The 47,832-nt window shown below is 72.9% G+C and carries 40 protein-coding genes (1 of these 40 running past the window's edge); 11 read left to right on the forward strand and 29 right to left on the reverse strand.

The window, feature by feature from the left end:
* Both dnaE and AB0D10_RS17580 read right to left on the reverse strand, forming a co-directional pair.
* On the reverse strand, positions 1-17 hold the start of the coding sequence (dnaE, locus tag AB0D10_RS17575; protein WP_360256882.1) for a DNA polymerase III subunit alpha. The gene continues 3,517 nt to the left of window position 1, outside the view; only the first 17 of its 3,534 coding nucleotides appear in the window; it begins with the start codon at positions 15-17; its stop codon lies off the left edge, out of view.
* Positions 18-399: 382 nt separating this feature from the next.
* Positions 400-1,473 (reverse strand): hypothetical protein, encoded by a 1,074-nt coding sequence (locus tag AB0D10_RS17580; RefSeq protein WP_360256884.1) that lies wholly within the window; start codon positions 1,471-1,473, stop codon positions 400-402.
* A 259-nt stretch (positions 1,474-1,732) separates the two neighbouring features.
* On the opposite strand from AB0D10_RS17580, the gene AB0D10_RS17585 reads away from it, so the two are divergent.
* The 5 genes from AB0D10_RS17585 (at position 1,733) to AB0D10_RS17605 (ending at position 5,930) form a co-directional block, all read left to right on the forward strand.
* Positions 1,733-2,146 (forward strand): I66 family serine proteinase inhibitor, encoded by a 414-nt coding sequence (locus AB0D10_RS17585; RefSeq protein ID WP_360256886.1) that lies wholly within the window; start codon positions 1,733-1,735, stop codon positions 2,144-2,146.
* A 250-nt stretch (positions 2,147-2,396) separates the two neighbouring features.
* A complete protein-coding gene (locus tag AB0D10_RS17590) occupies positions 2,397-3,161 on the forward strand; it encodes an ATP-binding protein (RefSeq protein ID WP_360256888.1) in 765 nt (254 codons plus the stop codon).
* Positions 3,162-3,546: 385 nt separating this feature from the next.
* Positions 3,547-4,326 carry a VOC family protein gene (locus tag AB0D10_RS17595; RefSeq protein WP_360256891.1) on the forward strand — a complete coding sequence of 260 codons (780 nt, stop codon included), beginning with the start codon at positions 3,547-3,549 and terminating at the stop codon, positions 4,324-4,326.
* Between the two features lie 206 nt (positions 4,327-4,532).
* On the forward strand, positions 4,533-5,333 hold the full coding sequence (locus AB0D10_RS17600) for a hypothetical protein (RefSeq protein WP_360256893.1): 801 nt from the start codon (positions 4,533-4,535) through the stop codon (positions 5,331-5,333).
* A 54-nt stretch (positions 5,334-5,387) separates the two neighbouring features.
* Entirely contained in the window at positions 5,388-5,930 is a 543-nt protein-coding gene (locus AB0D10_RS17605) for a HEAT repeat domain-containing protein (RefSeq protein ID WP_360256895.1), read from the forward strand.
* Positions 5,931-6,053: 123 nt separating this feature from the next.
* Here the strand turns inward: AB0D10_RS17605 and AB0D10_RS17610 are convergent, their stop codons facing one another.
* The 7 genes from AB0D10_RS17610 to AB0D10_RS17640 form a co-directional block, all read right to left on the reverse strand.
* Entirely contained in the window at positions 6,054-7,175 is a 1,122-nt protein-coding gene (locus tag AB0D10_RS17610) for an MFS transporter (RefSeq protein ID WP_360256897.1), read from the reverse strand.
* 148 nt (positions 7,176-7,323) lie between these two features.
* Entirely contained in the window at positions 7,324-8,052 is a 729-nt protein-coding gene (locus tag AB0D10_RS17615) for an HAD family phosphatase (protein WP_360256899.1), read from the reverse strand.
* Positions 8,053-8,176: 124 nt separating this feature from the next.
* Entirely contained in the window at positions 8,177-9,904 is a 1,728-nt protein-coding gene (locus AB0D10_RS17620) for a carbamoyltransferase C-terminal domain-containing protein (protein WP_360256901.1), read from the reverse strand.
* A gap of 496 nt (positions 9,905-10,400) precedes the next feature.
* Positions 10,401-11,210, reverse strand: a complete 810-nt coding sequence (locus AB0D10_RS17625; RefSeq protein ID WP_360256903.1) for a class I SAM-dependent methyltransferase — start codon at positions 11,208-11,210, stop codon at positions 10,401-10,403.
* Between the two features lie 203 nt (positions 11,211-11,413).
* Positions 11,414-12,001 carry a dienelactone hydrolase family protein gene (locus tag AB0D10_RS17630; protein ID WP_360256905.1) on the reverse strand — a complete coding sequence of 196 codons (588 nt, stop codon included), beginning with the start codon at positions 11,999-12,001 and terminating at the stop codon, positions 11,414-11,416.
* A gap of 86 nt (positions 12,002-12,087) precedes the next feature.
* Positions 12,088-12,960: an ABC transporter permease gene (locus tag AB0D10_RS17635; RefSeq protein WP_360256908.1), complete on the reverse strand. Its 873-nt coding sequence runs from the start codon at positions 12,958-12,960 to the stop codon at positions 12,088-12,090.
* A complete protein-coding gene (locus AB0D10_RS17640) occupies positions 12,957-15,752 on the reverse strand; it encodes an alpha/beta fold hydrolase (protein WP_360256910.1) in 2,796 nt (931 codons plus the stop codon). Before AB0D10_RS17640 ends, AB0D10_RS17635 begins: the two co-directional genes overlap by 4 nt.
* Positions 15,753-15,880: 128 nt before the next feature.
* Between AB0D10_RS17640 and AB0D10_RS17645 the strand changes: the two genes are divergently transcribed.
* Positions 15,881-16,900 (forward strand): mechanosensitive ion channel domain-containing protein, encoded by a 1,020-nt coding sequence (locus AB0D10_RS17645; RefSeq protein WP_360256912.1) that lies wholly within the window; start codon positions 15,881-15,883, stop codon positions 16,898-16,900.
* Positions 16,901-17,007: 107 nt separating this feature from the next.
* On the opposite strand, the gene AB0D10_RS17650 is transcribed toward AB0D10_RS17645, so the two are convergent.
* The 4 genes from AB0D10_RS17650 to AB0D10_RS17665 all read right to left on the reverse strand — a co-directional run bounded on the left by AB0D10_RS17650 (position 17,008) and on the right by AB0D10_RS17665 (position 19,771).
* Positions 17,008-17,505, reverse strand: coding sequence for a GNAT family N-acetyltransferase (locus AB0D10_RS17650; protein ID WP_360256915.1), 498 nt, complete (start codon positions 17,503-17,505; stop codon positions 17,008-17,010).
* Between the two features lies 1 nt (position 17,506).
* Positions 17,507-18,445, reverse strand: coding sequence for an RluA family pseudouridine synthase (locus AB0D10_RS17655; RefSeq protein ID WP_360256917.1), 939 nt, complete (start codon positions 18,443-18,445; stop codon positions 17,507-17,509).
* A gap of 59 nt (positions 18,446-18,504) precedes the next feature.
* Complete coding sequence (lspA, locus tag AB0D10_RS17660) at positions 18,505-19,071, reverse strand: signal peptidase II (protein ID WP_360256920.1); 567 nt, start codon at positions 19,069-19,071, stop codon at positions 18,505-18,507.
* A gap of 238 nt (positions 19,072-19,309) precedes the next feature.
* Entirely contained in the window at positions 19,310-19,771 is a 462-nt protein-coding gene (locus tag AB0D10_RS17665) for a TraR/DksA family transcriptional regulator (protein WP_360256922.1), read from the reverse strand.
* 653 nt (positions 19,772-20,424) lie between these two features.
* On the opposite strand from AB0D10_RS17665, the gene ileS reads away from it, so the two are divergent.
* The gene (gene ileS, locus AB0D10_RS17670) at positions 20,425-23,604 is read left to right on the forward strand and encodes an isoleucine--tRNA ligase (protein WP_360256924.1); all 3,180 of its coding nucleotides are present in this window, start codon (positions 20,425-20,427) and stop codon (positions 23,602-23,604) included.
* 177 nt (positions 23,605-23,781) lie between these two features.
* On the opposite strand, the gene AB0D10_RS17675 is transcribed toward ileS, so the two are convergent.
* From AB0D10_RS17675 to rsmH, 16 genes are all read right to left on the reverse strand, one after another.
* Entirely contained in the window at positions 23,782-25,167 is a 1,386-nt protein-coding gene (locus AB0D10_RS17675) for a DivIVA domain-containing protein (RefSeq protein ID WP_360256926.1), read from the reverse strand.
* Between the two features lie 59 nt (positions 25,168-25,226).
* Complete coding sequence (locus tag AB0D10_RS17680) at positions 25,227-25,508, reverse strand: YggT family protein (protein WP_030060143.1); 282 nt, start codon at positions 25,506-25,508, stop codon at positions 25,227-25,229.
* 100 nt (positions 25,509-25,608) lie between these two features.
* Positions 25,609-26,223 (reverse strand): cell division protein SepF, encoded by a 615-nt coding sequence (gene sepF, locus AB0D10_RS17685; RefSeq protein ID WP_030060144.1) that lies wholly within the window; start codon positions 26,221-26,223, stop codon positions 25,609-25,611.
* A gap of 310 nt (positions 26,224-26,533) precedes the next feature.
* Positions 26,534-27,322 carry a YggS family pyridoxal phosphate-dependent enzyme gene (locus AB0D10_RS17690; protein WP_360256928.1) on the reverse strand — a complete coding sequence of 263 codons (789 nt, stop codon included), beginning with the start codon at positions 27,320-27,322 and terminating at the stop codon, positions 26,534-26,536.
* Positions 27,322-28,050, reverse strand: coding sequence for a peptidoglycan editing factor PgeF (gene pgeF, locus AB0D10_RS17695; RefSeq protein ID WP_360256978.1), 729 nt, complete (start codon positions 28,048-28,050; stop codon positions 27,322-27,324). Before pgeF ends, AB0D10_RS17690 begins: the two co-directional genes overlap by 1 nt.
* Entirely contained in the window at positions 28,050-29,276 is a 1,227-nt protein-coding gene (gene ftsZ / locus AB0D10_RS17700) for a cell division protein FtsZ (protein WP_360256931.1), read from the reverse strand. Before ftsZ ends, pgeF begins: the two co-directional genes overlap by 1 nt.
* 363 nt (positions 29,277-29,639) lie before the next feature.
* Complete coding sequence (locus AB0D10_RS17705) at positions 29,640-30,416, reverse strand: FtsQ-type POTRA domain-containing protein (protein WP_360256933.1); 777 nt, start codon at positions 30,414-30,416, stop codon at positions 29,640-29,642.
* A complete protein-coding gene (gene murG / locus AB0D10_RS17710; RefSeq protein ID WP_360256936.1) occupies positions 30,409-31,515 on the reverse strand; it encodes an undecaprenyldiphospho-muramoylpentapeptide beta-N-acetylglucosaminyltransferase in 1,107 nt (368 codons plus the stop codon). The genes AB0D10_RS17705 and murG overlap by 8 nt, the downstream gene beginning before the upstream one ends.
* 6 nt (positions 31,516-31,521) lie before the next feature.
* Positions 31,522-32,829, reverse strand: a complete 1,308-nt coding sequence (ftsW, locus tag AB0D10_RS17715) for a putative lipid II flippase FtsW (protein ID WP_360256939.1) — start codon at positions 32,827-32,829, stop codon at positions 31,522-31,524.
* A gap of 123 nt (positions 32,830-32,952) precedes the next feature.
* Positions 32,953-34,401, reverse strand: coding sequence for a UDP-N-acetylmuramoyl-L-alanine--D-glutamate ligase (murD, locus tag AB0D10_RS17720; RefSeq protein WP_360256942.1), 1,449 nt, complete (start codon positions 34,399-34,401; stop codon positions 32,953-32,955).
* Positions 34,398-35,462 (reverse strand): phospho-N-acetylmuramoyl-pentapeptide-transferase, encoded by a 1,065-nt coding sequence (mraY, locus tag AB0D10_RS17725; protein ID WP_360256944.1) that lies wholly within the window; start codon positions 35,460-35,462, stop codon positions 34,398-34,400. Before mraY ends, murD begins: the two co-directional genes overlap by 4 nt.
* Positions 35,459-36,862, reverse strand: a complete 1,404-nt coding sequence (gene murF / locus AB0D10_RS17730) for a UDP-N-acetylmuramoyl-tripeptide--D-alanyl-D-alanine ligase (protein ID WP_360256946.1) — start codon at positions 36,860-36,862, stop codon at positions 35,459-35,461. The genes mraY and murF overlap by 4 nt, the downstream gene beginning before the upstream one ends.
* Complete coding sequence (locus AB0D10_RS17735) at positions 36,859-38,424, reverse strand: UDP-N-acetylmuramoyl-L-alanyl-D-glutamate--2,6-diaminopimelate ligase (protein ID WP_360256948.1); 1,566 nt, start codon at positions 38,422-38,424, stop codon at positions 36,859-36,861. The genes murF and AB0D10_RS17735 overlap by 4 nt, the downstream gene beginning before the upstream one ends.
* Positions 38,425-38,517: 93 nt before the next feature.
* Positions 38,518-40,770 (reverse strand): penicillin-binding transpeptidase domain-containing protein, encoded by a 2,253-nt coding sequence (locus tag AB0D10_RS17740; protein WP_360256950.1) that lies wholly within the window; start codon positions 40,768-40,770, stop codon positions 38,518-38,520.
* Positions 40,767-41,267, reverse strand: a complete 501-nt coding sequence (locus AB0D10_RS17745; RefSeq protein ID WP_360256953.1) for a hypothetical protein — start codon at positions 41,265-41,267, stop codon at positions 40,767-40,769. Before AB0D10_RS17745 ends, AB0D10_RS17740 begins: the two co-directional genes overlap by 4 nt.
* A 156-nt stretch (positions 41,268-41,423) precedes the next feature.
* A complete protein-coding gene (rsmH, locus tag AB0D10_RS17750; protein ID WP_360256955.1) occupies positions 41,424-42,398 on the reverse strand; it encodes a 16S rRNA (cytosine(1402)-N(4))-methyltransferase RsmH in 975 nt (324 codons plus the stop codon).
* Between the two features lie 538 nt (positions 42,399-42,936).
* Between rsmH and AB0D10_RS17755 the strand changes: the two genes are divergently transcribed.
* The 4 genes from AB0D10_RS17755 to AB0D10_RS17770 form a co-directional block, all read left to right on the forward strand.
* Positions 42,937-43,479 carry a carbonic anhydrase gene (locus AB0D10_RS17755; RefSeq protein ID WP_360256957.1) on the forward strand — a complete coding sequence of 181 codons (543 nt, stop codon included), beginning with the start codon at positions 42,937-42,939 and terminating at the stop codon, positions 43,477-43,479.
* 380 nt (positions 43,480-43,859) lie between these two features.
* The gene (locus tag AB0D10_RS17760; RefSeq protein WP_360256981.1) at positions 43,860-44,804 is read left to right on the forward strand and encodes a MoxR family ATPase; all 945 of its coding nucleotides are present in this window, start codon (positions 43,860-43,862) and stop codon (positions 44,802-44,804) included.
* A 1-nt stretch (position 44,805) separates the two neighbouring features.
* Positions 44,806-46,128, forward strand: coding sequence for a DUF58 domain-containing protein (locus AB0D10_RS17765; protein ID WP_360256959.1), 1,323 nt, complete (start codon positions 44,806-44,808; stop codon positions 46,126-46,128).
* Positions 46,125-47,832, forward strand: a 1,708-nt coding sequence (locus AB0D10_RS17770) for a DUF3488 and transglutaminase-like domain-containing protein (protein ID WP_360256962.1), incomplete at its 3' end; no start/stop codon positions are given. The genes AB0D10_RS17765 and AB0D10_RS17770, both read left to right, overlap by 4 nt.

Below are 47,832 nucleotides of genomic sequence, written 5' to 3' on the forward strand. Positions count from 1 at the left end.
AACGGCTGGTCGCTCAAGGCGGGGCCTCCGGAGGCTCTGGTGCTGGGCTGGTGGGCCGGCGAACGTGCAGGTCACAGGGGTTACCCCGGAAATGGATGTGGCCCGGAGCGCCTCGCGGGGCCCGGACCATCACTCACACGTTCACGCGTCCACTCTAGCCCCCTCGAACAGCTTCACCGCTCGGCCGGACGAGGCGCCCAGGCCGCCCCGGCGAGTCGCACCGCAGCGGCCTCGCGGCCCCCGGCCCCTCCCCGCGGGTGCGGGCGCGGACGTGCCCGGCGGCGGCGACGGGGTCCTCGGCGGCCCTCCGCGCGCCCGGGCCCCGGCCGCCCTGCGACAGCCCGAGGAGGGCGTCCACGGGCGCGTGGACGCCCTGGTCCGACGCGCTCGGCCATTCGGCTACACCAGGCCCGCCAGCCGCGCACCGGCGGCCTCACGGACCTCCGGTTCCTCCAACGGATCGTCCCGCAGGTCGGCGAGCCTGCGCCGCACGGACGGCCGGTCGGGGGCGCGCTCGGCGCCGAGCAGGCGGGCGCTCGCCTCGCAGTCCCACAGCGACTCGACGAACGCCTCCGCGGTGCCCGGAGCCCCCATCGCGGCCAGCGCCTCCAGGTAGGCGGGGCGCTCGTGGGAGTGCGGGGTGCAGAGCCAGAAGCGGCGCAGCAGGGACGCGGCACCGGCGGCCCGCGGGCCGAAGCGGGCCAGGCCGCGGGCGAGCGTGTCGGGGCCGCACCAGGACCTGTCCGCCCACCCCTGCTCCAAGGCGGCGAGCAGGACCGGCACGTCGCTCTCGTCACCGTGGGCGGCCAGCACCGCGAGACCCGTCCAGGCGAGCCACTCCCGCTCGGAGGCCGCCCACTCCCGGGCCGCCGGCACGGCCGCGCCGGCCAGCGACTCGACCGCCCTCCCCAGCAGCGGCAGTGGTCGCGTGCCGTCCGCGGCGCCGAGGCCGGGAACCGAGGGGAGCAGCGCGGGCTCCGGCGGGCGGAGCGACAGGGCGAGGAGGACGGACGCCCTGGCACCCTCGGAGGCGTCCGGATCCCGCAGCAGGGCGAGCAGGTCCGCGTTGTCGCGGTCCGGGTACGGATCCACTCGCGGCGAGGGGCGGCGCACGGGCGGCTCGTCCTCCTCGGGGGCGAAGTCCGGCAGCGCCTCCCGGGCCTCCTCCGAACCACCGAGCGTCAGCAGTTCCAGCACGTCCGCGGCCCGGTCCCGGGTCCCCTCGTCCCCCTCCAGGAGTTCCACCACCGGACCGAGCGGCAGCTCCAGGTCCCGGAGCAGGCGGGCGAGGTAGCCGGGCCGGTCGTCGACCTGCCGGTCCCAGCGCCACTCCCAACGGATGCAGCCGTACACGAGATCGGCGGCCGAAGCCGGGTCCTCGGCGGCCATCAGCGCGCCCTGCCCCCGGCCGCGCTGCAGGAGGCCGGGAAGGGTGGTCGGCGGCGCGTAGCGGTCGTCTCTCTGCTCTGACATGGGGTTCATCGTGCCGCAGCCCCCGACGCACGGGCGGCGGGGGCTGGCGGGGGCGACGGGGCCGGCTCTCATCGTCGGGCATCGTCGGCGCACTCGCCCCCTGCGCCCGACGTTCCCCTCCTCCGCCCCCACCCCTCACCCCGGCCCCCTCCCCCGTGCGTAACTCCTTCGGGTGAAGGCCAGTTGAGCGCGCCACCGTGGTCCGCCGGGCCGCGTACAACTGTCACGCAATCCGTCACACACGGAAGGAATGGCAGCCATGACACGGCTGGACTCCGGCCTCCACCTCATCCACGCCGGCACTGCCCTCGTCGGCCGTGCCCTCCACGAGACGGAGGACCTGTCCCCCAAGGTCCTCCGGGTCGACACCGACGACCGGGACGCCATCTGGATCGTCGAAGCGCTCCCCGACGGCCGTTACAACCTCTATTCCAAGGGCGCCCCCGCCGGGATCGAGGACAACGGGACCGCCGGACCGGTCGTCACCTTCCTCGTCGACCAGGCCGATGCCGTGACCTGGGAGCTGGCCCCCGTCGCCGACACCGGGAACGCCTACCGGATCACCGGTCCGCAGGGCACTTCGTGGGCGGTCACCGGGGCCGGGGAGCAGAGCCGGATCGAGGCCGTGCCGACCCCGGGCGACGTCTTCACGTTCACCCGCATCGGTCCCTGACCACCCCCTCCTGCGCAGGAAGTCGGCCCGCCCGACTTCCTGCGCGGCCCCGCCCGCGCGACCTCACCCGCACGACCCCACCCCCGCACGGGAGACCCCAACTCCCCATCCTCCAGCGCCGGTCAGGCCTGCGACACGCCACACATGGAGCAACGTCGCGCCCGCTCCCACCGACCGCTGCCAGTCTGTGCCCCTGGCTGCTCCACGCCCGGGAGCCGACGGCAGCCGGGCGAGAAGTGGAGGCAGCGCCTTGGAGCACGTCGAACTGCAGTTGCCGTCCGTCCTGGCCAGCATCGCGGCCGCCGAGGAGTTCGTCTGCCGCCTGGCCGACGAACTCGGACTGGACGAGGACGGCCGCGACCGGCTCGGCCTGGCCGTTCACGAGGCCGTGGCGAACGCCGTGATCCACGGCAACCGCTTCTCGCCGGACCGGCAGGTCAGGCTGGCGGCCCGCCACGACGGCGCCCGGCTCACCGTCACCGTCGGCGACGAAGGGCCGGGCTTCACCCCCGCCGCCCAGCCGTCCGGAGCCCTGAACCTCACTCCCTCGGGCCGGGGACTGACGCTCATCGAGCACTGCGTCGACGGCTTCCACGTCACCCGGCGTACCGGCCCACCACCGGGGTGCGACGTCGTCCTGGTGAAACACCTCAGGAAGGAGACCACCGTGCCCGCTCTCTCCGTCTCCGAACGCCAGGAAGGCGACGTCACCCTGCTCGACCTGAAGGGCAGGATCACGATCGGCGAGGGCGACGTCATCCTGCGCGAGGCCGTCGCCCACACCCTCGACGCCGGTCGCCGCCGGATCCTGCTCGACCTCGCCGACGTGACCTACGTCGACAGCTCCGGCATCGGCGAACTGGTCAGCTGCTGCACCACCACCGCCGGCAAGGGCGGCCGGCTCAAGCTCCTCAACGTCTCCGGGAAGCTCCAGGACCTCCTGACGATCACCAAACTGCTCGCCCTCTGCGAGGTCCACGACAGCGAGCAGGAGGCACTCGCGAGCTTCGACTGAGCGTACGGCGACGCCCGGTCCGGCCCCTCGCGCTCGACCCGCGCGAGGGGCCGGACCGCGTGTCCGTCCCGGCCCGCCCGGCGTCCCTCCCGGGCCCTCGAACGGCTGAGCCGGCCCACCCGCTCGACCGGCTGCCGCAGCACGGTCCTCGGCATCTCGGGCGCCGCCCGGTGTGGATCACCCGGGCGGACGGCCGCCCCTCCCCCACCGTCGGGAACCACGCCGGGTCGATCGGCATCCGCCCGCACTCCCGCACCGGAATCCGACCCGTCGCCCGGCCTGGGGCCACTTCCCCGCCGGTTCCTCCCCGGCGGCGTGTCGAGTGGCGATTCACCGCCCACGACGAAATCGTGACCGGCAGCAAACCCCACCAGAAAGGGTCAAAATGCCCGAAGTCACCACCCCCTACGCGACCGGCACCCCCTGCTGGGTCGACCTGATGGCGAAGGACCAGCAGGCCGCACTGGACTTCTACCGCGACCTCCTCGGCTGGCAGGGCCGGCCCGGCCCGGCGGAGTTCGGCGGTTACGCGGTCTGTGAGCTCAACGGCAAGGCCGTCGCCGGCATCGGCCCGGCGATGGCGCCCGAAGGGATGCCCGAGCCGCCCACCGTCTGGAGCAGCTACCTGGCCACCACCGACGCCCAGGCCACGCAGGACGCGATCGTCGGCGCCGGCGGCACCCTGCTCGTCCCGGCGATGGAGGTCGGCAACCTGGGCCGGATGCTGATCGCCTCCGACCCGCAGGGCGCGGTGTTCGGCGTCTGGCAGCCGGGCGAGTTCTTCGGCGCCCAGGTGGTCAACGAGGCCGGCGCGCTCACCTGGAACGAGCTGCACACCAGTGACATCCAGGCCGCCACCGCCTTCTACGGCGAGGCGTTCGGCATCGAGATCGAGCCGATGGACGGCGCGGACTCGTACTGGGAGCTGCGCGTCGGCGGCCGGGCGGTCGGCGGTGCCACCCTCCTCGCCAACGACCCGCCCGGCACCCCGGCGCACTGGCTGACCTACTTCGCGGTCGACGACGTCGACTCCACCGTGGACGCCCTGGTCAAGCGCGGCGGAACGGTCCTCGCCCCGCCCTTCGACATGGTGGCCGGCCGCATGGCGGTCGTCGCCGATCCGCAGGGCGCGGCCTTCGCCATCATCAAGCCCACCCCGATGTAGTCCCCGCCCCGCCCGCTGGAGCGCCCGCCCGGAACCCTCCGGGCGGGCGCTCCGCATTTCGGGATCCGCGCATCCGTCCGCGTCGACCACGCACCGGCCGCCGGGCCACCGCGCCCGTACCTTCGGGAAGTCCCCGCCGGCCGCGTCAACCACTCATCGCGCCAAAGCCCTTGAGGCGAACAGACCACCCTGCTTGGCTGGCCGCCGTGACCGATACCACCGCCGCCCCCGACGCACTCGGAGCCCTCGTCAGCCGTCACCGGGTCGCCACCCGCACCCGGTGGGTCAACGCCGCCTGGGCCCTGCCGATCGGTGTGCTCACCTCCTGGCTGGGCCTGTGGGCACTCCTCCAGGACGACGGCTCCTCTGGCGGCGGCAAGGGGCTCGGTGTGATCCTCGGCCTCGGCGTGTCCGGACTGGGCATCGGCCTCACGCAGGCCTTACGGGCGCTGCGCGGCGGTTCCGGCGAGTACTTCGAGGTCCGCGAGTACGGCTTGGTCCACGGCAATGCCCGTGGCCGCAAGGGGAGTTGGACCTGGGCTCAGATCACCGCCGTCACCGTCCCCACCCGCCGGAACTCGGTCGGCGCCCTCGCCCACCGGTTCGGCAACGACTACCGCTGTGTTCTCACCGTCGCCGGCGGCGGACGGGTCCGGATCGACGGTCTGGCCACCGGCGCCTCGGCCCTGGGCAACGCCGTGATCGACCACTGCCCGAACGCCCCTCTGCTCACCGGCGAGGAGTGGACCCGCAAGGCGGGCGGCTGGCTGCTCGCGGCCGCCGTGCTCTGCGTCGGCGGCATCATCGCGACGGTCGGCTACATCTCCGGCCACCCGGACGGCGAGAAGGTCACCGTCGACGCCAACGGCAACTCCGACCACGAGTTCGTCCAGGGCCTCGACGACACCACGATCATGCTCCTCGCGCTCGGCATGCTCACCTGTGGCATCGCCGCCGCCACCTGCCTCTGCCTCTTCGTCTACGGCCGCACCCGCCGCCGCCGCTGAGGCCCCCACACAAATCCCTTTGCCCGGAGGCCCGTTCGGCCGGACACTCGTCCCATGCTCGGATTCTCACGGACCGACGACGAAGCCCTCGTCTCCTGCCTGGGGGACCCACAGCGCACCGTGGCGGCCTACCGCGAGCTGCTGCACCGCGCGGCGGACGCGCTCGACGCCATCCGCGCAGGCCTCTCCCACGCCGACCCGGCGGTACGGGAGGGCTGCTGCCGCCTCCTCGACCACCTGGTCGACACCGACTCGATGGACCTGCTCATCGCCATGGCCGACGACCCCGACGCCCGCGTCCGGATCGCCGCCTTCCATGCCCTGGCCTGCGACCGGTGCAAGGGCGACACCTGCGCCCCGGGCGCCGACCGGGTGCTCGATCCCGGGCTGCGGCGTCTGGCGGGCGACCCCGACCCGCAGGTCCGCATGCGGGCCGCCGAACTGGTCGGCAAGTTCGTCCACACCGACCCTCGCGCCCTCGCCGCCCTGGAGGCCGCCCGCACCGGGGACCGGAGCCCGGCGGTCCGCAAGAAGGCCGGCTGGTACACCCCGGGAGGCCCGATCCACGGGCGCACCGCCCCGCCCCCGCCCGGCTGAGTCCCGCACCCCACGGCCACACCCGCGCCCGCGGCCGCGCGCAGGAAGTCGGCCCAGCCGACGTCCTGCGCAACCCCAACCGCAACCCCAACGGCAACGCCTGCCTGACTGTCTGCCTGCCGCCTACCGCCGGGCGGCCCGCAGCCACACCGCGAGCCCGAGGCAGAGCAGACACGCACCGGCCAACACCAGCGGGATCACCACCGCCCCGCCCGACCCGCTGAGCGCCCCGACCACCGCCGGCACGACGGCGTTGCCGAGCATGCAGCACAGGGTCAGCACGGAGGTCGCCTGCTGCGGCACCTCCGCCACGCCCGAGACCCAGGCGATCAGGGTCGGCAGCACCGGCGCCAGCGCCAGCCCGGCCAGCGGGTAGGCCACCACCGCGAGGTGGGGGACGGCCGCCAGCGCCAACGCGCCGAGCCCCGCCGCCAGGTAGGCCGGCAGGGTGGTCCGGCCCGGAATCCGCCTGGTCAGCTGGGGGACGACGAGCCGCCCGAGGGCCATCCCGGCCCAGAATCCGGAGGCCGCCGTCGTGGCGGCCTGGGTGCTCCAGCCGTCGCGGACCAGCTGGGTCGACTGCCAGGTGCCGATGCTGGTCTCCATGCCCGCGTACACCAGGCCCACCAGCAGGAACGGGAGCAACTGCAGCCCGGTCCGGGCACGTCGGCCGTCCTGCGGGCCCGCGTCGGTCCGCGCCGGCGCGGCCGTGAGCACCGCCCCCGCCCGTCCGACCAGGAAGCACGGCAGCGCGCACACCGCCGCCGCCAGCGCCAGCAACCGGATGTCCGTGTGCCCGACGGCCCCCGCGGCCAGCGGGCCCAGCATCGCGCCGATCCCGAAGACCGCGTTCAGCCGGTTGACCATCACCACGCTGTTCCCGGCGAACCCGCGCGCGAACGCCGTGTTGAGGGTGAGCGCCAGCCCGCCGTACCCGATGCCGGTGACGGCGGCGCAGCCGAGGTAGGCGGTCCAGCCGGGGCTGGCCGCCATCCCGGCCGCGCCCGCCGCGAAGACCGCGAGCAGGACGGGCGGAGCCGCCCGGACGTTCAGCCGCCGTCCGAGCAGCCCGATGCAGACGGTGGCCGCGAGCGCGCCGAGGTTGTACGCGGAGACCACCCGCCCGACCTCGTGCTCCGCGCCGAACCGCTCCCGCAGGAAGGGCAGCGAGGCGCCGAGCGAGGCGGTGAGCACGCCCAGGACGAGGAAGACACAGAACGCCGACATCGCTGCCGACCGGGCCATCACCGGCACCCCGGGTCCCGCCGACGCCTCCGATCCGGCCGACGTCCCCGTCCCGGCCGACGTCCCGGCCCCCGCCGACGCCCCCGCCCCGGCCGGCGCTCCCGGCACGGAGTCAACCAGCGCCCGGTTCGACGCGGCCCGGCCCGCCTCAGCCACCGACGGGCCCGCGCACGAGCGCCACGGTGACCCGGCCGTCCGGGTCGGTCAGCGTGATCGTCCCGGCCTCCTCGGCCGTCCCGCCCACCACCAGCGCCGTGAAGTCCGCGACGGCGACCACCGCGCCGGCCTCGACCAGGGCCGGCCCGCCGATCCCGACGCACACCGCCCCCGCGGTGACCGCGGAGCGCACCCCGCTGACCGAGTCCTCGAAGACCAGCGCGCGCTGCGGCCGGATGCCGAGGCCCCGGCAGGCCGCCAGGTACGGGTCCGGGTGCGGCTTGCCGCGCTCGACGTCGTCCCGGGTGACCCGCACCCGGAAGACGTCGAGCAGGCCGAGCCCGCCCAGCGCGTTGTCGATCTTCCGGGTCCAGCTGCTGGTGGCCAGGCCGACCGGCACACCGGCGCCCCGGAGCCGGGTGGCGAGTCCGTCCGCGCCGGGGACGGCCCGGTACGGCGCCTCCTCCTCGACGGTGTCCACCTCGGCCCAGATCGCCTTCCGGTCGGCGTCGGAGTGGTCCGGGAAGATCAGCCGCACCGTCTGGTCGCCGGTGCGGCCGTGGACGTACTCCTCGACCTCCGCGTCGGCCAGCACCCGGCCGTGGCGCCGGGCCACCGACCGCCACGCCTCCTCGATCACGGGCCTGGAGTCGATCAGGACCCCGTCCATGTCGAAGACGACGGCCTCGACCTCGTACCGCGTTCCGGCTTGCGGCTGCATCGGTCTCCTCACTCGGCGCTTGCGCCATACGATCTGACGATAGTTCACATCCGATGGGGCCGGACGGTCAACTGGACTAGACCTCACCGGCGGACCGCCCGACCCTGCCTCCGGCCTAGGCGGCCTAGGCGGCCTGCCGCGCCATGTAGCTGTCGGCGGTGTCCTTCCAGACCAGGTACACGTCGTCGACCAGGAGCAGGTCGATCACCTCGTCGGCCAGCGGGTCCAGCGCGTCGCGGTGCGACCCGACGATCGGCTCCTCGTGCTTGTTGAACGAGGTGTTCACCAGCGCCGCCTGGCCGCTGCGGTCGTACCAGGCCATCAGCAGGCCGTGCAGGAACGGGTCGTCCTGGGCCCGGACGATCTGCGGGCGCGCGGTGTTGTCGACGTGCACGACCGCCGGGCAGGCCTTGGCGAACGGCTCGTGGCAGTCGTAGGTGATGGTCATGAACAGCGCCGAGGGCTGCTCCGGCTCCCAGCCCACGTAGCACTCGGGCGCCAGGTCCTCGGCGGTGATCGGCGCGAAGGGCATGAACTCGGTGCGGTTCAGACGCTTGTTGAGCCAGTCGTTCATCGTCACGTCGGCGGTGCCGTAGATGACGCTGCGCCGGCCGAGCGCGCGCGGGCCGAACTCCATCCGGCCCCGGTAGGTGCCGATGACCTGGTCCGCCTCCAGCGCGGCCAGCAGGACCTCCCGCATGTCCTCGCCGATCCGCCGGTAGCGCAGCTCGGGGTAGTCCCGCAGGACCTCCTCCAGCCGGCCCTCGGAGATCGCGGCGTCCGGCCCGAGGGCCATCGAGGGCACCCGCGGGCGCTCGCCGGTCTCCCGGTGGGCCACGATCACGGCGGTCTGCAGCGGCAGCCCGCCGTCGCCCATCGGCGGCAGCACGTAGATGTTCCGCACGCCCGCGGTCTCGAAGATCCGCTGGTTGAGCTTGACGTTGGCGAACACGCCGCCGGACAGGCAGACGTTGCCGCCGGCCACCCGGCCGATGTGCTGCGCCACGACGGCGGTCAGCAGGTCCTCCACGTGCCGCTGGGCCGCCGCCGCGACGTCGGCCGGCTCGTGGGTGGCGATCTCGGCGAGCAGTTCCTCGGAGTAGCCCTCGTAGGACGGCTGGTACCAGTCTCCGCAGCGGGCGCGGATCGCGCCGTTCTCCTCGACGTCGATCATCCGCCGCATCAGCGGGAGGAGCTTCTCCGGGTCACCGTTGGCGGCGAGGCCGGTGATCTTGCCCTCGTGGCGGTTCGGCCGGAAGCCGAGCAGCTTGGTGATCCGGCCGTAGAAGTAGCCGAGGCTGTCGATCGAGGTCTCGCGCTGGAGCACCTCCTCGCCGCCGGGGAAGTAGTGCGTGACGGTCAAGGACTGGAAGTCCCCGCGGCCGTCGCAGGTGACCACGAGGGCGTCGTCGAACGGGGAGCAGAGGAAGGCGCCCAAGCCGTGCGACTCGTGGTGGTCGACGTGAACCACCTTGCCGCGAAGCCCGTTCTCCTCGATGAAGGCGTCGAACTCACCGCGCTTCTCACGGTCGTTCAGAATTTCGTCGGATATCCGCTTGCGGAGGTGCGGAAGCGCCTCGGGGCGCAGCCGGGCTTCCTCCGAAATGCGGTCCACGTAAAGCAGCAGGTGCTTTTCGGCGCTGAATCCCGCCTGCCATCCGTAGGCCACCCGGTCGACATCGGAAAGGGTGACCCCGGCCTCCTTCAGGACGTAGTCGATCGACTGCTCCGGCCAGGCCTTGTGGTCCTTGACCCGGGAGAAGCGTTCCTCGCTGACGGCCGCGACGACCGTTCCGTCCTGAACCAGGCAGGCGCCGGCCAGGTCGTTGTTGGTGATTCCGAGAACAAGCATGTGCCGCTCCAATGCTTGAGTCACGGGAAATGGCTCGACGGCATTTCCACGGATTTGGACAGCTGGTGAGGTCGGAGTGCACCGCGACTCTATGGAGAGGTTTCCCGGGAGATCAACGACGCCGTGGGGAATCCGGTCATCCTGACGGCCCGTCGGACTGTGACGCCGGGACGGCCGCCCGGTTAACAACAGTTCGTGGTTCGATCATCCCTGCTGGCAGGGTGGCACACGCCCGACAAGAGGTCTGGACCACCACCCTGCCGATCACTGAGGGTAGCTGTCCGGAAACAGTCCTTCCGCCCCGCAACCGGCGCCGTACCGGCACTTCCGCCACCCCCGGACGCCGCCCTGACGATTCGTCACATCCGCACCGTGGGTCGCTCGGAGCCCCGCCGGTCACACCCGCCCCGGCGGCACCGGTCCGGAAACGCCGGAGGGCCGAACCGGGGCTTCCGCCCCGACCCGGCCCTCCCCCTGCCCGTCCTCGGGCCGGCCCCTACGCCGCCCTCCGCGCGAGGAACAGATCACTCACGTGCAGCATCTCGATCCCCCCGCCCCGCGCGTCCAGCACCCGGCCCGTCTCCGCCAGCGCCCCGGCCCGATGCTCCTCCGGCAGCACCCGGTAGCTGGAGATCGAAGCCAGGTAGTCCAGGTAGCGCTCGGTCCCGTACCGGACCTCCTCGCGGAACCGGACGCCCCGCGGGTCCGCGAACCGGCCGTCCGCCCGGCACTCGGCCTCCGGCCAGAACGGCTCCCCGTTGCCCGGCACGTCCCCGTAGTAGGCGGCCCGCCGGCAGTGCGGCGAGCCCTCCACGCCGTAGCGCCGGTCGATCGCGCCGAGCTCCTCGTACAGCCCGTCGTCCACCACCCCGTGCGGGTTCCAGAACAGCGCGACGGCGCCGCCCGGTTCGAGCGCGTCGTGCACCAGGTCCCAGCGCCGCGCCGGGTCGAGCCAGTGCCAGGAGGTGGCGGCGAACAGCAGCCCGAACGTCCGCCCCTGCGCCGACCACTCCTCGAAACCGCCGGCCTCGACCCGCACCCGCGGGTACCCCGAGGTGTTGCGCCGCAGCACCTCCGCCATCCGCGGGTCCGGCTCGACGCAGACCAGCGGCACCCCGCGCTCGGCGAAGAGCACGGAGGCCTTACCGGTCCCCGCGCCGATCTCCACCACCGCGCGCTCCCCCGACCCCGCGGGCTCCCCCGACCCCGTGGGCGACAGCCACGCGTACGCCAGCACCTCGGCCACCAGCCCGTCGGCGTACCCGGGCCGGGCGGCGTCGTACAGTTCCGCCGCCTCACCGAACACCCGACCGCGCGACCTGTCGACACGCCCCGCTGAATCCACAGCACCCCCTGTGCTCCGACCGAAACGGCCGTCACCGTACCTCCGGCGCACACGGAGGGGCCACCACTTTTGCCGCCGGCCACCCGCCGACCTACCGACCCGCCGACCCGCCGACCCGCCGACCCGCCGACCCGCCGACCGAACAGCCGGCGGCCCCGGCGCCGTCAGTCCTCCTGCCCGTCCACCTCCGCCAGGAAGTCCAGCGACGCCGCCCAGGCCCGTTCCGCCGCCTGCGCGTCGTGGTCCGGCAGCTCCGGGTCGGTGAACAGGTGCCCGGCGCCCCGGTAGCGGTGCACCTCGACCTCGGCCCCGGCCCGCCGCATCCGCAGGTACCAGGCGTTCAGCCAGTCCTCCGGCTCGAACGGGTCCGGCTCCGCGATGTGCAACTGCACGGGGATAGACGTGGCGGCGTCCTCGCGCAGGTCCGAGGTGCCGTGCAGGAGCAGCAGGGCCCGCGCCTTCTCGTCGGCCAGCGCCAGGTTCTGCGCGATCGCGCCGCCGAGCGAGAAGCCCGCGTACACCAGCCCGCCCTCGGACAGCGGCGCGGCCGCGGTCACCGCCCGGCGCAGCATCTCCTCGCTGCCGCCGACTTCCTCCTGGTACGCCTGCCCGTCCTCGATCGAGTCGAAGGTCCGGCCTTCGAACAGGTCCGGCGTGTGCACGGTGTGCCCGGCGGCGCGCAGCCGCTCGGCGGCGGCCCGCACGGCGGGGCGCAGCCCGTAGGCGGAGTGGAAGAGGACGATCTGGGCCACGGTTCGGGTCCTTCACCTGCGGGGGTCAGCTACCCACCCATGATCCCCCATCGCCCGCCGGCCCCGGCGACACCACCGCGGCGGCGCTACGACACCACGTCCTTGCGCGCGAACCCACGGAACGCCAACGCCAGCAGCACCGCCGCGTACGAGAGCGACAGCGAGACGCCCTGCACCATGCCTCCCCATTCGAGCTGCGGCTGCAGCGCGTCGGCCCAGGCGTACTGCCAGTGCGCCGGCAGCCATTCCCGCAGGTCGCCGAGCGCGGTGACGGCGTCCAGCACCCCGGTGATGATCGACACGAACACCGCGCCGCCCACCGCGCCGAGCGGCGCGTCCGTCGCGGTGGACAGCCAGAACGCGAGGGCCGCGATCACGATCTCGCTGAGGAGGACGAAGGCCACCGCGATCGCGATCCGGGGCAGTGCCTCCCCGGCCGGCAGGCTGGCACCGGCGGGCAGTTTGAGGTCACCCCATCCGTAGGCGGCCGTCCCGACGAGCAGTCCGATCGCGGGCAGCATGACCACCGCGACCGCCGAGAACGCCAGCCCGACCGCGAACTTGCGTGCCAGCAGCCGTGCCCGGGGCACCGGCGCTGCCAGCAGGTAGCGCAGCGAGGACCAGCTGGCCTCGGAGGCGACGGTGTCCCCGCAGAACAGCGCGACGGGGATCACCAGCATGAAGCCGGTGCCGACGAACAGCATGGTGACCGCGAAGTTGGCCCCCGAGGCGGTGGCCAGATCGATGAAGGTGGTCCGGTCCGGTCGGCCGGGGGTGCCGCCGATCTGGAAGGCGGCCAGGATGACGAACGGCATGGCGGCGAGCACCGCGCCGATCACCAGGGTGCGGCGGCGACGCAGTTGCCGCATCGCCTCCACCCGCAGCGGCAGCGTCCGGCTCGCCCGGTAGCCCTCCGCGTGGTCCGCCGAAACTGCGGAGACCTCAGAGACCGAACTCACTCCGCACCACCTCCGATCAACGACAGGAACGCGTCCTCCAACCGCCGCTGCGGCCCGGCGCTCTCCACCGGCACCCCCAGCCGCACCAGCTCCGCGAGCAGTTCGCTCGCCGCCTGTCCGTCCAGCCGCACCAGCAGCCCGCCCTCGACGGCCTCCGCCGAGGCGACACCGGCCAGCGCGGCCACCTTCTCGGCCGCCGCCTGCGGGTCGTAGGGGGCGGCGACGCCGATCATCAGCAGTTCGCCGGCGCCGACGATCTCGCCGACCGGGCCCGCCGTCACCAGCTGACCGCGGTCCATCACGACCAGGTCCGTACAGCTCTGCTCGACCTCGGACAGCAGGTGGCTCGACACGATCACGGTCCGCCCGCCGGCCGCGTACCGGATCATCACCTCGCGCATCTCACGGATCTGCGGCGGGTCCAGCCCGTTGGTCGGCTCGTCCAGGATCAGCAGGTCCGGCATCCCGAGCATGGCCTGGGCGATGGCAAGCCGCTGCCGCATGCCCTGCGAGTACGTCCGCACGGCGCGGTCCAGCGCCTCGCCGAGCCCCGCGATGGCCAGTGCCTCGTCGAAGCACGCGTCGGCCTCCGGCCGCCCGGTCGCCTGCCAGTACAGCCGCAGGTTGGCGCGTCCGGTGAGGTGCGGCAGGAAGCCCGCGCCCTCCACGAAGGCCCCGACCCGCGACAGCACCGGCGCACCGGGCCGCACCAGGTGCCCGAAGATCCGGATCTCCCCGGCGTCCGGCCGGATCAACCCCATCAGCATCCGCAGCGTGGTGGTCTTGCCCGCGCCGTTCGGCCCGAGCAGCCCGAGCACCTGCCCCTGCTCCACCCGGAAGCCCAACTCCCGGACGGCGTAGCGGTCCTGGGAGCCCTTGTAGCGCTTGCTCAGCCCGCTGATCCGCAGCGGCACCGCGGCCAGCTCCGGATCGAAGTCCGGCCCACCGGCCGCCCGCCGGCGCCGCAGCCGCGGCACCAGCACCAGGCCGGCGGCCACCACCGCGGCGGCCGCCGGCAGCAGCCAGGTCCGCGCGGGCAGCGGCGCCGCCTCGGTGACCAGTCCCTCGACGGTCGGCACGGTGACCGGCCCGGCCGGCGCGACCCGGTAGGTCGCCGGCTCGACGGGCGAGGCGTACGCGAGGTCGGTGCTCGCCAGCACCAGCCGCACCCGGTGCCCGGCCGGGAAGGTGTGGTCCACGGTCGGCAGCGCCACGGTGACGGTCCGCCCCGCGTCCGCGCCGGTGACCCGCAGCGGCGCGGCGAGCTGCTGCGGCAGCACCGACTTGCCGTCCGGTCCGACGTCGTACAGCTTCGCGAACAGCACCGCGTCCGGCCGGTCCGACGTGACCCGCACCGGCACGGTCGGCTGCCCGGTCAGGTGCAGCGGCGAGTCCAGCGGCGCGGAGTCGAAGGCGGCGTTCTGCCCGGGAAAGTCCAGCGACAGTCCGGCGCCCAGCGAGGCCGCCTGGCTGAGCGCGCCGATGCCCGGCAGGGTCGAGATCCCGGGCGGCGCCCCGCCGGGCGGATTGGCGACGGTCTTCTCCCCGCCGGTCAGCTCGACGGACCGCGAACCGGTCCCGCCGAGCCCCGGGTACCGCTCCGCGGTGGCCCCGCGCAGCACCGCCTGGAAGCCGGTCGAGTCCACTCCGCCGGTCCGGGTCACGCGGAACGCCGCCCCGGTGTCGCTCCCGCGGCCCCTCAGGTAGTGGTCGAACCAGGCCGTCACCCGGTCGTCGACCCGGGCGCTGGTGTCCGTCCCGCCGTCGTGTCCGCCCGCGAACCAGTCCACGGCCACCGGAGCGCCGTTCGCGGCGACCGCCTGCGCGATCCGGTCGCCCTGGTCGAGCGGGAACAGCGAGTCCTGCTGCCCCTGCACCACCAGCGTGGGCGCCTTGAGCTGCGCCGCCACCGAGGACGGGCTGGAGCGGTCGAGCAGCGCGACGGCCTCCGGATCGGCGTGCCCGGCGGTCGCGACCCGGTCGTACATCTGGCAGAGCGACTCCAGGAACCGCCCGCACCCGACCTGCCCGTCCGCCACCGGCTTCGCCTCGCCGCCCTCGCGCGGCGCACCGCCGGACGGCCCGAGACCGCCCGCCGAACCGGGGGCTGCCGAGCCGGTGGTGAAGAAGATCCCGGCCCACAGCTTCTTGAACACGCCGTCCACGGCGCCCGAGCCCTGCACGCCCTGCGGGAACAGCGCGTCGGCCAGGTTCCACCAGGTGATCTGGGTCGCCACGGCGTCGATCCGGTGGTCGTAGGCGGAGGCCAGCAGCGAGATCGCCCCGCCGTAGGAGGCTCCGGTGATGCCGACCTTCGGGTCGCCGGGCCCGTCGAGCTGCACCTCGGGCCGCTGGGCCAGCCAGTCCACCAGGTGGCGGACGTCCTCGACCTCGCGGTCGGGCGCGTTGAGGCCGATCTTGCCGCCCGAGCGCCCGAACCCGCGGGCCGACCAGGTCAGCACCGCGTAGCCCTGCCGGGCGAGCTGCCGGGCGCGCTCGCGCTCGCCCTCCTTGGAACCGCCGAAACCGTGCGCGAGCAGCACCGCGGGCCGCGGCCCGCTGCCGGCGGTGAAGAACGAGGTGTCCAGCTGGACCTGCTGCGTGCTGCCGGGCGTCTCCGGCATGCTGAGGAAACGGTCCTCCTCGTGGACCGCCTGCTCACCGCCGGACGCCGCCGTCGCCACCGTGCCGATCCCGGCCACCGCGACCAGCGCCACCGCACCGGCCAGCACCCTGCGTCCGACCGTCGTACCCCGGCCGCGCCAACGGCGCCATGCCCCACCGAACTCCATGGCCGCTGATCGTATCCGCCGTCCGGGTAGGCACCCGATAAGGCCACCCGCACCCGACGAGGCCGCCCTCCGATCCGCCACACCTTTTCGCCCGTTTCACCCCACTGCGCCCGAGTATCGTACGGCCCATGCTCCGGCCGCTGATCTCGCTGCTCGCCACCGTCGCCGCCACCTTGGCGATCGGCTGGATCGTCGACCAGTCCCTCCAGCGGGTCGCCGCCCGCCGCCCCGGGGCACCGGTCTGGGCGCTGCTCCGCCGCTGCCGGGTCCCGCTCCAGCTCGTCGTCGCCTCGGCCCTGCTGCTCGCCACCGAGCCGCTCCGGCAGCTCGTCCCTGCGCCCGAGGAGGAGGGTGCGCAGCACCTGCTCCTGCTGTTGCTGCTCGCCTCCTTCGGCTGGCTGACCGTCCGCGTGGTGGCCGCCGCCCTGGAGGCCCTGCTCAGCCGCTACGAGACCCGCACCGAGGATCCGGCCCGCCGCCAGCGGGTGCACACCCAGATCAGCATGCTGCGCCGGGTGCTCAGTGCGGTGGTGGTCGTGGTCACCGTCGCCGTGATGCTGCTGACCTTCTCCGCCATGCGCACCATCGGCGCCGGCCTGCTCGCCTCGGCGGGCATCATCGGCATCGTGGCCGGCATCGCCGCCCAGAGCACCCTCGGCAACTTCTTCGCCGGCCTGCAGATCGCCTTCGGCGACACCGTCCGGATCGGCGACACCGTGGTGGTGGACGGCCAGCAGGGCACGGTCGAGGAGATCACCCTCTCCTACCTGGTGGTCCGCCTCTGGGACTACCGTCGGCTGGTCGTCCCGGTCTCCTACTTCGTCAACAAGCCCTTCGAGAACTGGACCCGCCGCGACCCGGGTCTGCTCGCCGCCGTCCTGCTCCACCTCGACCACTGCACCCCGGTGGACGAGCTGCGCGCGGCCCTACGGGCCGTCCTCGACCGGCACCCGCTGTGGGACGGCGTCGAATGGGCGCTCCACGTCACCGACACCACCCCCAGCACCATCGTCGTCCGCGCCACCATGACCGCCCGCAGCCCCGACGACGCCGCCCAGCTCCGCTTCGACGTCCGCGAGCAGCTCGTCGCCCACCTGCGCGACGAGCACCCCCGGGCCCTGCCCCGCCTCCGCACCACCGACACCTGATCCCGCCCCGGGCCCGTGCCCGAAACGGCGGGTTCCCCGCACCCCGGGCAGGGTGCGGGGAACCGCGCGAAGCGGGGAGGCCGCCCGAAGGGCCCGGCCCCAGGTGCCTACAGGACCCGCGTCATCGTCCGGTGCGCGATCCCGGCGTCGTCGTACTCCGGTCCCTCCGCCAGGTACCCCAACCGCTCGTAGAACCCGAGCGCCTGCACCTGCGCGTGCAGCTCCACCTCGGAAGCCCCGCGCTCGGCCCCCGCGGCCTCGATCGCCCGCACGAGCTCGGCGCCCAGCCCGGTCCCCCGGGCCGCCGGCAGCACCGCGAGCCGCCCGAGCAGCACCCGTCCCTCGACGCCCCCGGTCAGCTCCCGCGCCTGGTCGCCGAAGATCAGCCGCCCGGTCCCGAGCGCGGCCCCGTCGGCACCCACCGCCAGCAGGTGCACCGAGGTCCGGTCGTACTCGTCGTACTCCAGCTCCTCCGGCACGTTCTGCTCGACGACGAAGACCTCACGCCGTACGGCCCGCACCAGCGCCAGGTCGGCCTCGCCCTTGGCGATCCTGACCGCGACGACCGGGCCCGCGCTCACGCCGGCCCCCGGGTCGGCACTCATCTCAGCTCTCCGCCGCGATGACGTCCAGCGCCTTCTGCAGGTCCGCCGGGTACTCGCTGGAGAACTCGACCCACTGCCCGTCCGCCGGGTGCTCGAACCCGAGCGACACCGCGTGCAGCCACTGCCGGGTCAGCCCGAGCCGCTTGGCCAGCGTCGGGTCGGCGCCGTACGTCAGGTCGCCCACGCAGGGGTGCCGCAGCGCGGACATGTGGACGCGGATCTGGTGGGTGCGCCCGGTCTCCAGCTTGATCGCCAGCAGCGACGCAGCCCGGTACGCCTCGATCAGGTCGTAGTGGGTGACGGACGGCTTGCCCTCTCGGGTCACCGCCCACTTCCAGTCCGAGCTGGGGTGGCGTCCGATGGGGGCGTCCACCGTGCCGCTCATCGGGTCCGGGTGGCCCTGGACCAGCGTGTGGTAGCGCTTGTCGGTGATCCGGTCGTGGAACTGCCGCTTGAGGTCGGTGTAGGCGCGCTCGGACTTGGCGACGACCATCAGGCCGGAGGTGCCGACGTCCAGCCGGTGCACGATGCCCTGGCGCTCGGCCGCGCCGGAGGTGGAGATCCGGTACCCGGCCGCGGCGAGCCCACCGATCACGGTGGGGCCGGTCCAGCCCGGACTGGGGTGCGCGGCGACGCCGACCGGCTTGTCGACCAGCACGATGTCCTCGTCGTCGTGGACGATCCGCATGCCCTCGACGTGCTCGGCGACGATCTGGACCGGGGCGGCCGGAGCGGGGATCTCGACCTCCAGCCAGGAACCGCCGGTCACCCGGTCCGACTTTCCGGCCACGGCGCCGTCGAGCGTCACCTTGCCGTCGGCGGCCAGCTCGGCGGCCTTGGTCCGGGAGAAGCCGAACATCCGGGACAGGGCGGCGTCGAGACGCTCGCCCTCCAGGCCGTCGGGAACGGGGAGGCTGCGGATCTGCGCTGCGGTACTCACCCGTACGAGTATGCCGGAAACACGGCCCGCTCCCGCGCGCCGCGTTCCCGCCGCCGGGGCTACGCCCCCTTGCCGCCCTGCTGGTGGACGGTCCCGTCCGGGTTGCTGCCCCGGAAGGAGAGCAGGACGACCAGGATCCCGCCGCAGACGATCGCCGAGTCCGCGAGGTTGAAGACCGCGAAGTGCTGGACGGAGATGAAGTCCACGACGTGCCCGCGGAAGACGCCCGGTGCGCGGAACAGCCGGTCGGTGAGGTTGCCGAGCGCCCCGCCGAGCAGCAGCCCGAGGGCGATCGCCCACGGCAGGCTGTACAGCCTGCGGGCGATCCGCCAGATCACCACGATGACGGCGGAGGCGATCATCGTGAAGACGACGGTCAGCGCCTGCCCCATCCCGAAGGCCGCCCCGGAGTTGCGGATCACCTGGAAGGTGACGACGTCCCCGATCACCTTGATCGCCGCGTGGTTCTCCAGCTTCGCGACGACCAGCAGCTTGCTGCCGAGGTCGATCAGGAACGCCAGCAGCGCGATGACCAGCAGCACCCCGATCCGCCGCGGACCCCTGGGCTTCTCCGCGACCGCGGGTTCGTCCACGGACGCCGCCTCGGACGGCTCGGCCACGGGCACCTCCACGGCATCGCCGGGGGACGGGACGGCGTCGTCCCGGGTGTGGGGGGAACCTTGCGTACTGATGATCCGCTCCGCTGCCGATGGAGCTCCCCCGGCCGTAGGAGGGGGAGGGTGGTGGGCCGGTGACGACCTGGACGCGTCCACGGGCGCGGACGCGTCAGGCGACGTTACGGGGTCGAGCGTACGGCAAGCCCGACCCCCCGCGTCGCTCCGGCCGCCCGGTTCGGCGGCCGCCTCAGCGGCGTTCCTGCTTGGCCTTGCACTGCACGCAGAGCGTCGCCCGCGGGAAGGCCTGCATCCGGGCCTTGCCGATGGCCTGCCCGCAGGACTCGCAGGTGCCGAAGCCGACGCCCTCCAGCCGGTCCAGGGCGCGCTGGGTCTGGGCGAGGCTGTCGCGCGCGTTGTTGGCCAGCGCCAGCTCGCTCTCCCGCGAGATGTTCTTCGTCCCGGCGTCCACCTGGTCGTCGCCGGCCCCGTCGTTGGAGTCGCGCATCAGGCCGGAGATGGCCGCCTCGGCGGCGTCGATCTCGTTCTGCAGCCTGTCCAGCTCGCTGATCAGCTCGTTGTGCAGTTCGTGGACCTCCTCGGTGGTCCACGGGTCCTCGCCGGGCCTGACCGGCAGCGTGGCCGGGTCCACCGACTCGGCCCCGCGCGGCGTGACGGTGTCGGTGCTGCTCTTCGGTGCGGTAGTGGTCACGGTCCCCTCCCCTGGATCGACCGCCACGGCCTTGCGTGCCCGCTTGGTGGCGGTACCCGCGCCGGTTCCCTTCTCAGCCATGGCTTCGACCCCATCTACGAACGAATCGAGCCGCCGGTTCCCGGCGGCTCCCAGTGCCGGAACGATAATCCCGATCAAAACCGGTCACAACATGACATACCGGCACCTCACAACGATCCCACCCAGGCAGCCGCCCCAACCGCCACGCCCCGCGCGCTGACAGGGTTGTGCCCACCTCACCCCCTCCTAACCACCACCCCGACGACCGCCCTGACCAGCCCCGCCGCCCGCCCCGGGCCCCGCCCGCCCGAAACGGTTTGGACAAACGGACTCGCCCGGCCGATACACTGACCCTGCAAGGCGCAGATGGGACGAGTACCGACGTACGCAGCCACCAGCGACCCGGGGACGGTGTGAGCCCGGGGGCGTGCACGGCGGGAAGATCACCCCGGAGCCGCCGGAAGAACGGCCGCCGCGAAGCCCGCAGCGGTCCACTAGACCCGGCAGCAAGCCCAAACAAGAGGGCCGCAACGCAGCACCGCGGCCAAGGAGGGTGGTACCGCGGGGCGGCCAGGCCGTCTCGTCCCTCCGGAGGATCCAGTCCCAGCATCCGCCGGAGGTAGACGCCCGCGATGAGCTCCCAACCCGTCACCCACCACGACCCTTCCGACGACGGGCTGCGCGCGGCCCTCTATCACCCCGTCCCGGCGCAGGTGGACCTGCCTGCCCTGGAGCACCGGATCCTGTCGTTCTGGCAGGACAACAAGATCTTCCAGCGCAGTCTGGAGCAGTCCGAGGGCCGCCCCGAGTGGGTGTTCTACGAGGGCCCGCCGACCGCCAACGGCATGCCCGGCGCCCACCACATCGAGGCCCGCGTCTTCAAGGACGTCTTCCCCCGCTACCGGACGATGAAGGGCTACCACGTCGCCCGCAAGGCCGGCTGGGACTGCCACGGCCTCCCGGTGGAGCTCGCCGTCGAGAAGGAGCTCGGCTTCTCCGGCAAGCAGGACATCGAGGCGTACGGCATCGCCGAGTTCAACGCCAAGTGCCGCGACTCGGTGACCCGCCACACCGACGCCTTCGCCGAGCTGACCACCCGCATGGGGTACTGGGTCGACCTCGACGAGGCCTACCGGACGATGGACCCGTCCTACGTCCAGTCCGTCTGGTGGTCGCTCAAGCAGATCTTCGACAAGGGCCTGCTGGTCCAGGACCACCGGGTCGCCCCCTGGTGCCCGCGCTGCGGCACCGGCCTGTCCGACCACGAGCTGGCCCAGGGCTACGAGACCGTGGTCGACCCCTCGGTCTTCGTCCGCTTCCCGCTGACCGGCGGCCCGCTGGCCGGCCGGGCCGCGCTGCTGGTCTGGACGACCACCCCGTGGACCCTGGTCTCCAACACCGCCGCCGCCGTCCACCCCGGGGTCACCTATGTCGTGGCCACCGACGGCAACGAGCAGCTGGTCGTCGCCGAGCCGCTGGTCGGCAAGGCGCTCGGCGAGGGCTGGGAGACCACCGGCGAGTCCTTCACCGGCGCCGAGATGGAGCGCTGGGCCTACCGCCGCCCCTTCGACCTGGTCGAGATCGAGGACGCGCACTACGTCCTCAACGCCGACTACGTCACCACCGAGGACGGCACCGGCATCGTCCACCAGTCCCCCGCCTTCGGCGCGGACGACCTCGCGACCTGCCGCAAGTACGGCCTGCCGGTGGTCAACCCGGTGCTCGCCGACGGCACCTTCGCCCCCGAGGTCCCGCTGGTCGGCGGCCAGTTCTTCAAGAAGGCCGACGAGGCCCTGGTCGCGGACCTCAAGGAGCGCGGCCTGCTCTTCCGCCACCTGCCGTACGAGCACAGCTACCCGCACTGCTGGCGCTGCCACACCGCGCTGCTCTACTACGCGCAGCCGTCCTGGTACATCCGGACCACCGCCGTCAAGGACGCGCTGATCCGCGAGAACGAGGCCACCAACTGGTTCCCCGGGACGGTCAAGCACGGCCGCTTCGGCGACTGGCTGAACAACAACATCGACTGGGCGCTCAGCCGCAACCGCTACTGGGGCACCCCGCTGCCGATCTGGCGCTGCGAGGAGGGCCACCTCACCTGCGTCGGCTCGCTGGCCGAGCTGTCCGAGCTCACCGGCACCGACCAGGGCGACCTCGACCCGCACCGCCCGTACATCGACGACGTCACCTTCGACTGCCGCGACTGCGGCGGCACCGCCACCCGCGTGCCGGAGGTCATCGACGCCTGGTACGACTCGGGCTCGATGCCCTTCGCCCAGTACGGCTACCCGTACCGGAACAAGGAGCTGTTCGAGAAGCGCTACCCGGCGCAGTTCATCTCCGAGGCGATCGACCAGACCCGCGGCTGGTTCTACACGCTGATGGCGGTCGGCACCCTGGTGTTCGACAAGAACAGCTACGAGAACGTCGTCTGCCTGGGCCACATCCTGGCCGAGGACGGCCGCAAGATGTCCAAGCACCTGGGCAACATCCTGCAGCCGATCCCGCTGATGGACCAGCACGGCGCCGACGCCGTCCGCTGGTTCATGGCGGCCGGCGGTTCGCCCTGGTCGGCCCGCCGGGTCGGCCACGGCACCATCCAGGAGGTGGTCCGCAAGACCCTCCTCACCTACTGGAACACCGTCGCCTTCCAGGCCCTGTACGCCCGCACGTCCGGCTGGGCCCCGTCCGCGGCGGACCCGGCACCGGCCGACCGCCCGCAGCTGGACCGCTGGGTGCTCTCCGAGCTGAACACCCTGGTCCGCGAGGTCGACACGGCCTTCGAGGCGTACGACACCCAGCGCGCCGGCAAGCTGCTCTCCGGCTTCGTCGACGACCTGTCCAACTGGTACGTCCGCCGCGGCCGCCGCCGCTTCTGGCAGGGCGACGCCGCCGCGCTGGCGACCCTGCACGAGGCGCTGGAGACGGTCACCCGCCTGATGGCCCCGCTCACCCCTTTCATCACCGAACGGGTCTGGCAGGACCTGGTCGTCCCGGTCGTCCCGGACGCCCCGGCCTCGGTCCACCTGGCCACCTGGCCGCAGGCGGACGAGTCGCTGATCGACACCGACCTCTCCCGGCACATGGCGCTGGTCCGCCGCCTGGTGGAGCTGGGCCGGGCCACCCGCGCCGAGTCCGGCGTCAAGACCCGTCAGCCGCTCTCCCGCGCGCTGGTCGCCGCCCAGGGCTGGGAGGAGCTGCCTGCCGACCTGCGCGCGCAGATCGCCGAGGAGCTCAACGTCTCCGCCCTGGAGTCGCTCTCGGAGGTCGGAGGCTCGCTGGTCGACACCAGCGCCAAGGCCAACTTCCGCGCGCTGGGCAAGCGTTTCGGCAAGGGCGTGCAGGACGTCGCCAAGGCGGTCGCCGCGGCTGACGCCGCCCGCCTGGCCGCCGAGCTGCGGGCCGGCGGCGAGACCGGCGTCGAGCTGAACGGCGAGACGATCACCCTCTCGCCCGACGAGGTGATCATCACCGAGACCCCGCGCGAGGGCTGGGCCGTCGCCAACGAGTCCGGTGCCACCGTCGCCCTCGACCTGGCCATCACCCCGGAGCTCAAGCGCCTCGGCGTCGCCCGCGACGCCATCCGCCAGATCCAGGAGGCGCGCAAGAACTCCGGCCTGGACGTCGCCGACCGCATCGTCCTGCGCTGGCGCGCCACCACGGAGGAGACCGCCGAGGCCATCGCCGAGCACGGTGCCCTCGTGGCCGAGGAGGTCCTCGCGACCGACTTCGCCGCCGGTACGGCCGACTGGGAGTCCGAGACCTTCTCCGACGAGTCCCTGGGCCTCGCCTTCCAGCTCCGCAAGGCCTGACCCCCGCCGAAGCCGCCGTCACCCCGGGTGACGGCGGCTTCGCCGTACCCGCCCCCGCCCCCGCCCACTCCACTCCCGGCCCCACGCCCCGCACCGACCGCCGAGCAGGAAAGAGGGCGCCCCCTCCCCGACCCGGAGGTCGGAAAGGGGGCGCCCTCGAAAGGCTCTGCTACAACCTCAGTTGTCGCCGTCCTCGTCGATCAGGAAGCCCCGCATCGGTGCCGGAGCCTGCTGCATCGGCTGCGGCGGCTGCGGACGGACCGCCGCCATCGGCTGGGTCATCCCGGCCGGCTGCATCTGCGGAGCCCCGCTGTTGCCGCCGGTCGACTGCCCGCCGAAGCTCGGCGCCGGGGAGTTGCTGCCGAAGGAGCTGTTCCCGCCGAAGGACGGCGAGTTGCCACCGAACGACGGCTGGTTGCCGCCGAAGCTCGGCGCGCTGCCCATCCCACCGGCACCGGCCGGCGTCATCGACGAGGCCGCCGGCGGCAGCGACGCCGTGGCGGGGATCCGCGGCGGGGCGAGCGAGTCGTCGGCCTGCGACTCCAGCTGACGCAGCTGGGTCTCCAGGTACGACTTCAGGCGCGTGCGGTACTCGCGCTCGAACGCCCGCAGGTCCTCGACCTTGCGCTCCAGCGTGGCCCGCGCGGACTCCAGCGAGCCCATCGCGACGCGGTGCTTCTCCTGCGCGTCCCGCTCCAGGGCGTCGGCCTTGGCACGGGCGTCGCGCTCCAGACCCTCGGCCCGGCTGCGCGCCTCGCCGACGATCTTGTTGGCCTCGGAACGGGCCTCGGAGATCGCCTGGTCGGCGGTCTGCTGGGCGAGCGCGAGCACGCGGGCGGCGCTGTCGCCACCGGGGCCCTGCTGCTGCATCGGGGCGCCGAGCGGGCCGCCCATCTGCTGCGGGCCACCCATCTGCTGCGGGCCGCCGGGGCCCATCTGCTGCGGGCCACCCATGGGGCCGCCCATCTGCTGCATCTGCTGCTGGCCCATGCCCTGGCCCATCGGGTTGCCCATCTGCTGCGGGCCACCGGGGCCGCCCATGGGCTGGAGCATCTGACCGCCCATCGGCTGCACCAGCTGCTGCTGGCCGCCCATGGTCTGGTTCATCTGCTGCTGCGGGCCGCCGGCCGGCGGGAGCTGCGGCGCGGACCCGGCGGGCAGGCCGAGCGGCTGGTTGCCCATCTGCTGCTGCGGGCCGCCGGGGCCCATCTGCTGCGGACCACCCGGACCCATCTGCTGCGGGCCGCCGGGGCCCATCTGCTGCGGGCCGCCCGGGCCCTGCTGGCCGGGGACCGGCGGGCCGGATATGGCGGCCGGCACCGGGGCGCCACCCTGGCGGGGGGCGTCCTGCGGCGGCTCCTTGCGCAGGTTGGCCTGGTTCTGCGCGGCGGCACGAGTCGCGGCGGCCAGCTTGGCGCGCAGGTCCTCGTTCTCCCGGAGGAGGCGGGTCAGCTCCGCCTCGACCTCGTCGAGGAAGGCATCGACCTCGTCCTCGTCATAGCCTTCACGCAGGCGGACGGTCGTGAACTGCTTGTTCCGAACGTCCTCGGGGGTCAATGGCATCTCTTCACCTCAACGTGATCGTCGGCACACCGGCATCCTGTCGCATCGCTCACCTACGACTAGGGGTGCACAAGCGAGATCAGGACATACACAATGATCATCAGTACGAAGAAGGACAGGTCGAGCGCCACGCCCCCGAAACGCAACGGCGGAATGAGCCGCCGAAGAAGCTTGAGCGGCGGATCCGTGACAGTGTACGTGGCCTCCAGGACCAGGACCATGGCCTTGCCGGGCCGCCACGAACGCGCGAACTGGAAGACCCAGTCCATGACCAGCCGTACGAGCAGGAACACCAGGAAGACGGTCAGGGCGTAGTAGAGCACCGCCCACACGATGTCCATCGCGTTTTCCCTCTCCCCGGTCCCGAGCCCTCGGGCCCGCCGCTCGTCACCTGTCGCTAACCCACTGTTGATCAGATCCACACGTAAAGTCGTGGCCGGGTCAGCTCTGGTTGAAGAACCCACCCTCGGCGATCCGAGCCTTGTCCTCCGCCGTGACATCGACGTTAGCAGGCGACAGCAGGAACACCTTCTGCGTCACGCGCTCGATACTGCCGTGCAGACCGAAGACGAGTCCAGCGGCGAAGTCTACGAGCCGCTTGGCGTCCGTGTCGTCCATCTCGGTCAGATTCATGATCACGGGGGTGCCGCCGCGGAACTGTTCCCCGATGGTACGGGCCTCGTTGTAGGTCCTCGGGTGCAGCGTGGTGATGCGGTAGGGCTCTCGTTCGTTCACTACCTTGGGCATGATCACCGGGGCGCTCTTCTCCAGGTTGTGGCGGCGTTCGGGTGTGATGGACGACACGGGGGCCATCCTCGGGGTCTCCTGTCGGATCGGCACCGCCGCCGGCACCGGCTGCGGGGTGATCGAGGAGACCGGGGCGGGCGTGGCGGCGGCCGCGGCGGCCGGCCGGGGGATGTCCTCGGTCCGCTGTCCCGTCCGGATCGGCTCGGGGTCCGCGTCGTAGTCGTCGTCGGGGTCGTACCCCTGGCCGTCGTACGTCTCGTCCTCCACGAGGCCGAGGTAGACCGCCATCTTGCGCATTGCGCCGGCCATGCTCCTGTCTCCTCCGCTCATGGCCACCTCGCTGGTGCTCGGTGGCTGCTTCGCGAAGCCGCGTCCCTTCCGATGGTCGCTCGCTTCGCTCACTCCGTGGGGCCGGCTCCGACTCCCGGCGGCCCGGGCCGCACGGCCCTGCCTGCGGATTCCGCGGTCCATCCACGACGGCGCGTCAGGCCGACGGCCTGTCAGGGTTCGTGGAGTGGGGGCCGCGGAGCTGCGATCCACGGTTCGCTAGCGCTCCGGGGAGGGAGCTGCTAGATTCTGTCCTATTTTGTCCTGCAGTCTGATCTACTACCCGGTGACGTTACCTGAGGGGTGACCTCACTCCGAGTACCGCCGTTCCGACGCGCACATGTGTCGCCCCGGCGGCAATCGCCTGCTCAAGGTCACCGCTCATCCCTGCGGAGACCATGGTGGCAGCCGGATGGGCCGTCCGTACGGCGGTTGCGATTTCCGCCAGCCGATCGAAGGCACGGGCCGGATCCGAGGCCAGCGGACCGGCCAGCGGAGCGACGGTCATCACACCGTCCAGCCGCAGTCCGGGCGTGTCGGCGATCGCGTCGGCCAGTTGCGCGACGTCCTCCGGCGCGACCCCGGCCCGGTGCGCACCCTCCCCGTGCTCCTTGTCGAGCGCCACCTGCACCAGGCAACCGAGGTCGGGGCGCTCCGACTTGAGGACCGCCGCGGAGAGCGACTCGACCAGCCGCAGCCGGTCCACCGAGTGCACGTGGTTCGCGTACCCGACGACCGAGCGGACCTTGTTGGTCTGGAGCTGTCCGACGAAGTGCCAGTCAAGAGGAAGGTTTCTGCACTGTTCCGCCTTGGGTGCAGCGTCCTGGTCACGGTTCTCCGCGACGTCCGTCACACCCAGCCCGGCCAGCAGCGCGGTGTCCTCGGCGGGGTAGGTCTTGGTGACGACGATCAGGGTGACCTCGTCCCGCGCCCGCCCGGCGGCCGCGCAGGCGGCCGCGATCCGGCGCTCCACCACCTCCAGGCTGGTCCCGAGCTCCTCGTACCGGCCCCGCTGCCCCTCGGTCAGCCCCGCCAGGAACTCGGGGCCGCCCGGGAACGGTCCGTAGATGTCGTTCGTCATCAGTGATCAGAGCCCAACCAGACGTAGCTCGCGAGCCGGCCCGTGCGCTGCTCGCGACGATAGGAGTAGTGATCGGCGGATTCGAGGGTGCAGACCGGTGAGCGCACCGGTTCGCTGACCCCCATCGCGGCCAGCTGGGCCGCGACCCCCGTCGGCACATCCAGGGCCGGGGTCCCCCAAGAGGTCTCGGCGAAGGCCTCCGGCACCGCGGCGGCGACCTCGGCACGCAGCCCCGCCGGCACCTCGTAGCAGCCGCCGCAGACCGCGGGGCCGATGGCGGCGGCGATCCGCGCCGGCTCGGCCCCCAGTTCGATCATCGCCCGGACCACCGCGGGGACCACTCCGGCTGCCAGCCCGGGCCGGCCCGCGTGGGCCGCGCCCACGACGCCCGCCACCGGATCGGCCAGCAGCACCGGCGTACAGTCCGCGGTCAGCACCGCCAGGGCGAGCAGGCGGTCGGTGACCACCGCGTCCACGGCCGGGGCCTCCCCCGGCGGCTGGCGCTCCGTCACCACGGCGACCTCGGCGCCGTGCACCTGGTTCATCCACACCACGTCGGCCGGTTCGAGCCCCAGCTCCCGAGCGGCCCGCACCCGGTTCTCCCGGACGGCCTCCGGGTCGTCCCCCACGGCGCCGCCGAGGTTGAGCTCCCCGTACGGCGAAGTGCTCACCCCGCCCCACCGGTCGGTGAAGGCGAAGTGAGCACCCGCGTGTACGGCGTGATCGATCACTTAAGGAAATCCGGGACGTCGAGCTCCTCCGCCGGGCTCTCCACGTACGGCTGACGGGCCGGCTGCACCTGCGGCGGCACCGGGGCGGCGGTCGTGGTGGCGGGGGTCTCGGCCGACCGGGTCGACGCGGCCGGGGCCTCCTCCGAGCGGGACGTCACCGAGCCGATGCTCCCGTACGACGGCCGGCTCGCCGGGCGCTCCGGGGCGGCCGGCGGCGTGGCCGGGCGGTCCGGGGCGGTGGACTTGACCACCGGGTCGCGGACGATCGCCGGCGGCTGCCCGCCGTCGAAGCCGGCCGCGATGACGGTGACCCGGACCTCGTCGCCGAGCGCGTCGTCGATGACCGCACCGAAGATGATGTTGGCCTCGGGGTGCGCGGCCTCGCTGACCAGCTGGGCCGACTCGTTGATCTCGAACAGACCGAGGTCGGAGCCGCCGGAGATGGACAGCAGCACGCCGCGGGCGCCGTCGATCGAGGCCTCCAGCAGCGGCGAGGAGATCGCCATCACCGCAGCGGCCTTGGCGCGGTCCTCGCCACGGGCCGAGCCGATGCCCATGAGCGCCGAACCGGCCTCCGACATGACGGACTTGACGTCCGCGAAGTCGAGGTTGATCAGACCCGGAGTGGTGATCAGGTCGGTGATGCCCTGGACGCCGGAGAGCAGGACCTGGTCGGCCGAGCGGAACGCGTCCAGCACGCTGACCTGGCGGTCCGAGATGGACAGCAGCCGGTCGTTGGGGATCACGATGAGGGTGTCGACCTCTTCGCGCAGGCTCGCGATGCCGTCCTCGGCCTGGTTGGCCCGGCGCCGGCCCTCGAAGGTGAAGGGGCGGGTGACCACGCCGATGGTCAGGGCGCCCAGCGAGCGCGCGATGTTGGCGACGACGGGCGCGCCGCCCGTGCCCGTGCCACCGCCTTCGCCGGCGGTCACGAAGACCATGTCGGCCCCCTTGAGGACCTCCTCGATCTCCTCGCGGTGGTCCTCGGCCGCCTTGCGGCCGACCTCGGGGTTGGCGCCGGCGCCGAGGCCCCGGGTGAGTTCACGGCCCACATCGAGCTTGACGTCGGCGTCGCTCATGAGGAGGGCCTGCGCATCGGTGTTGATCGCGATGAACTCGACGCCCTTGAGACCGACCTCGATCATCCGGTTGATGGCGTTGACACCACCGCCGCCGATACCGACGACCTTGATGACTGCGAGGTAGTTCTGCGGTGCTGCCACGTCGAAGGCCTCTCGCCTCGAATTTCCGGGTCGGCCCGGCCCGGCGAGGGTCCGTTCCGACGGATGTCGATGGGTAGGGAGCCTGGTTTCTGACTGAATGTCCGAAATGCCGACCGCCGACCCCAACCCTAAACTTGACCTTTAGGGTTAGTCCTGTGTCTCCGTCACATCACCAACTGACACAGTCTGGTGACACAGGACACTAGGTCGCCCCGGGCACGTGTTTCAACGAACACGCCGAGCTTCCCTTTTTCTTTTGAGCCTATGTGATCATCAGCCGGCTTAGGAAACCGGGGTGACCACCAAGGGTCGGGCCGACACTTCGAGGCGTCAACCCCTCCCTCAGGCACAGAACCTACCGGATCATCCCGACACCGCCGGCGCCTCCGGCGCCGTCACGTCGAAGTTCGTGCCCTTCTGATTCATCAGTGCCACCAGCACCCGGGCTTTCCGGTCAATTTGCTCCGGACTCCCCCAGCGCACCGTCGCACCCCCGCTGAGCTGCAGCTCGATGTCGTCGTACGAGTGCACCAGCACCGCCCCGGCCCGCTTGGCGACCTCCGGTGGCAGCCCGGCGGCGACCGCCACCGCGCCCCGGACCAACTGCGGGCGGGAGATCACCCCGTCCACGTCATTCGCCTGCTGACTGAGCCGCAGCTCCACCACCGGCACGCCCTCCGGCGGGGCCGCCTCGGTGGCGAAGCTCACGCCGGCGGCATCCACCTGGGTGAACCGGCCGTCCTCCCCCTTGACGGCGGCCACCGCCGTGCGCTGTACGACCTTCACCTGCAGCGTGTGCGGCCAGCCCCGCCACACCTCGGCCCTGGCCACCCGGGGGATCGCCTCCACCCGGTGCCTGACGTCGTCCAGGTCCACCCGGGCCAGCGGGCCGTCACCGAGCCCGCCGATCGCGCCGCGGACCTGGACCGCCGTCAGTCTGTCGTCGGTCGTGCCCTGGACGGCGACGCTGCGCACGTCCAGCACCGACGAGTAGAACACCAGCCAGGCCAGCCCGCCCAGCACCGCGGCACCGAGCACGCTCAGCACCACGACGCCCCGCCGGGAGAGCCGGAGGCGAGAAGCTGACTCCTCGTCCTCCAGCTCCGCCTCGAGCGGGTCGGCGGGCCGGCCGTCAGCCACGGCGGCGACCGCCGCGGTGGGCCTGGATCGCCTCGTAGACCATGCCGACCAGCAGGTCGTCGGCGTCGCGGCGGCCGAACTCGGCCGCGGCCCGGCTCATGTCCCACAGCCGCTGCGGGTCGGTGAGAACCGGCAGCACGTTCTGCAGCACCCAGTCCGGGGTCAGCTCGGCGTCGTCCACCAGCACGCCGCCGCCGGCCTTGACCATCGGCTGGGCGTTCAGCCGCTGCTCGCCGTTGCCGATCGGCAGCGGGACGAAGGCGGCGGGCAGGCCGACGGCCGCCAGCTCGGCCACCGTCATGGCACCGGCCCGGCAGAGCATCATGTCGGCCGCCGCGTAGGCGAGGTCCATCCGGTCCAGGTACGGCACCGGGCGGTACGGCGGCATCCCGGGGACGTCCGCGACCTGCGGCAGCTCGTTCTTCGGGCCGACCGCGTGCAGAATCTGCACGCCGTACTGCTGCAGCCGCGGGGCGATCGCGGTGACCACCTCGTTGAGCCGGCGGGCACCCTGGGAGCCACCGGAGACCAGCAGGGTGGGCAGCCGCTGGTCGAGGCCGAAGTAGTGCCGGGCCTCCGGGCGGGCCGCGTTGCGGTCCAGGGTGGCGATGGTCCGGCGCAGCGGGATGCCGATGTACCGGGAGTCGCGCAGCTTGCTGTCGGGCGTGGAGACCGCCACGAAGTCGCTGTAGCGGGCACCGATCTTGTTGGCCAGGCCCGGACGGGCGTTCGCCTCGTGCACCACGATCGGCACACCGGCCCGCTTGGCGGCCAGGTAGGCGGGCATCGCGACGTAGCCGCCGAAGCCGACCACGGCGTCCGCGTTGACCCGCTCGATGATCTCCTGGGCGGCCCTGACGGTCCCGCGCAGCCGGCCGGGGACGGTGATCAGCTCCGGGGTGGGCTTGCGGGGCAGCGGGACGGCCGGGATGAGCTCCAGCTGGTAGCCGCGCTCGGGTACCAGCCGGGTCTCCAGACCGCGCTCGGTGCCCAGGGCGGTGATCCCGATGGACGGGTCGTGCCTGCGGAGGGCGTCCGCGAGGGCCATGGCCGGCTCGATGTGACCGGCGGTCCCCCCGCCGGCGAGTACGACATGCACCGAAATTCACCGCTCCCTGCGTGCCGGCCCGGGGGCCGGGCGCGCTGTGGTTCGTCGTCGTGGCAGCACCCGGGCCAGTCGCTTCCTGATCCGGGAGTTCTTGTTCCGGGCGGCCAGGGCCGCCTTCGCGCCGGAGGTGCTCCGTGCCAGGCACAGCAGCACACCGATCGCGGACATGGCCGACAGCATGGCGGACCCGCCGTAGGAGAACAGCGGGAGCGGGACGCCCGCAATGGGCAGCAGTCCCAGCGCCGACCCCAGGTTGATCATGGCCTGCGCCATGATCCAGGTGGTGGCGGCTCCCGCGGCGTACCTGACGAAGGGATCCTTCGTGCCGATGGCCACACGGATACCCGCGTAGCCTAGTGCCGCGAAGAGGCCGATCACCGACAGCGTCCCCACCAGCCCCAGTTCCTCACCGGTCGCGGCGAAGATGAAGTCGGTGTGCGCCTCGGGCAACTGGCCCCATTTCTCCACGCCGGCGCCGAGGCCGGTCCCGAAGCCGCCGCCGTTCGCGAACGCGAAGACGCCGTGCAGGGCCTGGAAGCAGGCGCCCTCGGGGTCGAGCTTGGTGACGCCGATGCAGCCCAGGCGCTCCGCCCGGTGCGGGACGGTGACGACCAGGGCGGTGCAGACGACCACGGCCACCCCGACGGTGGCCACGAACAGCCGCAGCGGCGCTCCGACCATCCACAGCAGGGCGAACACCATCGCCACCAGGATCATCGAGGTGCCCATGTCGCCGCCGAACATGATCAGCGCGAGCAGCAGCAGGGCCCCCGGCACCAGGGGCACCAGCAGGTGCTTCCACGAGTTCAGCGTGCCGGCCTTCTGCTTGCGGGCGAGCAGGTCGGCGCCCCATAGCACCAGTGCGAGCTTGGCGAACTCGGACGGCTGGAACTGGAAGAAGCCGAAATCCAGCCAGTTCTGGTTGCCGTTGATCCGCACCCCGATGCCGGGCACGGCGACCAGCGTGAGCGCGCCGATCACCCCGAACATCACCGGGTAGACGATCACCCGCAGCACCGCCACCGGGACGGAGGCGAAGCCGATCAGCAGGACGAGACCGAGGATGGCCGCGATCAACTGCTTGAGGAAGTAGTACTGGGCCGAGTGGTGCTGGTTCAGGGCGAGGATCTGCGAGGCCGAGAAGACCATCATCAGACCGAGCACGACCAGCAGCAGGGTGCTGCCGACCACCAGCAGGTACGGCGTGAGCGGCCGGTCCAGCCAGTACCGCACCCGGGCCCGGAGGGCCTGGACGCGGGCCAGCGGACCGGCCGACTTGTACTTGGTCGTGGTGGCGGAGATCACTCGCCACGGCTCGGCGGCGTCCTGCTTGCCAACGCCGGAATCCGCCCTGCCCTGCCCCGCCACCGCTCCCCGCTCACTCTCTCCGTACGACGCGCACGACGCGCGGCGCCGTCACGCCGCCCGCTACTCGTTCGCCAGCCCCCGGACGGCCGCCGCGAACATGTCGCCGCGCTCGCCGTAGTTGGTGAACATGTCCATCGAGGCGCAGGCCGGCGCCAGCAGCACCGTGTCACCCGATCGGGCGAGCGACGCGGCCGTGCGGACGACCTCGGCCATCGCCACCGCGCCAGTCTGGCCCTCGGCCGCCTCGATCACCGGCACATCCGGAGCGTGTCGCTCCAGCGCCTCCCGGATCAGCGCCCGGTCCTGGCCGATCAGCACCACGGCGCGCAGCCGCTCGGCCGCGCCCTGCACCAGGTCGTCGAAGGTCGCGCCCTTGGCGATGCCCCCGGCGATCCAGACGATCGGGCGGTAGGCGGCCAGCGAGGCGGCTGCGGCGTGGGTGTTGGTGGCCTTGGAGTCGTCGATGTACGTGACCTCGCGGACCACGCCGACCTCGGCGATCCGGTGGGCGTCCGGGCGGAAGGCCCGCAGGCCCTCGCGGACGGCCTTCGGCTCGACGCCGTACGCCCGGGCCAGCGCCGCTGCGGCGAGCGCGTTCGCGATGTTGTGCGGGGCCGGCGGGTTGACGTCCTCGACGGAGCCCAGCTCCGCCGCGTTCTTGGTCCGGTCCTCGATGAAGGCCCGGTCCACCAGCAGCCCGTCCACCACGCCGAAGTTCGACGGGCTCGGCGCGCCGAGGCCGAAACCGATCGCCCGGCAGCCCTCCTCGACGTCGGCCTCGCGAACCAGCGCCTCGGTGGCCGGGTCGGCCAGGTTGTACACGCAGGCGACCACGTTGCCCTCGTAGATCCGGCCCTTGTCGGCGGCGTACGCCTCCATCGAGCCGTGCCAGTCGAGGTGGTCGGGCGCCAGGTTGAGCACGGCCGCCGAGTACGGGCGCAGCGAGGGCGCCCAGTGCAGCTGGTAGCTGGAGAGCTCGACGGCGAGCACGTCGTACGGCTCCTCGGCGAGCACCGCGTCCAGCACCGAGACCCCGACGTTGCCGACGGCGGCGGTGCGCTTGCCGGCGGCGGCGAGGATCGAGGCGAGCATCTGGACGGTGGTGGTCTTGCCGTTGGTGCCGGTGACGGCCAGCCAGGGGGCGGGCTCGCCGGTGCCCGGCAGCGGCTTGCGCAGCCGCCAGGCGAGTTCGACGTCGCCCCAGACCGGCACCCCGGCCGCCTCGGCGGCGGCGAACAGCGCGCTGTCCGGCGCCCAGCCGGGCGAGGTGACGATCAGCTCGGTGCCCTCGGGCAGGCTCGCGCCGTCGCCGAGGCGCACGGTGACACCCTGTGCCTCCAGCTCGGCCGCCCGGGCGACCAGGCCGGGCCCGCTGCCGCCGTCCACGACGGTGACGCGGGCGCCGAGGCCGTGCAGGACGCGCGCGGCGCTGATGCCGGAGACGCCGAGTCCGGCGACGACGACGGGCAGCTCGGGGAACTGCGGATTGGTCAGCTGGGGGTTCGTCATCCGGTCCGGTATCCCGCGTAGAAGAGGCCGAGGCCGACGGCCACGCAGAGGCCCTGGATGATCCAGAAGCGGACCACGACCAGGACTTCGCTCCAGCCCTTGAGTTCGAAGTGGTGCTGCAGTGGTGCCATCTTGAAGACGCGCTTGCCGGTCATCCGGAAGGAGCCGACCTGGATGATCACCGACAGGGTGATGATCATGAACAGGCCGCCGAGCAGGATGAGCAGCAGCTCGGTGCGGGAGCAGATCGCCAGACCGGCCAGGGCGCCGCCGAGGGCGAGCGAGCCGGTGTCACCCATGAAGATCTTGGCGGGCGAGGTGTTCCACCACAGGAAGCCGAAGCAGGAGCCCATCAGGGCGGCCGCGACCACCGCGAGGTCCAGCGGATCGCGGACGTCGTAGCAGGCGTTGGTGGCGGACAGGAAGTAGGCGCAGCTCTGGCCGTACTCCCAGACGCCGATGAAGGTGTAGGCGCCGAAGGCCATCACCGAGGCACCGGTGGCGAGGCCGTCCAGACCGTCCGTCAGGTTCACGCCGTTGGAGGTCGCCGCGATCATGAAGTACGCGAAGATGACGAACAGCACCGGGCCGATCGACCACTTGAAGTCGCGCACGAAGGACAGCGACTGCGAGGCCGGGCTGAGCCCCCGGTCGTCGTGGAACTGCAGTGCCAGGACCGCGAAGACGAGTCCGACGATGGACTGACCGGCCAGCTTCGCCTTGGCCCGCAGTCCCAGCGAGCGGCGCTTGACGACCTTGATGTAGTCGTCCAGGAAGCCGACCAGGCCGAGGCCCGTGGTCAGGAAGAGCACCAGCAGCCCGGAGGCGGTCGGGGGCTCGCCCGTTATCGCCTTGGTGCCGAAGTACGCGATCAGGGTCGCCAGGATGAAGGCGATGCCGCCCATGGTGGGCGTGCCCTTCTTGCTGTGGTGCGCCTTGGGCCCGTCATCGCGGATGTACTGGCCGTAGCCCTGCCGGGCGAGCAGCTTGATCAGGGCGGGCGTGCCGAGCAGCGAGAGGATCAGGCCGATCATCCCGGAGATGAGGATCTGCTTCATCATCGGGCAGCACCGTCCGCAAGGAGGGCCTCGGCCACCTTCTCCAGCCCCACCGAACGGGACGCCTTCACCAGGACCACATCCCCCGGCCGCAGCTGACTGCGCAGCAGATCGACCGCCGCGTCCGCGTCGGACACCAGCACCGACTCCTCACCCCACGAACCTTCGTTCCTCGCGCCGAGTTCCATGCAGGCCGCCTCGCGTCCGCCGACCGCCACCAGCTTGGTGACGTCGAGCCGGACGGCGAGCCGCCCGATGGCGTCGTGCTCGGCCAGGCTGTCCTCGCCGAGCTCCCGCATCTCGCCGAGCACCGCCCAGGTGCGGCGGCGCTCCGGGCCGCGCCCCCCCATCGAGACCAGCGCCCGCAGCGCGGCCCGCATCGAGTCGGGGTTCGCGTTGTAGGCGTCGTTGACGACGGTGACACCATCGGCCCGGTCGACGACCTCCATGCGCCAGCGGGACAGCGCACCCGCCTCGCCCAGGGCTGCGGCGGTGTCGTCGACGGACATCCCGAGCTCCACCGCCACCGCGGCGGCGGCGAGGGCGTTCGAGACGTGGTGCTCACCGTACAGGCGCAGCTGCACGGGCGCGGAACCGGCCGGGGTGGTGAGCGTGAAGGACGGCCGTCCGGTGGCGTCCAGGCGAACATCCGTCGCCCGGACGTGGGCGTCCGGGGACTCCCCGAACAGGACCACCTTCGCCTTGGTGCGGGAGGCCATGGCGCGCACCAGCCGGTCGTCCGCGTTGAGGATCGCGGCCCCGTCCGCGGGCAGCGCCTCGACCAGCTCGCCCTTGGCCTCGGCGATCGCCTCCTTGGAGCCGAACTCGCCGACGTGGGCGGTGCCGACGTTCAGCACCACGCCGACCCGGGGCGGGGTGATCGAGGTGAGGTACTCGATGTCGCCCTTGTGCCGGGCACCCATCTCCATCACCAGGTGCCGGGTGCCGGCCTCGACCCGCAGCGCGGTCATCGGGTGGCCGATCTCGTTGTTGAGCGAGCCGGGCGGGTAGACGGTCTCGCCGTGGCGCTGGAGCAGCTGGGCGATCAGGTCCTTGGTGCTGGTCTTGCCGGCCGAGCCGGTCAGCGCGACCACGGCGGTGCCCTCGGCGCGGGCGACCACGGTGCGGGCCAGCCTGCCGAGCGCCTCCACCACACTGTCGACCAGGACGGCGGGCACGCCGACCGGGCGGGAGGCCAGCACCGCGACGGCGCCGGCCGCGACCGCCGTGGTCGCGTAGTCGTGGCCGTCCACCTGCTCGCCGACGAAGGCCGCGAACAGGCCACCGGGGCTCACCTTCCGCGAGTCGACCTCGACCGGGCCGGTGACCAGGACGTCCGGGTCCGCGCCGTCCAGGGTGCCTCCGACTGCGGCGGCCACCTCGGCGAGGGTCAGTGCGATCACTGCTGCTCTACTCCTCGGTCGCCCCGCACGGCCGTGGTCCGCGCGATGGACTCGCGCAGCACCTCCCGGTCGTCGAAGGGGCGGATCTCGTCTCGTACGTACTGGCCGAGCTCGTGGCCCTTGCCGGCCACCAGCACGGTGTCCCCCGCGCGGGCGCGGGCGACCGCGAGCTGGATCGCCTCGGCCCGGTCGGGAACGACCAGAACGGCCCCGCGTTCGGCCTCGGGCACCGCGGCGGCGCCGGTCAGCATAGTGGCGAGGATCGCCAGCGGGTCCTCGCTGCGCGGGTTGTCGCTGGTCAGCAGGGCGGTGTCGGCGAGGCGCGCGGCGATGTCGCCCATCGGGCCGCGCTTGTGCGGGTCGCGGTCGCCACCGCAGCCGACGACGACGTGCAGCCGGCCCTTGGTGACCTCGCGCAGCGAGGCGAGGACGGCCCGCAGGGCGTCCGGCTTGTGCGCGTAGTCCACGACGGCCACGAAGGGCTGCCCGGCGTCCACCCGCTCCAGCCGGCCGGGCACGCCGGGGACGGCGGCGACGCCGGCCACGGCCTGCTCCAGCGGCAGTCCGGCGGCGACCAGCAGGGTGATCGCGGCGAGCGCGTTGGCGACGTTGAACGGGCCGGGCAGCGGCACCGCCGCGTCGGCCTCGGCGCCGTCCGGGCCGAGCACCCGGAAGGTCGAGCCGACCGGGCCGAGCCGGACGTCCACGGCCCGCCAGTCGGCCTCCGGGGCTCCGGTGGCGGAGAAGGTGGTCACCGGGATCTCGGCCTCGCCGGCGAGCCGGCGGCCGTACTCGTCGTCCAGGTTGACCACGCCGTGGCGGGACTTGCCGGGCTGGAAGAGCCGGGCCTTCGCCTGGAAGTAGTCCTCCATGTCCGGGTGGAAGTCGAGGTGCTCGGGCGTGAGGTTGTTGAACAGCGCGACGTCGTACGCGACGCCGTCGGTGCGGCCGAAGACCAGGGCGTGGCTGGAGACCTCCATGGTCACCGCGTCGGCGCCGCGCTCGGCCATCACGCCGAGGATCGCGTGCAGGTCGGTGGCCTCGGGGGTGGTGCGCTCGCTCTTGATCCGCTCGTCGCCGACCCGCATCTCGACGGTGCCGATGACGCCGGGGGTCCGCCCCGCGCCGCGCAGGCCGCCCTCGACCAGGTACGAGGTGGTGGTCTTGCCGTTGGTACCGGTCAGCCCGATCATCAGCAGCCGCTCGGAGGGGCGGCCGTAGACGATCGCGGCGAGCTCGCCCATGACGGCCCGCGGCCGCTCCACGACGAGCAGCGGCAGGCCGGTGCCGGCCGCCAGCTCGGCGCCGGCCCGGTCGGTGAGCACGGCCACCGCGCCGGACTCGGCGGCCTTGGCCGTGAAGGCCGCGCCGTGGTGGTTGGCGCCCGGGAAGGCCACGTACACGTCGCCGGGGCGGACCGCGCGGGAGTCGTGGGTGACGCCGGTGACGGCACCTCCCTCGACGGGCGGGAGACCCAGGCGGGCGGCCAGCTCGGCGAGCGGCAGAGCGGCGGTCCCGGTCGGGCGGGGCGGACTCACGGTGGTTTGATCGGGTTTCGGCACGGCGGGAAGGCTATCCGTCGAAGGGTGTCCAGGGCCAAACCGGCCCCGCGCCGCGCCGTCGTCCAGCCCGGCCCGCTCGTCGTTCATCCTCGCTCACGGCTTCCACTCGACGGGCAGGTTGGGTGCCTGGCTGCCGCTCGGCGGGACCTGCAGGGTCTTCAGGGTGAACTCCATCACCTGCTTGAACACCGGTCCGCACAGCTGGCCGCCGAAGTGGCCGTTGACCGGGCCCTGGAGGGTACAGGAGACGGTGACCCGGGGGGCGTCGGCGGGGGCGAAGCCGATGAAGGAGGCGGTGTAGCCGTCGTAGCCGACGCCGTTGGCGGCCCCCCTGTCGGCGGTGCCGGTCTTGCCCGCGACCCGGTAGCCGGGGATGGCCGCCTTGCCGCCGGTGCCCTGCTCGTCGTCGACGACCGACTCCAGCATCGAGGTGAGGGTCTTGGCCGTCTCCGGGCCGACCACCCGGGTCTGCTCCCCCGGCGGCGTCGCGGTGTACTTGCCGTCCGGGCCGGTGACGCCCTGGACGATGCTGGGCGCGACCCGCACCCCGCCGTTGGCGATGGTCGAGTAGACCGAGGTGGCCTGCAGCGCGTTCATCTGCAGCGGTCCCTGGCCGAACGAGATGTTGTACTTCTCCGACGCGACCAGGTCCTCCGGCTTCTTGAGCATCCCGGGGGTCTCCCCGGGGAAGTTCAGGCCGGTCGGCTGGGCGACGCCGAACTTGCGCATGTAGCCGTCCAGCACCTTGTTGGCCTGGAGCTGGTCGCCGCCGCCGAGGGTCTCGATCGCCTCGATGGTGCCGATGTTGGAGGACTTGGCCAGCACCCCGGCCAGGGTCAGGTACCAGGGGTCGTGGTTGACGTCGTCCTTGAACTGCTGGCCGGCGCGGACCAGCCGGTTGGGCACGGTGACCTTGGTGTCCCAGGTGGCCTTGCCGGAGTCCAGGACGGCGGCCAGGCTCATCAGCTTGGCGGTGCTGCCCGGCTCGTACGCGTCGACCAGGGCGGGGTTGCCCAGCTGGGCCTGCTTGGAAAGGCTCAGGTCGTTCGGGTTGAACCCGGGCGCGGTGGCCATCGCGAGGACCTGGCCGGTCTTCACGTCCTGGACCACCACGTAGCCCTTCTCCGCGCCCGAGTTGGCCACCTGGTCGGTGATCGCCCGCTGGGCGGCCCACTGGATGTCCCGGTTGATCGTCAGCTTCACGTCGCTGCCCGGCACGGCCGGCTCCATCGAGCCGCCGGCGGTGGGCACCAGCCGCCCGCCCGCCTGGGCATAGCTGCTGTGGCCGTCCTTGCCGGTCAGCTGCTGCTGGTACTGCAGCTCCAGGCCGCCGGCGCCCGCGCCCTCGCCGTTGACGAAGCCGACCAGGTTGGCGGCCAGTCCGTCGGCGGGGTACACGCGCTTCTGGGTCTCCCGGTTGAACACCCCGGCGAGCGGGTTGGCGCACTCGTTGTCCACCCGGGTGCGCCCGCCCTGGTCGGCGGGCTTGCCGAGCAGCTTCTTCTGGACCTGGCAGGCGCGCGAGCCGGCCTGCTTCTCCAGGCTCGACTTGAGGTCGCTGATCTGGTTCTTGGCGGCCGGGGTCTGCTGGGCGGCGAGCCTCTTGTAGCGGGTCTTGGGGGTGTGCAGGTCGGCGGCGATCTTCTCCTTGGGCACGCCGAGGATCGGCGACAGCAGCGCGGCCGCCTGCTCCGGCGCGTCCGGGATGCCGGTCGCCTCCGGGGTGAACATCGCCGGGTCGGCGGTGATGTCGTACGCGTCGACGGTGGCGGCCAGCGCCACCCCGTCGGCGGACGTTATCGAGCCGCGCTCGGCGGTGATCGGGATGTTCAGGTAGCGGTTGGTGTTGGCGTCGGCGGCCAGCGCGTCCGAGTCGACCAGCTGGAGCTGGATCAGGCGGCCCGCGAAGACCGAGAACACCAGCGACATCACGATGGTGATCACCCGCAGCCGGCGCTTCGGCTCGGCCAGCTTGAGCGCCTTGGGGCGCTGCGGCAGCCGGCTCTTCGGGCGCGGCCGCACCGCCGCCTGGCTGCGGGCCGGCGGACGGCTCTCGGGGCGGCGCTGCTGCGGGGTGCGCGGGGTCGTACGGGACGTGCCGGCCTTGCCGGGCTGGGCCTTCGCGGGCTGTACCTTTGCGGGCTGCGCCTTCGCGGACTGACCGCGGGCGGGCTGGCCCTTCGTCGGCTGTGCCTTCGCCGGCTGGCCCTTCGCAGGCTGCCCCTTGGCCGACGGCGGACGGTCGGCGGCGGACTGCCCGCGGGGCGCGGCGCCCCTGGGTACCGGGCGGCGACCGTTGCCGGATCCCGAGCCGGAGCCCCCGGTGGGCTGACGAGGCGTGGTCATCGAGCGGCACCCCCGCTCGGCCGCGCGGGCGTGGCCGGGTTGAGCTGGATCACCGAGTCGCCGGCCGAGGCGGCCGTCGTCGGAGCGGCGGGCGTGGTCGCCGCGGCCGGCGGAGCCGGCGGCTGGGCGGCCGGCGGCTGGGCGGCCGGCGGCTGGGTGCCGTTCGGCTGGGGCTTCGTCGGCCACGGTTCGGCCGTCGAGTGCTTGACCGGCGGGCTGTCCTGCGCCGGGCCGGGCGTGCCGACCACCTTGCCTCCGTTCGGGACGTCCAGGAAGGCCATTCCGGCAGCCGGGACCATGCCCAGCTCGGCGGCCCGCCTGGCCAGTGCGTCCGGGGCCGAGCTCTGGTCGATCTGGTGCTGCAGGCTCTGCTGCTCGTCGGTCGCCACGGTGGTCTGCTTCTGCAGCCGGGACAGCTCGAAGGAGCCCTCGTTGAGCGCGGTGTTCAGGGCCAGCAGCCCCAGCAGGCCCGCCGCCAGCAGCACCACGACGAGCACCGCGAACGGCGTGCGCCCCCGGACCGGACGCTTCCCCGGCCGGACCGTGATGCGTGCCCTGCCCTGCCCGGGGAGTCCTCCCCGCCCCGCCCGGACCTCACCGGCCACCGGCCCCACCGCTTTCCTCCGCCCTTCGGACCCCGCCGGACCGCTTCGTCAGCCCCGCTTGCTTCGGTCCCTGATCCTCTCCGCCACCCGCAGCCGCACGGGCGCGGCGCGCCGGTTCTCCTCGATCTCCTCCTCGGTGGCCAGCTCGGCACCGCGGGTGATCAGTTTGAGCCAGGGCTGGTGCTCCTCCGGGATGAACGGCAGCCCGGGCGGGGCGGTGTTGGTCGCCCCGGCGGCGAGGTACTGCTTCACCAGGCGGTCCTCCAGCGACTGGTAGGACATCACCACGATCCGGCCGCCGATCGTCAGGGCCTCCAGCGCCCCCGGGATCGCCCGGTCCAGGACCTCCAGCTCACCGTTGACCTCGATCCGCAGCGCCTGGAACGTGCGCTTGGCCGGGTTCCCGCCGGTGCGGCGGGTCGCCGCCGGAATGGCGTTGCGCACCAGATCGACCAGACGCGCGCTGTTGCTGAACGGTTCCTTCGCCCGCTCCCGCACGATCACCGAGGCGATCTTCCCGGCGAACCGCTCCTCGCCGTAGAACTTCAGGATCCGGGCCAGCTCGCCGTGACTGTAGGTGTTCAGCACCTCCGCCGCGCTGATCCCCCGGGTCTGGTCCATCCGCATGTCCAGCGGCGCGTCCTGCGCGTACGCGAAGCCGCGGTCCGCCTCGTCCAGCTGCATCGAGGAGACGCCGAGGTCGAACAGAACGCCGTCCACGCGGTCGATGCCCAGGCGCTCCAGCACCTCGGGGATCTCGTCGTACACGGCGTGCACCAGGGTCGCCCGGTCACCGAAGGGGGCCAGCCGCTCGCCGGACAGCTTCAGCGCCTGCGGGTCGCGGTCCACCGCGACGAGCCGGACCTCGGGGAACTGGGTGAGCAGCGCCTCGCTGTGCCCGCCGAGGCCGAGGGTGGCGTCCACCACCACGGCGCCGGGCCGCGAGATCGCCGGCGCCAGGGCGTCCATGCACCGCTGCAGCATCACCGGAACGTGCTTGGGGCCCGGTTCGTTGGTGGTCATGCGCGGTAGCGCCCTTCCTCGGTGCGGAGCAGCCCGACGTCCGGGAGCTGCGACCATTCTCGCCCACCGTCCCCCGGCACGACGAAGCGGCCCGTGGTCCCCGCCCGCTCAAGGGGAAGATCGTGACCGCCCGGCGCCGGGGAAGGTGCGCCAGGTGGGCACGGAGCGGGTGGAGGCCACGGGCCGCATCGACCGGCCGCACCGGCCGGGAAAGCCCGGTTGACGGGCTCCGACGGGTGTGCTCCACTGCGCCGCAAACTCTATCGCGCAGGCCCTTCCAGTCAATGGTCCGCTCCGGCGCACCACCCGGGCGGCCGTACGGATCACCGCAGGTCGCGGCCGTTGGGATGGCCCTACGGCGTCCCGATCCGGGGGCCCTCGGAAACCGTCGCGCGCCCCCACCCCGCGACCGCGTACGACCCATCCGGGACCGACCCGGACGGCCCCCTCCCGTTGTGGCGATGCGCTCGATCACGGCCGCCGGTTCTGTAGCTCTCCACCCCACCGCGGACACCGGATCGGCACTAACGTCGCCGGCATGACAGTGACTCCCGACCGGCCCACGCCGAACGCCGCTGCCGACCCTGCCCGACCCACCATCATCGACCGCTTCGTCTCGGCCAACCGCGAGTACGCGGTGACCTTCCGGGACGGCGGCATGGACGCCCGCCCGGTGCAGAAGATCGCCGTGGTGGCCTGCATGGACGCCCGCCTCGACCTGTTCGCGGCGCTCGGCCTCGAACTGGGCGACGCGCACGTCATCCGCAACGCCGGCGGTGTCGTCACCGACGACACCATCCGCTCCCTGACCATCAGCCAGCGCGCCCTCGGCACCCGTTCGATCGCGCTCATCCACCACACCGGCTGCGGTCTGCTCGGGCTCACCGAGGACTTCCGCCGCGAGCTGGAGCTGGAGGTCGGCCAGCGCCCGCAGTGGGCGGTGGAGTCCTTCGTCGACCTGGACGGCGACGTCCGCCAGTCCATGCAGCGTGTCCGCACCTCGCCCTTCCTCCTGCACACCGACGACGTCCGGGGCTTCGTCTTCGACGTCCACACCGGCCTGCTCCGCGAGATCAGCTAGGACCGCCCCGTCCGGCCGGCGCCCCGAACCGCCCGCGCCTCGTCCCGAGCGACGGCGTTCGGGCATTCGGGGTCGGCCGAATGGTGACTTCTGGCCACCGCGCGGGGGAGAATGCGCCTGCCGGTCGGACCCCGAACCACCTGGGGCGGCCGGGCCGCAGGCCGCCTCCCCGACGCCGGATCCGCCATCGGAACCGACCCCGGGACGGCCGCGTCAAGCATGGGGTGGGGTCCGGCCTCTGGACGGGGCGGGCACAGGGTGCCAGGGAGCGTAAACGGGTGACGAGCTACAACGATCAGGCCGGTCTCGGTGGTCCTGTGGGGGGCGAGCAGAGGGCGAACGGGTACCAGCAGGTCGGGCTCCCCGAGCTCGCCGCGGTCGTGGACCGGGTCCGCGCCAACGTCGAGAGCGTGATCGAGGGCAAGCCGGAGGCCATCCGCATCGCCCTGACCGTCCTCCTCGCCGAGGGCCACCTGCTCCTGGAGGACGTGCCCGGCGTCGGCAAGACCATGCTGGCCAAGGCGCTCGCCCGCTCCGTCGACTGCACCGTGCGCCGCATCCAGTTCACGCCCGACCTGCTGCCCTCGGACGTCACCGGCACCAACATCTACGACCAGCAGCAGCACGACTTCGAGTTCCGCCCGGGCGCGATCTTCGCCCAGATCGTGGTCGGCGACGAGATCAACCGCGCTTCTCCCAAGACCCAGTCCGCGCTGCTGGAGTCCATGGAGGAGCGCCAGGTCACCATCGACGGCACCAGCTACGAGCTGCCCTCGCCCTTCATGGTCGTGGCCACCCAGAACCCGGTCGAGATGGAGGGCACCTACCCCCTCCCGGAGGCCCAGCGCGACCGCTTCATGGCCAGGATCTCGATCGGCTACCCCAGCCCCGAGGCCGAGCTCGCCATGCTGGACGTGCACGCCGGCGCCAGCCCGCTGGAGGACCTCCAGCCCGTCGCGCACGCCGCCGACATCCTCAAGCTGATCGACCTGGTCCGCACCGTGCACATCGCCGACCCGGTCCGCCGCTACGCCGTCGACCTGGTCGGCGCCACCCGCACCAGCCACGAGCTGCGCCTGGGCGCCTCGCCGCGCGCCACCCTGCACCTGGTCCGGGCCGCCCGCGCCGCCGCCGCGCTGGACGGGCGCGACTACGTCACCCCGGACGACGTGCAGCGCCTCGCCGTGCCGGTCCTGGCGCACCGGCTGATGCCGACCGCCGAGACCCAGCTCAGCCGCCGCACCTCGGAGCAGATCGTGACCGACCTGGTCGCCCGGCTGCCGCTGCCGCGCCCGCAGGGCGGCCCGGCCGTCCGGAGGGGCTGAGGTGGCCCAGTCCGACTCGGCGTCGGGGCTGCGGGCCGGGTTCCGCGGCCTCACCACCCGGGGCCGGTCCTTCCTCGCGGCCGGGGTCACCGCGGTGGTCTGCGCCTACCTGCTCGACCAGGACGCCCTGCTGCGCGTCGGCGTTTTGCTCGCCGCGCTCCCGCTGGTCGCCGTGGTCGTGGTCGCCAACACCCGCTACCGGGTGGCCAGCGGCCGCCGGCTCAGCCCGAGCCGGGCGGTCGCCGGCCAGGAGGCGAGGGTCCACCTGCGGCTCGACAACGTCTCCCGGGTGCCCACCGGCCTGCTGCTCCTGGAGGACAAGGTCCCGTACGTGCTCGGGCCGCGCCCGCGCTTCGTGCTGGACCGGGTCGAGCCGCGCGGCCACCGCGAGGTGTCCTACCGGGTCCGTTCCGACCTGCGCGGCCGCTACCCGCTCGGGCCGCTGCAGCTGCGGCTGTCCGACCCGTTCGGGATGTGCGAGGTGACCCGCGCCTTCACCGCCGCCGATGTCCTCACCGTCGTCCCCCTGGTCCAGGCCCTGCCGGCGGTCCGCCTCAGCGGCGAGTGGCTCGGCCAAGGCGAGAGCCACAGCCGCACCCTCGCGCTGGCCGGCGACGACGACGTGATCCTGCGCGAGTACCGGCCCGGCGACGACCTGCGCCGGGTGCACTGGCGCTCCACCGCCAAGTACGGCGAACTGATGGTGCGCCGCGAGGAGCAGCCGCAGCGGGCCCGGGCCACCGTCCTGCTGGACACCCGGGAGATCGGTCACCGGGGCAGCGGCCCCGCCTCGTCGTTCGAATGGTCGGTCAGCTGCGCCGCCTCGGTCGCCGCGCACCTGCTGGAGCGCGGCTACCAGACCCAGTTGCTCACCGACACCGGTCTCGCGGTCCCCGGTCCCGGCGCGGGCGGCCACAACCACGCCGCCGACACCTCCGGGCTGATCCTGGACGCCCTCGCGATCGCCGACCTGTCCGACGGCGGCACGCTCTCCCGCGCCGAGGAGCCGCTGCGCACCGGTGGCGAGGGCCTGCTGGTCGCCGTCCTCGGCGAACTGGACGACACCCAGACCGCCCGGCTGGGCCGGCTGCGCAGCCGCACCGGCGGGGCGATCGCGTTCCTGCTGGACACCGGCACCTGGGCCGGCCTGCGGATGCTCGCCCCGGACACCGGCGGCGACGAGTTCCGGGCCCGGGTCCGGAAACTGCGCGGAGCCGGCTGGACGGTCATCCCGGTGCGCGCCGGCGACTCCGTACCGGACCTGTGGCGGGCCGCCGAAGGCGCCAGGACGACCGCCCCCAACCGAGAAGAGGCCGGCGCGTGACCACCCGGGCCAAACTGACCGTCTACGCGGCGCTGGCCACCGCCCTCGCCTCGCTCTGCATGCTCCCGCTGCTCACCACGCGCAGCTGGCTGACCCACGCCGTCCTGGTGATCGCCGTCCTCGCCGCGGTCGGCGTCGGCCTGCGCCGCTCCCCGCTGTACCGCTGGACGGTGCCGGTCGCGCAGCTGCTGGTGCTGGTCCTGCTGATGCTGGTCGGCTTCGCCGGTGCCGGCGGAGTGCTCGGCGGCCTGGTGCCCGGGCCGTCCTCGATGCGGGTCCTGGACCAGGTCTTCTCCTCGGGCCTGGACGACATCCAGCAGTATGCGATCCCGGCGCCGCCCACCGCCGGCCTGCGGCTGATCCTGGTCTCCGCGGTCGGCCTGATCGCCGTCGCGGTGGACACCATCGCGGTGACCTACCGGCGCTCGGCCCTCGCCGGGCTGCCGCTGCTGGCGCTGTACTCGATCGGCAACGGCCTGGCCGGGGACCACGGCAGCTGGTTCTGGTTCGCGGTCGCCGCGGCCGGCTACCTGCTGCTGCTCTTCGCCGAGGGCCAGGACCGGGTCTCCCGCTGGGGCCGGGTCTTCCGCGGCAGCGCCCGCGGCACCGTGGGCTCCGGCACGGTCAGCCCGGGCGGCCGACAGGTCGGCGTCCTGGCGCTGGCCGTGGCGATACTGCTCCCCGTCGTCCTGCCGCACTGGAGCTCCGGGTTGCTGGACCCCGCCTCGGGCGGAACCGCCGGCAAGGGCGTCGGCGGGAGCGTGGCGACCAGCCTCGACCCGATGGTCAGCCTGGAGGCCGCGATCACCAGGCCCACCGACGCCGAGCTGCTCAGCTACACCCTGGACAGCGAGCAGGCCGACCAGATCTACCTGCGGACCGGCTCGCTGGACCAGTTCGACGGCACCAGCTGGCGGCTCAGCAGCACCGCGGTCAGCGACCTCCCGGAGTCGCTGCCCAACCCCGAAGGCCTGCGCAACGCCAACGTCCCCCGGATCGAGGGCGACTTCAAGGTCAGCGACCGGCTGGAGAAGAGCTGGCTGCCGATGCCCTACCCGGCCGCCTCCGTCCAGGTCCCCAACCGCGGCGACTGGAAGCTCGACCCGCTGACCCGCACCGTCGTCCCGGCCAACGACAAGGCGATCCGCGGCCTGCGCTACCACGTCAGCGCGCTGGACCTGCGGCCCACCGCCACCGAGCTGCGCCTGGCGCCCCCCGGGCCGCAGGACATCCGGGACCGCTACACCGCCGTCCCGTCCGACCTGCCCGGCGTGGTCTCCGACCAGGCCCGGCAGATCACCAGCGGCGCGAAGAACGACTACGACCGGGCGATGGCCCTGGTGAACTGGTTCACCGGGCCGGACTTCACGTACGACACCACGGTCGCCGCCGGCACCGGCAGCAACGCCATCGCGGTGTTCCTGCGCGACCGCCGGGGCTTCTGCGTGCACTTCGCCTCCACCATGGCGGCGATGGCCCGGTCGCTGAAGATCCCGGCCCGGGTCGCCGTCGGCTTCACCCCCGGCGACAACAAGGGCGGCAACGTCTACACGGTGACCGGCCGGATGTACCACGCCTGGCCGGAGCTGTATTTCGCGGGCTACGGCTGGATGCGCTTCGAGCCGACCCCCAGCCGCGGCGTCCCGACCCGCTACAGCGAGGCGTCCAACGCCCCGACCACGGCGCCGACCCAGCACGCGACCG

The sequence above is a fragment of the Kitasatospora sp. NPDC048545 genome (assembly GCF_040651155.1).
Taxonomy (GTDB): Bacteria; Actinomycetota; Actinomycetes; order Streptomycetales; family Streptomycetaceae; genus Kitasatospora.

What these genes read in the sequence shown, in the direction of transcription:
- AB0D10_RS17580 (WP_360256884.1), bottom strand. Translation starts at nt 1,473, where the DNA reads ATGTCAGAGCAGAGAGACGACCGCTACGCGCCGCCGACCACCCTTCCC.
- AB0D10_RS17585 (WP_360256886.1), top strand. Translation starts at nt 1,733, where the DNA reads ATGACACGGCTGGACTCCGGCCTCCACCTCATCCACGCCGGCACTGCC.
- AB0D10_RS17595 (WP_360256891.1), top strand. Translation starts at nt 3,547, where the DNA reads ATGCCCGAAGTCACCACCCCCTACGCGACCGGCACCCCCTGCTGGGTC.
- AB0D10_RS17605 (WP_360256895.1), top strand. Translation starts at nt 5,388, where the DNA reads ATGCTCGGATTCTCACGGACCGACGACGAAGCCCTCGTCTCCTGCCTG.
- AB0D10_RS17610 (WP_360256897.1), bottom strand. Translation starts at nt 7,175, where the DNA reads ATGGCCCGGTCGGCAGCGATGTCGGCGTTCTGTGTCTTCCTCGTCCTG.
- AB0D10_RS17615 (WP_360256899.1), bottom strand. Translation starts at nt 8,052, where the DNA reads ATGCAGCCGCAAGCCGGAACGCGGTACGAGGTCGAGGCCGTCGTCTTC.
- AB0D10_RS17620 (WP_360256901.1), bottom strand. Translation starts at nt 9,904, where the DNA reads ATGCTTGTTCTCGGAATCACCAACAACGACCTGGCCGGCGCCTGCCTG.
- AB0D10_RS17640 (WP_360256910.1), bottom strand. Translation starts at nt 15,752, where the DNA reads ATGGAGTTCGGTGGGGCATGGCGCCGTTGGCGCGGCCGGGGTACGACG.
- AB0D10_RS17645 (WP_360256912.1), top strand. Translation starts at nt 15,881, where the DNA reads ATGCTCCGGCCGCTGATCTCGCTGCTCGCCACCGTCGCCGCCACCTTG.
- AB0D10_RS17650 (WP_360256915.1), bottom strand. Translation starts at nt 17,505, where the DNA reads ATGAGTGCCGACCCGGGGGCCGGCGTGAGCGCGGGCCCGGTCGTCGCG.
- ileS (WP_360256924.1), top strand. Translation starts at nt 20,425, where the DNA reads ATGAGCTCCCAACCCGTCACCCACCACGACCCTTCCGACGACGGGCTG.
- AB0D10_RS17675 (WP_360256926.1), bottom strand. Translation starts at nt 25,167, where the DNA reads ATGCCATTGACCCCCGAGGACGTTCGGAACAAGCAGTTCACGACCGTC.
- AB0D10_RS17680 (WP_030060143.1), bottom strand. Translation starts at nt 25,508, where the DNA reads ATGGACATCGTGTGGGCGGTGCTCTACTACGCCCTGACCGTCTTCCTG.
- sepF (WP_030060144.1), bottom strand. Translation starts at nt 26,223, where the DNA reads ATGGCCGGCGCAATGCGCAAGATGGCGGTCTACCTCGGCCTCGTGGAG.
- AB0D10_RS17690 (WP_360256928.1), bottom strand. Translation starts at nt 27,322, where the DNA reads ATGACGAACGACATCTACGGACCGTTCCCGGGCGGCCCCGAGTTCCTG.
- murD (WP_360256942.1), bottom strand. Translation starts at nt 34,401, where the DNA reads ATGACGAACCCCCAGCTGACCAATCCGCAGTTCCCCGAGCTGCCCGTC.
- mraY (WP_360256944.1), bottom strand. Translation starts at nt 35,462, where the DNA reads ATGATGAAGCAGATCCTCATCTCCGGGATGATCGGCCTGATCCTCTCG.
- AB0D10_RS17740 (WP_360256950.1), bottom strand. Translation starts at nt 40,770, where the DNA reads ATGACCACGCCTCGTCAGCCCACCGGGGGCTCCGGCTCGGGATCCGGC.
- rsmH (WP_360256955.1), bottom strand. Translation starts at nt 42,398, where the DNA reads ATGACCACCAACGAACCGGGCCCCAAGCACGTTCCGGTGATGCTGCAG.
- AB0D10_RS17755 (WP_360256957.1), top strand. Translation starts at nt 42,937, where the DNA reads ATGACAGTGACTCCCGACCGGCCCACGCCGAACGCCGCTGCCGACCCT.